A 46,367-nucleotide genomic window follows, 5' to 3' on the forward strand; every position below is an offset into this window, starting at 1 on the left:
AAATAAGCAAGAAAATAAGGCAAGATAAATTGGTGGCTATTATTCGCTTAAAGCAACAAAGCGATGTAGCCCCCTTAATTAATTGCTTAGTTAATGCAGGCATTAACGCACTAGAAATCACCTCAAATACACCAGGCTTTGAGCAAGAAATAACAAAAGCACGTGCTGCTTATAAAAATACCCTGATTGGCGCTGGCACAATAATTAACACCGCCCTTGCGCAACAAGCGATTGATGCTGGTGCGCAATTTTTAGTTACACCCAATACTAATCAAGCCGTTGTAGAGCTTGCCCACCGCCATGGTTTACCTGTGTTAATGGGGGCACTCACCCCTACCGATGTCGCCAATGCTATAGACTATGGCGCCGATATTATTAAGGTTTTTCCTGCAGGTAGTATGGGGGTTAATTACTTTAAAGCGCTAACGGGGCCTTTTTCTGATGTGCCATTAATGCCCGTAGGCGGCATTAACTTAGACAACCTAACAGATTGGTTTGAAGCGGGGGCAAGCGCAGTGGCAGTAAGTAGTGATTTTAGTAAGCCGATAAACAACAACCATCAATACGACACATTAAGCCAATTGGTGTGCAAATACATATCAGCGCTTGCTTAACAAACTAAATAATACTGGCTAAAAGTGAGCTTTTATTAAGGGTAATCCAGCTTTAATAACGCTCTTTTAAATACCTAATTTCTTTTTGATTTTAGTTTGCCACTCGAGTGCAAGTTCGGGTAATTCAAGTGCCGCTAATAATACGTTTTCATAATCTGGGTATTGTTTATCAAAGAACGCCTGAAACAACGTTTTAACCGAAATATTATGCGAAGCTTTATATTCAATAGTAACTGTATCACCCGTTTTAGCCACCCCCTGCTCAAGTACTCTAAAATAAACACCCGTGTGATAATACTGCGTAAACAGTTTTAGGCTTTGTTTATTATTAAGTGCAATAGCCAATTTAAAGCAAGGCACACGCGGCTGGCTTACCTCAAGCAGTGCAGTACCTACACGAATACGATCGCCTATATGAATGTTTTGCTCATCAAGATCTGAAATTGTAAAGTTTTCGCCAAAGGCACCGACTGCTAAATCATCATTTTTTAGGGTGCGTTTCCAGTAAGCATAATGATTATGTGAAAACGCATAAACCGCTTTATCCACCCCACCGTGATTAACTAAATCTGCTTGTTCATCACCTATTATATTTAGCTTTTCAATAACAACAGGCGCACTGGTTGGCGTTTTAAAAATACCGGTTTTAACTTCTTTGCCGTTATGAACAACCGTTTTTATTTTAGAGATATTGGTAGAGATTATCTGCATTTACTCAATTGCATCCTGTTCGATACTTTGCCATTTATCCAGTGCTTGTTTGTCGCTTTGTTTAAACTCAACCCAGTTTGATGAATCTTTAAAATGCTCTTTTTTCCAAAACGTAGCGTGGTTTTTTAAGTAATCCATAATAAATTGTGCGCCTTCAAACGCAGCTTGGCGGTGGCGGGAGGTTACGCCAACAAATACAATCTGCTCGCCAAGGGCTAAATAACCGACTCGATGAATAATGCTTATGCGGGCAAGTTGCCAGCGTGTTTGTGCTTGCTCGGCTATTGATTGCAGTAGTTGCTCAGTCATACCTGGGTAGTGCTCAAGCTCAAGGGCGATTACGTTATCGCCGCTGCTAAATTCTCGCACAAGCCCTGTAAACGTGACTACTGCACCATCGCTTTTGTTATTACTACAAAGTGCATTGTGTTGCTCACCGACTGAAAAATCGTGGGTTTGTACTTTAATGCTTATACTCATTAGCCACCTGTAACGGGTGGGAAAAAAGCAAGTTCATCCCCTGCTTTTACAAGCTCATCGCTTGATGACATAGTTTGATTGAGCGCACACAAAACATCACGCTCTTCAAGCCATGCCTGCCAATGCGGATTTTGCTCAACCAGCATATGTTTAAACGCTGCAACGCTAAGGGGGTGCGCTATCTCAACGGTTAGCTTATCGCACTTTAGGCGCTCTTTAAGTTGGCCAAAAAATAGTACATTTACCTGCCCTGCAGCTGCATCAGTATCATTGAAATTAGTCTCGCTGCCAGCCGCCATGCTTACCTCCTGCTTTTTGCGTGACACGCATACCGTGTATTTCCATAAGCGGATCGGCGGCTTTACACATATCAAATAGTGTAAGGGTCGCCACAGATACAGCGGTGAGCGCTTCCATTTCAACGCCCGTTTTGCCCGCCAATTTACAGTAGCTGGTGACTTTAATTTGGCTATTTGCTTCATCAAGCTCAAAATCAACAGCTACTTTACTCAGTGCAAGCGGATGACAAAGCGGAATTAAATCGGCGCACTTTTTAGCGCCCTGAATACCTGCAATACGGGCAACGCCTAGCACGTCACCTTTTTTATTTTGATTAAGCAGCACTTGCTCAAAAGCCTGTTTGCTCATTTTAATATAGGCCTCGGCAGATGCATCGCGCAGAGTCACCTCTTTTAGCGATACATCAACCATGTTTGCTTGGCCATTTTCGTCTACGTGGCTTAGCATATTATTGCTCTCGCGATTCGCATTTTTTACCAATTGTAATATGCGGGGCAAAGTTACATGGCTTGTGCATTGAGTCTAACTGATCTTTTATAATACCTGTCCAGGCTGTTTTACATGCGCCCGTAGAGCCTGGCATGCAAAATATAACGGTATTATTAGCAAGGCCTGCCAATGCACGCGATTGAATAGTTGAGTTACCAATTTCGCCGTAAGAAATATGTCTAAATAGCTCGCCAAATCCATCTACGCTTTTATCAAATAGCGGTGCAAATGCCTCGGGTGTTGAGTCGCGCTCGGTAAACCCCGTACCACCGGTGACTAAAATAGCGTGAATAGTGTCATCGGCAATCCACTGTGAGGCGACTGCACGCATTTGATAAACATCATCTTTAACGATGTCTTTATCCGCTAAGTGATGGCCTGCCTCAGTTAGCGCTTTAATTAAATAATGGCCTGACGTATCCGTAATTTCATCGCGTGTATCGCTTACTGTCATTACGGCAATGTTTAATGCGATTTGTGACTCAGTTGTGTGGCTCATAGGGTTCTTCTCAATAAATTAGGTTTGTGTTGGTCAAATTGCTCATTAACAGCTCTAAATTGCGCCGGTGTATTGGTATTAACAAGTGCGTGCGCTTTATTACATTTTAGCGTTTGTACACCAATACTACGGGTAAACTGTTTAATTGATTTATGACTATTTGTGCTTATGAGTAATTGTTTTAAATGACGTTTAACGCTTTGGGTGTTACGAATATACAGGGGTAACGGTTCATTTTCAAAGTGCCACGCATGTATTTGTGGCTGATTTGATTGAAAGTGGGAATTATCGCTGCCTGCAGATGCAATTTGCGATAATAACGTGCAAGTAAGCAATGGCATATCAACAGCGGTTACAAGTATATCTTGCTCTGTTGCCATTAAGGTTGAATAAATCCCCCCAAGCGGGCCAGAATCAGGGTAAATGTCGGGTATGTATTGCGCAGTAGCACTTTGTACATTACGACTTATAAGTACATTACTTGCTCCTACAGCTTTTAATAATTCACAGGCATTTTGCAGTAATGTTTTATTTTTTAAAATGAGATTGGCTTTATCGCTACCCATTCTTGATGATTGCCCACCCGCGAGTACAACCCCCGTAAATACTGCTTTATTGCTCATTTTAGCCGCCTAACATAGCTAAATGGGTTGTGGCGCCCGTTAAGCGCTTATCAAGCTCATGGCTAATGGTTTTGTTGCCCATTGCCGCTTGAATAGCGTTTACAGTGGCTGGCGTATCTTCAGCATTTAAATGCGGGCGTAAGTCTATACCTTGCTCGGCAAATAAGCATAAATGTAGTTTGCCTAATGACGATACTCTTAATCGGTTACAGCTTTTACAAAAATCTTTGCTGTAGGGCATAATTAAGCCAATGCGGCCCTCAAATTCAGGGTGACAAAACTCCTCTGCGGGGCCGTTTAATTTACCTCTCACTACCTGTAACCAACCTTGTGCTAAAAGCCGTGTTTTAACACTTTGCCCGCTTAAATGATTTTGTTCAAAAAAGGTGGCGCCATTGCCTGTTTCCATTAATTCGATAAAGCGTACCGTTACTTTTTTATGTTTCACCCAGTTTAAAAAATCCTTTAATTGGTTTTTATTAAACTGCTTAGCCAGCACGGCATTTATTTTTATATCTTTTATGCCCAGCTCAATTGCTCGGTCTATCCCTTTTAAAATCTGGGCTAATTTATCGTGCCCTGTAATTAATTTAAACATGCTCGGGTTTAAGCTATCAATACTAATATTAAGCGCATCTAGGCCAGCGCTGTAAAACTCATCAATTTTATTAAATAAATTAAAACCATTCGTTGTTATAGCTACTTTTTCTATACCTGGCGTGTGTTTACATTGCTTTATTATGTCGGTTACATCACTGCGTAAACACGGCTCGCCGCCTGTAATACGCACTTTTTTAGTGCCTAATTGCGCAAAGGCATTTACTAAGGTGTTTATTTCATTTTTATTTAAAAAGTTACGCGGAGTATCGCACTGATACCCGTTTGGTAAACAATAGGTGCAACTAAAGTTACACACATCGGTAATAGAGAGGCGCAAATAGTTAAACTGCCGACCAAATTGATCATTAAGCATATGCTTCCTTGGTGTTTATGTTATTTTTTCTAAATAGCACTTTAAATGACAACCGCAACATCAATACTGTTAGCGTTTTTTGTACCATGCTGCTTTATTAATTGGCTTAACTGCGTTTTACACGAGCCACAGTTTGTGCCGCATTTTAGTTTAGCCCCCAACTGTTCCACTGTATTTGTACCACTTTTAATGGCATTTATAATGGGCTGCTCACGTACTTTAAAGCAACTACATACTTGCGCGCCTTGGGTAAACTCTTCATCGGGGGTTGCATACAGCAATGACTGTAATTGGCTAAAGGTTATTAAAGGCTCTGCAAATAAATGATTTATCCACTCAAGCGATATGTCTTTTTGATCTGACGAAATAACCGCAACAAACACTAATTGCTCGTTTTGAATACATTGAACATGCATGGCTTTTGCCGTGCTCATCGCCGACCACTGCCCTTGTAACCCAGTTAATGTTTGGCAGTAATAAAGTAAGTCATTTTGTGCCTCATTAAGCGCTAACTGGTAATTAACACAATTGCTTGCGTTAACTTTAAGCCAAAAATCACTGTTTATTTTAAGCTCAGTTTTGCTAAAAAATTGCATGTACTGAGCAAACTGCGCTTTGACTAAATCAACGGCACCATGCTTACATTCAGCTTGGCCCGAAATCGGATCAACAACCGATTGATAAAGCCCACTTACCGTAGCGGATGAGGCAAATTGCTTGTTCCAGTGAATAGGCATAAAACACTCGCCTTTGCGCACGGCATCGGTCACTTTTGCATGCGCTGTAACCTGCCCCGTTTTAGCATTGGCGGTTATTAAATCGTTTGGTTTTATATTTAATCTGCTGGCATCAATGGGGTTTATTTCAATATACGGGCGTGTAATATGTGTTGAAAGCGCAGTACTTTTTCCGGTGCGGCTCATTGTATGCCACTGGTCGCGTATTCGCCCTGAGTTCATTACAAAAGGGTAATCACTTGATGTTTGCTGCACAGGAAGTTTAGGCGTTATAGGTATAAAGCGAGCTTTTTTATCTGCGGTGCTAAATTGTTTATTAGTAAAAACCCGCCCATTTTTATAAGGCTCATTTTTTAGTACCGGCCACATAACCGGTTTTAAATTATCGTATTGCTGCTGCGTAAGCCCTACTAGGCCTGATAAATTAAGCGCTCTGCTGCCGTTATTTTCAAAATTAGTTAACTGAGCCCATTCATCAAAAATGCCGCTTGGGTCTGTAAAGTCAAACCCTTCAAAACCCATTTTTTGAGCAACTGAGCATATTATTTGCCAGTCATTTTTAGCCCCCGAGAAAGGCTCAACTAACGGCCGCTGCCTTGATATTCTGCGCTCTGAGTTAGTTACTGTGCCGTTTTTTTCACCCCACCCGGTAGATGGAAACGCCACATTAGCAAATTTTAGGGTATCGCTTTTGGCAATACAGTCAGACACAACCACCAGCTCACATTGCTCAAGTGAATGTTGTATTTCTGCGTTATTAGGTAGGCTCACCATAGGGTTGGTGGCCATTACCCAAATCGCTTTTATTTTACCTTTGGCTATTTCATCAAACATATCAATCGCATTACAGCCTGCTTTTTTAGCTATTTTTGGTGAAAGCCAATAGCGCTGTACTAACTGTTGATGTTCTTCATTTTCTATATCTAAGTGCGCCGCTAATTGATTAGCCAAGCCACCGACTTCACGCCCCCCCATTGCATTAGGTTGCCCAGTTATTGAAAACGGACCACAGCCCGGTTTTAACAACTTACCTGACGCTAAGTGCGCATTTATAATGGCGTTACACTTATCAACCCCTGAGCTTGATTGGTTAATACCCATCGAATAAAAACTAATAGCAGCTGAACTTTTTGCAAATAAGGCGTAAAACTCTTTCACTTGCTGCGCGTCAATATCACAAAAGTCACTTACCTCATTAATACTCCACTTTTTCGCCTCTGCAAGCGCGGTTTCAAAGCCATTTGTATGCGCGTTAATAAACTGCGTATCTAAATAGTCATGTTCATTTAAATAATTAAGTAAGCCGTTATAAAGTGCTGCGTCGCTGCCTGGTTTTATATTTAAAAAAGTATCGGCAAGTTCGGCTGTATCGGTTTTTCGCGGGTCGATAACCACGACTTTCATGTTTGGATTAAGTTTTTTTGCGCGCTCCATACGCTGATAAAGCACCGGATGCGTCCACGCTGCATTAGAGCCAATTAAAATAAGTAGCTCAGTTTGTTCTAAATCTTCGTAGGTACATGGCACTACGTCCTCACCAAACGCACGTTTATAACCTGCAACCGCCGATGACATACACAGCCTTGAGTTTGTATCTATATTGCCTGAGCCTATGTAGCCTTTCATTAATTTATTGGCAACGTAGTAATCTTCGGTAAGTAACTGCCCCGATACATAAAACGCAACCGAATCTGGCCCGTGCTCTTTAATAATGGCGTTAAATCTATTAGCCACATATCTGGTTGCAGCATCCCAGCTGGCAGGCTCGTTATCAATAAGGGGCGATGTTAATCTGTTGTCTGTGCCGGTTGTATCTAACAAATGCGTGCCTTTAACACATAAGCGGCCATAATTAGCGGGGTGTTCGCGCGTCCCTTCAAGTTTTGTGGGGGTATTATTTAATAATGAAATATCAACCCCGCACCCTACACCGCAATAAGCGCAAGTAGTTTGTTTAAGCAAAGGCTTATTTGAACATGTGTTTAAAGTTTCCATACTGCTCTCTTATTATTCGCGTTAAGCGCTCTGTGATACAGGCTCATTTACTGGGTTTAACGTGGCTATTTTATTTTTAAGTGCACTGCTAATAACGCTTTGCACTAGTTTTTCGCAGCCTCCACACCCCGTACTTGCTTTAGTAGCGTGTTGCACTGCATTTAAGTCACTACAGCCTTGCATAACAGCTTGCTCAATGGTGTGTTTTGTCACCTTGTGGCACGCACAAATAATGGCATCACGTGGTAAATCATCAGCGCTTAGTTCACCCGCGTCACCTGCAAGCGGCATTATTAACGACTCTGCAGGCACACTAAGCTCTATATTATTTAAGTGGTACTGCAATAAATTATCGTACTCGCTGGTATCGCCAACCAGTACAGCACCTATAAGTTTGTTGCCTTGCTCATTAGTGACTATTTTTTTGTAAATACCGTTTGGCTGATCTTCAAAGTAATAGCTAATTGCGCCTTCAGTGCGTGCGTGGGCATCGCCGATTGAACCTACTTCAACACCCATTAATTTAAGCTTTGTGCTCATATCAGCGCCGCTAAATTCATCAACATCTATTGAACTCGAATGATTTAAAACATGCCCTGCGGCTACTTTTGCCATTGCGTAGCCTGGTGCAACAAGGCCAAAAATAAAGTTATTCCAAAGGGCGCATTCGCCTATCGCATATATGTTTTCATCACTCGTTTGGCAATGGTTGTTTATTACGATACCGCCGCGCTCACCTATTTCTAAATTAAACTCACGCGCTAAGTTATCGTATGGGCGAATACCAGCCGAAAATACAATCATGTCGGTTTCTAAAGTTTGACCACCCTTAAAGCACATTTTATAACGGCTGTTTTCACCCTCAATAATTTGCTCTGTCGCCACTGAGGTATGCACTGTAACGCCAAGGTCGGTAATTTTATTTTTTAGTAACCGCCCACCAGCACCATCTATTTGTACGCCCATAAGTTGGGGGGCAAACTCTATCACGTGAGTTTGCAAGCCAAGCTGCTTTAAGGCATTTGCGGCTTCTAGCCCTAATAAACCACCACCAATAACCACGCCCACTTTACTGGCATGTGCTGATTTTTTTATGGCGTGTAAATCGTTAATAGTTCTGTAAACAAGGCAATGCTCACGATCTTTACCTGGAATGGGTGGCACAAATGCATATGAGCCCGTAGCCAGTATTAACTTATCGTAAGCAAATGACTCACCTTTTGAGGTAGTCACTGTTTTTTCTTCGCGGTTTATATCAACCACTTTAGAGTGAGTATGAAAACTCACTTGCCAATCTTGATAGGTTTTATTTGAGGTAAGCGCTAAGTCGTCTTCGGTTTTACCTTTAAAAAACGACGAAAGCTGAACACGGTCATAAGCGAGACGGTCTTCACCGCTGAGCACTGTAATAGCAATATTTTTCCTGTCACCTTGTTGCGTTACTAGTTGCTGTACAAAATGATGCCCCACCATTCCGTTTCCTACGACGACTACACGCTGCTTGCTTGGCATTAAATTCACCTGTTTTGTTTAAAGTTCTCAATGCATACATTAGTACTTCAAACATATAATTTGTTATGTAGCTGTTATAGCAATATGCAAGCCAGATATATAATCAATATATTTCAGTAAGTTATCCAACTTGGTGCAGTAAAAAAGAAGTGAAAGCACCACAAGCTGGCGTTATTGCACCAACTTGTAACGCTTTAAATTACGAGGATTAAACTGTGCCTAAGCGTTTAAAATTTAGCGCTGACCCACCCCCATATTTTTTGAGTGTCAACTTTGCCTGCAGCGCTATCACCTGCTGAATAATCGGCATATTTAGCGCCAACAGCATAGGTTTTATTAATAGGCTTAACGTATTGCACGTTTAGCTCTGAGCCTAAATCATCAACCCCATTCGCATTATCGTTGGCATCATAGTTGTGATAAGCCACTAACCATTTACCGTCAAAGGCTTTACCATTTAAACTTACATAAATATCATCAAGTCCTTGTGCCGGGGTTGCTAAAAACGAATCAGCCCAACCATTAAATTTATGCATTGTGGCAAGCGGCGTAGCAAAACCATACTCACCATTATCAGAACCTAACGACTCAATACCGGCTTTTAATGTCACGTTTTTAATACCTAAACCGCCTAAATCAACGCCACCCTCAAGGGCATAGTAATCAGCACCAAAATCACTCATGCTCGTTGAAGCAGATTGCGTGGCGTACTCTGCCTTATAGTAAACCTTTGTGTCGCTGAGCGTTTTATTCCCAGTAAATGAAACACCATAAGTATCTAAGCTGTCGTCATCTACTGCGTCGTTACTTAATAAATAACCGTATAAAACCACTTTACCTACGCTTGTTTTAAAACGTGCATTAATAAGGTGATCGGATGCATCAATATCTTTGCTATCGGCAAAAATACGGTTGCGTTTACTTATATAACTATAATGGAGGTTAATATCATTAAATGTGTAATTGACTGTTGCTGCATCAAAGGTTTGTCTGTCTTGCCTAAAGCCAACGTGACCCACAAATCGTTGTCCATCAAGCGCTATTACTTGCCTTCCTACTTTAATAGATAACGCATCTTTAGCGTACTTAACAAAAGCTTGATCTACTTCTGTGGTTTCTGGGTCGGCTATTACTGAATAATCAGTATTTTTACCTAGTGTATTATTATAATCGTCCACACCTAACAGGCTTCGGCTGTCTTCAACTTCAATAAGAGCAGAAAAGCCGTTCACTTCATCTGTTTTATGCGTAAGGCGTGTGCGCAGCGTTAAGCTACTTGCATCTTTTAACGCGTTATCTTGCTCTGCGCTTTCAAAGCGCAGTCTAAAGTTAAGGTCGGTTTGTGCTGCATGACTTATTGAAGGCGCAGCAATGCACCCTATCATTAAAATAATAGGTAAGTTATTTTTATAATTTAACATGTTTATCTCTTAATTTTTAATTATGAGTACGCACAATAAAATGATAAATAAGCACAGCGAAATGCTCTTCCAAACTAATACTGGATCGCGTTTCATTATTGAAATTTTATTGGCTGAACTCTGTAAAAGTGGATTAGGTTTATTAATATCTGCTAAAAACTCAGAAAATGCGTGGTATCTGAGCTCTGGTTTTGGCGCCAATGCTTTCATTAAAGCCTGATCTAACCAAAACGGGATATCGGCTCTGTATTTACGAATACTTGTGTATTGCCAATGGCTGTAATCAATAGGGGTATGATTTATCGGCAATGTTTTATAGGGCAGCTTTGAACACAGTAGCTCATAAGCAATCACCCCAAGCGAAAACATATCGCTTTTAAAATCAGCATGCAGCGAAATAAGTGTCTCTGGTGCGGTGTAATCTACCGTCCCTTGTGGGCAATCATCAGCAATTTGCTTTACTGACTCATCCATTGCCGCAACACTTACCGTGCCGTAATCAATTAATGTTACCTTGCCGTGGGCGTCTATCATCACGTTATCGAGTTTTAAATCACGATGCACCATATCCAAACGCTGAAATGCTCTCAGTGCGTGCACTATTTGTTCAATAATACTGCGCACTTGGGTAATTTCAGGATGCGGTACATCATGCTTCCAATCACTCAGTGTTTGCCCGTCCATGTATTCGCAAATATGATATAAAAATCGGCTTTGCGATTGGGTATTTAAAACCTTCATAACGTTGGGATGGTTAATACGTTGCCCCACCCAGCCTTCTCTTATAAAGCCTTGAAGGTAGTGCACGTCGTCTTCAAAATTTACCGAAGGCGCTTTTAATACAACTGGCGGCGTATCGGGTGTTTGTTGCACTAAATAAATGTGCGAACGGCTACTGGCGTGTAATTCGCGGATAACAGTAAAGTCATCAATTTTTTGCCCAACCTTTAACGGTGGCGGAATTTTTCGCCTCGTTAAAGAGTGATATAACTCGTCTAAATTTTGTTTTGCAATACTATTTACTTTTACAAGCAAGCAGCTTACGTTGTCGTCACTGCCTCTTGCTATGGCAAGCTCTGTCACTGCTTTTGCTGCGTGCTCTAAATTAGTATGCTCATCAATTAGCTTTTGTATATCACTGTATGGCAACACGTCGTGTACACCATCGCAGGTAAGTATATAAATATCATCCGCTTTAAGTTCAACTTCGTATACATCAATTTCTTGATGAAGCTGCGCACCTAAAGCCCTCGTTAGGGTATCGTTTACTTTATGGTCGCGTGTTATTGCTTCCATATTTTTTTCACGTAAACGCGTAATTCGGGTATCACCTAAATGAAAAATATAACCCGTTGCCGATTTTAAAATAAGCGCTGTAAACGTGGTCATCCAATCAGCTTGGCGTTGGCCAACATGATTGTAGTTAACCGATTGCGAATACAGCCACTGATTTAAACTGGCCAACACCTTAGATACCGACTTTTTAATGGCCCAACTGGGTGGTGTATTTAAATACTCATTTATAAAATGCGTTACCGATAACTGTGACGCTTGTTTAGCATTTTTTGCTGATGAACACCCATCGGCCAAGCAGGCAATCACCCCTTTTGACTCTTTTTCCTGTGCTTGAGTATTAAGGGCTGCAAACGCATCTTGGTTTTCGGTTTTTATACCTTTACTGCTGTGCCCACCAAACTCAACGTTAAGTTCGTTGGTGAGTGCGCTGGCTTTTTGGGTTTCATCAAACATACTAAACGCTACCTTAAGTCACTGAAATAAGTTCAACGGTGCCATCTTCGTTAACTTCTGTGATATGACCGTCGGGTTCTTTCATGAAAAATAATGCAGCCAAACCTAACAATGCACTTGCTGCAATAATCATAAAGAAGGTCTGGTAGTCCACCAGCGATAACGCCGTTAAATACACAACCGCTCCCACGTTACCGTAAGCACCTGTCATACCTGCAATTTGCCCTGTTAAACGGCGTTTAATGAGTGGCACAGCAGCAAAAACAGCGCCTTCACCTGCTTGCACAAAGAACGAACACGCCATAGCCGCTGCTACCGCAAGCCAAAGTGGCCAGCTAGCATCAACTAAACCCATTACAAAGTAACCAACAGCTAAACCTGCGGTTAGTACAATTAGTGTTTTACGACGACCCATTCTATCTGAGATCCAACCACCACCAGGGCGAGAGGCTAAGTTCATAAATGCATAAGCAGATGCAAGTAAACCGGCGTACACCATATCAAGGCCAAACACTTCACTAAAAAATAATGGCAGCATAGATACAACAGCCAGCTCTGATCCAAAAGTAGTAAAATAAAGAATATTTAATACTGCCACTTGCTTAAATTCGTAACGGTGCGACTCTGGCACTGGTTGTTTAAAAATATGGCCGTTTATATCGTAGGTTTTATATACTTCGTATAAATAAAGCAGTACTAAAAAGGCATAGGTGCAAATTACAACGTTTTCAGACAGTAAACTGGCGCCCGCTGGCGAAAGTTTCCAAGTAAGTAACGCCAATGCGCCGTACATAGGCAGTTTCATAATAAGTAGTAATACAAAGTCACCTTTACTGGTTACCTCCATTGCCCCAACCTTTTTGGGCTTAAAGTACGTGCCACCTTTAGGTGTATCCGATACATTTAAGTACCAAATAACACCAAATATGACACTTAACACACCTGTTAAGCCAATCGCATAACGCCAGCCATCTTCGCCACCAAACATCAATGCTAATACTGGTAACAGCATTGCAGCTGCTGCAGAGCCAAAGTTACCCCAGCCACCATAAATGCCCTCTGCTGTGCCTAATTCGTTTGCTGGGAACCACTCGCTCACCATACGAATGCCCACAACAAAACCCGCACCAATAAAGCCAAGTGCAAAACGGGCAATAGCGGCTTGTTCAAACGTGGTCGCCATGGCAAACATAAAACACGGTATGCTACATAAAATAAGTAAAGCCGCATAAACAATACGCGGGCCAAATTTATCGGTTAGCATGCCAACCACCACACGTGCAGGAATGGTCAAAGCGACATTTAGAATTAGTAGCGTTTTAACCTGTGCCATGGATATTCCTAGCGAGCTCGCTATGGCACCTAATAATGGCGCATGGTTAAACCATACAAAAAAAGAGATAAAAAACACCATCCAGCTTAAATGTAGTATTTTCATTTTTCCGCTAAACGATATGAGATTAAACCCAGTACTCGGTTGCATGTTTTTTTCCTTGTAACGATTATTGTTTTACGCAGCGAATACAACTTTGGTAGTAAAAACACTGCGGCGATTGTTAAATTAACGTTAACCGCCTTCAGCAATTACTAAGCCAATAATTATTAGTTAGGCTTTTCATGCACTTATATTTTTTGGAAATGTTATTTTTTTTGCTTTGCACTATTAAAGCAGCCACTGTGAGCGTAAACAGTGCAAAGAAATTTTAAGCTTTACTTGCTCTAAGATTTAACTAATTGGTATTGTTTAAAAAAATTATGAGAAAAAATATAAATGCAAAAACCGCCTTTAACCTATCAGCAGCAATTACGCTATTCACGCCATATTATGCTTCCTCAGCTGGATATCGATGGGCAAGAAAAAATATGGCAAAGCCATGTGCTTATAGTTGGGCTAGGTGGACTAGGTTGCCCTGTTGCACAGTACTTAGCTGCCTCAGGAGTAGGAACATTAACGCTTGTCGATAACGATGTGGTTGATGCGACAAACTTGCAAAGGCAGGTGCTTTACAAACACACTGATATCGGCAGCTTAAAAACCCACAGTGCAAAAAAGCAATTAACTCATTTAAATAATGAAATAGAAATACACACGATTGATGAATTTTTAGATGAAAGCGCGCGCCTTGAGCACTTACTTAGCAAAGTGGATGTTGTTATTGATTGCTCTGATAACTTAGCAACGCGTAACTTACTCAATAGCACCTGCTATAACACCTGCACGCCTTTGGTTTCTGGCTCTGCTATTCGGTTTGAGGGGCAAGTTGCCTGCTTTACAATGGCGCCTAATAGCCATTGCTATGGGTGTGTGTCACAGCTCTTTGGCGAACAAACTCAAAGCTGCTCCGAGTCAGGCGTGCTCTCCCCTATTGTAGGACTTATAGGCAGTATTCAAGCGACTGAAGCCCTTAAAATTATTGCAGGACTTAACAGTAAACTCACTGAGCAACTATTACTAGTAGATGGTTTGAGTATGGAGTTTAACCGTTTTAACATTGTTAAAAATAAGCACTGCCCAGTTTGCAGTGCTTAATTTGATGCACTTAAACTGTATACCGACTAATAATGTGACGTTTCTAAATTATTTATTGTTAGGTAAACCTGCTCACCCAGTTGCACATTACTTTGTTGCCATTGCCTTTTAGATACCGCGCAATACAGCAACTGCGTATCTACATTAACAGTAAGTAGCCATTGCTCATCAAGCTGCTGGGTATTTTCAAGCATACCTATTAGCACGTTTGCACTGCACTGGTTAGACGGTTTTACTTTGCTGTAGGTTATTTGCCCGCTTTCTATAATTAACCTATGACTTTGTTTTACCAGCGAAGGCACTGCATATACATGTTGTAAGCTGTTACTAAGGGTTAGCTTACATAGCCCAAATGCATCATTAAATTCAGACTTACTAAAACTAAGTACACTCAGTGGTGTTTGGCTCTTATTTGTATAAATACTGTGCGCCACGTCTTGTGTAGCACCGCACTTAAGCACCTTACCTTTCGCCATATGTATTAATGTATCGCTACAATAAAGCAGCTCTTTTAAAGAGTGGCTAACAATAATAAATTTAATACCATGGGATTTATTAAGTTGTTGCACTCCCGCCAACATAGTAAAACGCGTTGACCAATCTAATGCACTAAATGGCTCATCAAGTAAAACAACAGATTGCCCACTTAGCAGTGTTCTGGCAAAAATTACACGCTGACGCTCACCGCCCGAAAGTCCCGCCACATCACGATTAAGTAATGGATTTAGTGCTAACAAATCAATTACCTGATCAGGCGTTAGGTTGTGACTTTTATTTTTACAATGCGTGTGAGTAAACAGTAAATTACCCATCACATTTAAATGTGGAAATAACGGGCACGACTGCAGCTGTAAAGTAAGTAGGCGTTTATCTGGCTTTAGATGGGTAATATTATGATTATTTATACACACCTTTTTCGCCGTAGTAAGCCCCGCTATCGCCTTTAATAAGCTCGACTTACCTGAGCCCGAAGGACCAAACACCCCTAAAATATCAAATTGGTTTATAGCTAAGTCAACATTGAGTTCAAAATCGTCCAAACGTTGATGGCATTGTATTTTAAGCACGATTAGCAGCTCCGTTTATCACGGTTTTATTAAATTTAAACAACAACACTAAACACGCAAACGCCATTGCGAGCAACACCAACGATAATTGATGCGCAGCCCCATAATTAAGCGACTCAACATGATCGTAAAGTGCAATAGACACCACTTGGGTTTCGCCTTGTATATTGCCACCAATCATTAATACTAAACCAAATTCTCCCAATGTATGGGCAAAGCCCAGCGCAAAGGCACTGCCTATACTTGGCTTTAATAGCGGTAACGTTAAATACATAAATCGTTTAAATGGGCTTATTCCTAAAGCAATAGCTGCTTGGTCATAGGTGGTATTTATTTGCTTAAAACCCGCTAGTAGCGGCTGCATCACAAACGGAAGTGAATAAAATAATGAGCCAATAACCACCCCTTGAAAACTAAATGCGAGCTGCGTACCAGTAAGCCAAAACCAAAACTGGCCAAATGCATGCGTAGGTGAAAACAGCACCAATAAATAAAAACCCATTAGCGTAGGCGGCAGTACCAAAGGCATGGCTATAAGTGCTTCTAAAATTGGTTTTAACTTACCTTTGTAACTGGCAAGTTGCCACGCAAGCGGAATACATATCACTAACAAGATAGCGGCTGTTATAAAGGCAAGTTTAATTGTAAGCCACAGCGCTGTTAAATCACTTGCTAGCATCACTGTCCTTTGCTTTGTAGCCAAGTGCTAATAATGTTTTTGCGGTTGCGGGGGCATTTAAAAAAGCCATAAACTTTTTAGCAACAGTTAAATGCTTTGACGCGCTAATAATAACGCCTTGCTGTGTTATTTCAGGGTAATTTTTAGTGTCGATAAGCGTGTAGTTTAAATATTTTTTATTTTTAGTTTTACCATAAGCCGACTTTAACGTAGATAACGCAACCAAACCTTTAGCGGCATTGCCTGTTTCAACAAATTGAAACGCATGAGTTATATTATTTGCATAGACAAACTCATAGGGGGTTTTTATAAACGCTTTTGCATAATGCATTGATGATTTCCCATAAGGCGAAAAACGTGGGTTCGCAATGGCTAATTTATTATTCATAACGCTGCTACTTGGTTGCCAAAGTGCTAATAAACCTATTGCATAGGTTGTTAAACTGTCTTTAATTGCAAAACCATCTTTTATAAGTGCTTGTGGACGCGACGCATCAGCAGATAAAAAAACATCGTACGGCGCTCCATGCATAATTTGCGAGTGTAATACACCGCTAGATGCTGCCGATATTTTAAAATTTATATCTTTAAGTGCAGGATCAGTAATCAGCTTTTGTAGCACTGGTTTAAAATTGCTCGCAACGGCTATATGCAGTGTTTCTTTTGCGCTAACGCAGTTGCTAAATAGCACGAACAGTAACAACAAATAACCGCACCATGTATTGTAAAGCTTTAACATTATAAGTATTGTTTTAAAAATCAGACACATTATAAAAAACAATATATATGAACGATGTATGCAATGCACCTGGTTTATTACCAGTAGATACCGCAATAAGTAATATGCTCAACGCCATTAACTTTAATAAAGCCGCAGAAACCATTTCTATAATGCACAGTGTGGGCCGTGTTCTAGCACGCGATATTAAATCTGATATAAATGTGCCTGGTCACGATAATTCGGCAATGGATGGCTATGCGCTTTGCCTAAGTGAAGACTTAACAACTTATCAGCAAGTAGGCAGTGTATTTGCTGGGCAAACCTTTGAGGGCACCTTAACCCCTGGGCAATGCGTGAGAATTATGACCGGTGCAGCCCTGCCCTCTGGCGCTAATGCGGTAGTGATGCAAGAAAACGCCACTGTAAATAACGACGAAATAACATTTACAGGCAAAATTGAACTCAATGCTAACGTACGTTTTGCAGGTGAAGACATTGCAAAAAATAGTGTTGTTTTTAAAGCTGGCAGAAAACTAAAAGCAGTCGATGTAGGCTTACTTGCCTCTATTGGCATTAGCCAAGTAAGCGTATATGAAACACTTAAAGTTGCGGTGTTTTCTACCGGAGATGAACTTATAGAGCCGGGCAATGCGCTTCCTGCTGGCGCTATTTATGAAAGTAATCGAGCTGTTATTTTAAGCGAGCTTAATGATAGCAATATAGAAGTTATTGATTTTGGCATTATCGCTGATGATAAAAGCCTGATTAAAAACACGTTTTTAAAAGCAAATGAGCAAGCTGATGCTGTAATAAGCTCTGGAGGCGTATCGGTTGGTGAAGCCGATTTTACCAAAGAAGTATTAAATGAGATTGGTGATATCCATTTTTGGAAAATTGCCATGAAACCGGGCAAACCTTTTGCTTTTGGTCAATTACCTAACAGCTACTTTTTTGGCTTACCAGGTAACCCAGTATCAGCGGCTGTAACGCTTGATCGACTTGTAAAACCCGCCCTTACAAAGCTTTCAGGAAATGAGCATACTGCTAAGTTACGTTTAAAAGCGACTACAACCACACTGATTAAAAAGCGCCCCGGCCGTACCGACTTTCAACGCGGTATTGCCAGTACCGACGAAAAAAATAACCTGTTGGTAACGCCTATAAATAAGCAAGGCTCAGGGGTACTCTCATCGCTTAGTCATGCAAATTGCCTTATTGTAGTGCCCGCAGAAAGTGGCAATATTGAAAAAAACGAAACCGTAGAAATAGAGCTATTATAAAAAAACCTTGTCCATAAAAAAGCCCAGCACATTTACTAAATTTGCTGGGCTTAAAATTGGGTTAAGTCGCGTTTAAAACAACGACTCAAAATCACCATTAGGAAATAACACCCCGGGGATACCACGTACTGCAGTTACATCCGCAATTTTTGTATCGCCTAAGTACAAGCCACCGCTGTAGTTACTGCCAGCTTGTTTTACGTCGAGCCAACGGCCGTTTTCACCTTTTGCAGTTAAACTAATATTGCTATTTACTTCTCTAATGCGTAAATCTAAGGCTTTTTGTTTTACGCTAATAAAGACATCGCTACTAGTAAGCTGCGATAAATCAATAACATCACCTACATACGCCAGGCTAAAATCACTCGCACCACCCAAGGGCAGCGACAACTCAAGGCCAAACATTAAATCGTCGTTTTCCTCACCACTAAGTGGTGAAGCCTCAAGCGCGGTAATATGAAAAGGTGTTGTTTGAATATCGCTTTGAAACTGCCCTTCAAAATCAAATGAAGAAAGAGAAGTAACTTCCTGTGCAAACGCAGATACAAAACGGTTTAAATCTAATGATATCTCACCTGTTAGCTCGCCAGACTGCTTAGCAATAACAACATCAGTGATAATATTAGCTATGCCTGTTTGCGCATCAGGTAATAACTCACTTTGCTCACTTACCCCATCAAATTCAATTAGTAATTCGCTCACATCAACATCTAAACGAGTATCGTCGTTGATAACAGAAGCACTCATGACCCCTTCGACTTTATCGCCCAGTACACCACTTATTCTAAAAGTAGGAATAGACATATCTATACTAACTGGTAAACCGTCGTAAGTACCCGTAATTAGCCATTCGTAAGGGGATGTAGAATAGCTAATATCAAGATCGCGTAACCTGTATTGTCCTTCGCTTGCAGAAACTTCCGCAAGGGGCGAATAATTTATGATCACTTCGTTAAGTACTTCAGCAAGCACAGTGATCGCTTTTTGAGTATCATCATCAAATGCACTTTCTAGTTGCGCAAGTTTAGCATCTACATCCTCTGCGTAGGTTGTGTCCTGTAAGCGAATAACACCCAGTGCGTCTCTTATATTTTCGAGTAATTCGCGCGACTCGAGTGCTTGCTCAGTTTCAACCTTTTGTTGCCAATTGGTGTAGCTAGTCACGCTCGCAATAGTTTGCTTGACCTGCCCTGCTACACTTTGAATTAAACCATTACCTAGCTCACTGTAAAGGTTATCTGCAATGTATTGATCAGCTAAATTACTGTAAGTTTGCCACGCACTGGTATCATCTTGCTCGGTAATAAAATCATCAAATGCAGTGGCTAAATCAAACCCTTCAACAGACACACCAGCTACAATAGCCCCATAAGTAAATGCATCAGCCACAATTTCTGCCTCTAGTGTATTACTTAGGCTGCTGTGTGTAAGCTGATAAAAAGGACTTGCCGATAAGCTTGCAAGGGTCGCGTCAACATTTGCATTCGTAATTGCGGTACTTAACGGCGAGAAAAATACTTCATTAACGCCCGGTGCAACATAAGCGCGAGCAGCATAGTTTAAATTAACGCCAGTTATCTCTTCAAAATCAATTAAACGGTTTTCATTTATATCGTTTACATCGCCGCGAAGCGTTCTGCCGCAACCTGTAAAGCGTGGGCATGGCAAGGCACTATCGTCAGGTATAAATTCAAATGTATAAAAATTAAGAGGCGATACGCTCACGCTCGCAGTATTTATGTTTTCAACTGCAACAGACTCTACTACATTGCCTTGGCCGTCTAATTGATTAAGCGTACCTTTAACTGATTGCCATTTAGGCACATAAAAATTTACGGTAGAGGTGGATGCTACGCTTATTTCAATCGCTTCGTCACTACTATCATTTGAAGAGCCACCACAGCCACTAAGTGCTAGAGCAACTGACAAAGGTAAAAGTTTTTTTAACATCTTCATTCCTTAAAACTTAATGTTCATGTACCAATTTACATTCGCATAATAAGCTTTATCTAAATCTAAGCTGTCGGTTTGTAAATTAAGACCAAAGTACTCGTTTTCAATACCAACTAAAAACGCTTCACTTTTTGTTTCATAGCCAGCTTGTACCTTCCAATGATCCCAAAAATGAATACGCCCTTTTAACTGACTAAAGGTATCTTTATCGTACTGTTTTACTGTAAAAGCAGTTGAGTAGCGGTTATTTATTCTGTAATCGGCAAAAGCCGTAATACGCATTTCCATATCAAGTGTATGTGACTGGGTGTTCCCAAAAGCTGAGGTTTGAAGAGATACAGTAGGTGTAGAGGTAACATTACCACTCTCATCTTCACTGAAAGGAATTTCGGTCGTTTGCCCTTTTACTGAGCCAGTATCATCAAAGTCAGTTTTATAAAGTAAATCTTTTACACTTAGGCCTACTTTTAAATCATCATTTATTTGCCAATCGGCAAAAATATCTAAACTATAACCTAGGCCTTCAGGGTTTTCAGAAGGGGTAAACTTTTTGAATAGAATATCTTTCGAAAAGTTATAATCAGCAGTAATACTGCCTTCAACTTCGTCACTAAACACTCGCCCATCTACAGAAGCATCTTGAAAATGTGTACTGGCAAAAACAGACACTTTTGGCGTAATAGTGAGCGCGTTTTTATCTAAAAATTTAAAATCGTATGAAACAAATACCCCATTAGAGGTCACTTGCTTTGCATTTAACTGATATGTGTAAAATCGTTCTTCAAAGGGTAAGTCGTTTTTTTCTAAATAAGTATAAAGTGCAGTGTCTGGGTCAAAATTAAGTACATAATCATAACGGCTCTGCAGGCCCACTTTAAAATTATTATAGCCCACACCAATTTCAAAAATATTATAAGTAAATGCACTATCGCCAGATTTAATAGGCTCGTCAAAGTCATCTACAAATGCCTGTACTGGCTGTGCCTCAGTGTAGATTTCGGCGTCAAAGTGAGTAAATATTTGAAATTGATTATTTGCAGAAGCTAGAGGTGAAAGTAGAGCAGTTGAAAATCCTAACAAGAGAATTTTTTTTTTCATAATTTAATCGCTTTCTATAAAAAAAGGGAAAAGCGCACCGCTTTTCCCTTTTATAGTTTAAGTATTAGTTAGATGAGTCAATTAAAGTCACATCTGTGTACTCAATTACTTCATCATCAATGTAAGTAATCGAAACACCGTTTGTTACTTTAGTTGCGGTACCAAAGGTCATCATCATGCCATCGTACATCGCTTTAACATCACCCATGTAACCAGCTGATTCGGTACCCGACATAGACAGCGTGTAACCCATTGCTGCGTCACCGTTAACTTTAATTTCAAGCATGGTCATATCTTCATCACCACTGCTATCCACTTCAGACATTACGCTAAAGTCTAAGTCACCAGACATACCCATAGCTTCTAACATTGCAGAATCAGTTTCATCCATGCCGCTTAAGTTTAGGTTACCCATAAAGCCTGAGTCACCGTCCATAATTTCAACACGGTTCCACGCTTGCGCCATAGTAAGCTCTGCGTCATCAACGGTATCTGCATTTACAGCACCGTCAAAAGTAAATACTAAACACGAATCAATTTGTGTTGAATCGGTAATAGTACCATCAGCAAATGCTTGACACTCTTCTAGTGCATCCGCGGCTACATCACCTGTAACAAGCTCAACAGTTGCATCGCTTTGTGTATTTAGCATGCCACCCCAAGCAACAACAAGTTGATCATCTTGGTACGCTGCCGAAGCAGTAATTTCGCTACCGGTCGCTGAGTTTGTAAGCATTAGCGTCAAGTTGTCTAGGCTGTAGTCGTATGCCCATTCAGGATGAGTTGTTGAAGTACCTTCGCCAGAGTTACCCATATCAGCAAGCTCTTCAAACACATCAAATAACACTTCAGCTGTGTCGTATAGAGCATCGCCACCCGTGCTAGTTAATACCGTCATTGTAGAAAGTGACATTGACGTTTCTTTAACTGATGCTGTCGCCACTGCAAGGTCTGCTTCTGCTTGTAAGCTAAGCGCTGTTACGAGTTGCTCGTTTGCAAGTTCAGCCTGAGTTTGTGCAGCTTCGGCCATCATTTCTGCGCTTTCAACTAAATCAGCGGCTTCAGCCATATCAGCTTCAGTTACTGCTACAGCTTCATATTCAGTTGCAGCTTCTAAGGCTTGTTCAATCGCAAGCTCAAGCGCATCGACAGCAGCAGAAAAATCAGAAGCAGCAGTTACCGCAGCATCAACTAAAGCAACCGTTGCTTGTGCATCGTCACCCGAGTCAACAGCAGCTTGTGCAGCAGCAAGCGCACTTGTTGATGCAGCTTCTGCAGTATTAGCAGCTGTTTTCTTTTCACCTGCAACATCGGCAGTGTTCATAGCAACTTCTTTAGCAGCGGCTACTTCAATCTCGTACTCAGTGATAGCGTCTTGTGCATCAGTTACTAATTGCGCAATTGCTGCATCGTAATCGCTCAGGTTTTCTACCTCTACTAAGGCTGCGTCTTGTAAATCAGTTGCAGTATCAAGTACACCTTGATAGTCAGAGCTTTGCTCTACAAGTAAAGAAGCTGTGCTAACATAGCCCTGTGATTTAACATATAAAATATCAGCCATATTTGATAAGTCAGCAGCTTGTGCTTCGTTTTCAAGCGCTGCAACAGCAGCAACAAATTCAATTGCAGAGTCTGCATCGGTAATTGCATCACCACCTAATGCTTGAACATCAGCAAGCATTTCTTCAGCAGCATCTACCGATGCTTGAAGTTCTGTAAGCTCAGTAGAAGATGCATCAAGTTGAGCATTTAGAGCAACTGCTAAATCAGCATAAAAGTCATCGCCCGCTACACACTCATCGCCTGTACAACCAAGTTCTTCTAACACTGTTTGAACAGCCGTTGCAATTTCAGCCAGCTCTGCATCACTTGCAGCGCCGTTTTTAACTGCATTGTCTTTTGCTTCTTTAGCTTTAGTAGCAATGCCTGCTGAGTTTTCAGCAAATGCAGCTATCTCTGCCGCCGAAGGTGCTGGGACTTTAGCCGCATAAGCCGCTTCAAGGGCTGTTTTAATTGCTGCTTCATCACCTGTTGCAATTGCTACAAACACACTCGCCGTACTAGAAACAGCTGTTTGTAAAGTTGCTGCAACGTCGGTTGTGCTTAAAGTACCTGCTTTAATACCCTCTTTAATGCTAGTCATTACTTCGCTAATTGAAGATAAGCCTTGAATAGACGACGACAGCTGAGCAATTGCTAATACACCTTGTGAAAGTGCTTCTTCACCGTCTACATCACTTAAATCAACAGCGCCGCCGTTAGATACATCACCTAACAGTGCAGATAATAATACTGCTGCATCAGGACCCATTACCTGAATAACCGTATTTAAGCTTGTTGATGCAATTGCACCTGCGTCAACGTCAGCTTCAGCTTCAAGTAGTGCTTGAGCAACCAACGTAGTTAAAAAGGTTACATTGGCTTTAAACGAACGAGCAACATTTGCATCGCCTGCTGCACCACTTGTATCAGACGAATCAGCGTCCGCTGCAGCAATATATTTAACAACCGAAAGCTCTAGATCAGCTTTATACCATTCACCAAATTCAATGTTAGTGTCGCCATCGTTTACATCGTCTGCTTCTGGCGCTTCATCGTAAGTTCCACAGCCAACATATGCATCACAACGTAAATAACTATCGTCACCCTCTTCAGCAGTTGCAACTGTAATATACACAGGGCCTGTAAAGTCATCTTCAAGGTAAATGCTGTAACTACCATTATCGCCAGTTACTAGCGCATCGGGGTTGCCCGCTATTTTGCTTGCTTCTACTGCTGCATCAGCCGCATCTTGAGACGTTGCTTCGCCGGTAAATGTTTCAGCCTCTGCTGAAGCCTCTAATCTAAATGCAACCGGAACACTTTGACCTGTTTCGTCAAGTGTCATTACGCTAACAACGGCACCTTTCATTGCACCTTTAACAGCTTTACCTGTTATTTCTACGTTAAATTGAGCGTCATCAGATGATGTAACCGATTCAACTGGAGGAACATAAGTGTTTCTGTCGTTGTCTGAACCACAACCCGCCAAACCTAGTGTAAGTGCAACAGATGCTGCAATCGGGGTAATTTTAGTCATACGCTGTGCCATTTATTTCTCCTTGATAGCCTGCAATGAGTATCAGAAAATTATTTTATTAAATATACGTGCGAAAGTTTACAAAACAACATAAACAGACACACAATAACAACCTTTGTTACTTATAAATTAAAGTAACATTAAGTAACGAGTTTTTGCTACATTTTTATACGTTTTGAGTACAAGTTTTTATCTAATTTTAAACGACGCTTCTTCATAGGCTTTACTATATTTTCAATAACATATGTTAAAACCATTAAGAAGCATCGCTCTGGCGTACCATATATCCACAATATTAAGTGAATATTACATTTAATTTAGTTTGTTAATAATATTCTTCAAGTAATTGCGACAGATACGCTAAAAAAAACGCCCGCCAAAGCTAATATAATGAAAAAGGATGGGGTTAGGTGGTGTTTTGAAATGAAATATATAAACAGGATGTTTATTTAGCTTTATATTAAAACTAAACGCTAAAAAGTCATTAACGCGCAGTATGCACCGTTAATGACTCAATAAAAACGTTGAAAGTACTATTGAGGTGCTCTCACTACGCCCTCCATCAGCACGCGCGCACTGCGGCTCATGCTCGCTTTTGTTACTTGCCAATCGCCGTCTATCTGTTGAGCTTCGGCTCCTACTTTTAATGTACCAGAGGGGTGTCCAAAATTAATTTCGTTCAATGAGCCGCCACCTGCGGCCACATTAACAAGTGTACCTTCAATAGCAGCGGCAGCGCCAATAGCCACTGCAGCTGTGCCCATCATAGCGTGATGCAGCTTGCCCATAGACATAGCACGTACTAATAAATCAATTGTTTTAGCTTCAATAAATTTACCACTGGACGCGTTATAGTCTAATGGCGCTGCCACAAAAGCGACTTTAGGTGTATGCTGGCGTGTTTGTGCTTCGCTAATATTGCTGATCAGGCCCATTTTTACCGCACCATGGGCACGTATTGTTTCAAGCTTTTTAAGTGCGTCGATATCATTATTTATGTCATCTTGCAGCTCAGTGCCGCTGTAGCCAATATCGCTTGCGTTAATAAACACAGTAGGAATACCCGCGTTGATCATCGTGGCTTTTAAGGTACCAATTCTTGGTACTTCTAAGTCATCCACTACATTACCTGTAGGGAATAACGCCCCTTCACCGTCGGCAGGGTTTAAAAACTCAAGCTTTACCTCGGCAGCGGCGAAGGTTACGCCATCAAGTTCAAAATCCCCTGTTTCTTGCACTTCGCCATTAGTAATAGGTACGTGAACCAGAATGCTTTTTTTAATATTAGCTTGCCACACTCTCACCACGGCTACACCGTTATCGGGTACTCTGCTTTTATCAACTAGGCCATTCGTTATTGCAAACGCACCCACTGCGCTGGTTAAATTACCACAATTACCACTCCAATCTATAAAGGCTTTATCAATGGCCACTTGGCCAAATAAATAATCCACATCGTGATCGGTTTGCTCGCTTTTACTTAAAATAACCGTTTTACTGGTACTTGATGTAGCACCACCCATACCATCAGTTTGTTTGCCATATGGGTCGGGACTACCAATTATGCGCAACAATAAATTGTCGCGTGCCTCACCTGCCACTTGGGCAGGTTTGGGTAGGTCGGTTAATTTAAAAAATACACCTTTACTCGTGCCGCCGCGCATATAAGTTGCCGGTACTTTTATTTGTGGTTTAAACATAATGCACACTCCTTATGCTGATTGGGTTGCTTCTAAAAAGTCTTGTGCAAAACGCTGTAATACACCACCAGCAGCATAAATAGAAAGCTCTTCTTGGGTATCCAATCTACATTTCATAGGTACCGTTAGTACCTCACCATTTTTACGCGTAATCACCAAATCAATGGTAGCGCCAGGTGTAGGTTCGCCTTTTACATCAAAGCTTTCGCTGCCATCAATGTTAAGCGTTTTGCGGGTAGTGCCGGGTTTAAATTCAAGCGGCAATACACCCATACCTATTAAGTTTGTGCGGTGAATACGCTCAAAGCCCTCTGCGGCTATCACTTCAACGCCTGCAAGCCTTACCCCTTTTGCAGCCCAGTCGCGAGACGAGCCTTGTCCGTAATCTGCGCCCGCTACAATTATAAGCGGCTGCTTACGTTGCATGTAAGTTTCGATTGCTTCCCACATACGGGTATGAGTACCTTGAGGCTCTATACGTGCGTATGAACCTTGTTTAACCTCGCCGTTTTCATCACGTACCATTTCGTTAAGTAATTTAGGGTTAGCAAACGTGGCACGCTGTGCTGTTAAATGATCGCCTCGGTGCGTTGCGTACGAGTTAAAATCCTCTTCAGGGACGTTCATTTTAGCTAAGTATTCACCCGCCGCACTGCTTGCCATTATGGCGTTTGAAGGCGATAAATGATCCGTTGTAATGTTATCGCCAAGTACAGCAAGGGCGCGCATGCCCGTCATAGTGCGCTCACCGGCAAGGGCACCTTCCCAATATGGCGGGCGGCGAATATACGTACTTTGCTCGCGCCAGTTATAAAGGGGATCGTTCTCTTCACCGTAATCTACGGTTAAATCAAACATAGGTTCGTACACTTTTTTAAATTGCTCTGGCTTAACGCTTTGTTTTATTACCTCGTCTATTTCTTCATCGCTTGGCCATAAATCTTTAAGGGTTATTTCGTTGCCGTTTTGATCTTGCCCTAAACTATCTTTTTCAATATCAAAACGAATAGTACCGGCAATAGCGTAAGCCACCACTAATGGCGGTGAGGCTAAAAACGCTTGCTTAGCATACGGATGTATACGCCCGTCAAAGTTACGATTGCCCGAAAGTACCGCTGTTGCATATAAATCGCGATCAATTACTTCTTGTTGAATTACAGGGTCAAGTGCGCCGCTCATACCGTTACAGGTAGTACAAGCAAAGCCCACAATACCAAAGCCGAGCTTTTCAAGTTCAGGGAGTAAATTTGCCTCTTCTAGGTATGATTGCACCGCTTTAGAACCTGGCGCTAATGACGTTTTAACCCAGGGTTTACGCATTAACCCTTTGGCATTTGCATTACGTGCAAGTAAGCCTGCAGCAATTACATTGCGCGGGTTACTGGTGTTAGTACAACTTGTAATAGCCGCGATAATACATGCGCCATCAGGCATTAAGCCTTCCTCGTTTTCAACCGTGCCAGATATACCTTCTTTGGCTAAATCGCTAGTAGATACTCGGCGGTGTGGGTTTGAAGGCCCAGCAATGTTGCGCCCTACACTTGATAAATCAAATTTAAGCACGCGCTCATATTTAGCTGTTTTTAAGCTCTCGCTCCAAAGACCAGCTGTTTTAGCGTAGTTTTCTACCAGCGCTATTTGCTCTTCATCTCGCCCTGTTAAACGTAAATAGTCTATTGTTTTATCGTCTATGTAAAACATGGCCGCAGTGGCGCCAAATTCTGGCGTCATGTTTGAAATAGTTGCTCTGTCGCCTAGGGTTAGTGCATCTGCACCTTCGCCGTAAAACTCTAAATAGGTCGATACCACGCGCTGCTCGCGTAAAAACTCGGTAATAGCCAATACTATATCTGTAGCAGTAATACCAGGTTGGCGAGTGCCTGTTAGCTCAACACCAACAATGTCAGGCAAGCGCATGTAAGAGGCGCGGCCAAGCATAACGCTTTCGGCTTCAAGCCCGCCTACACCTACAGCAATCACGCCAAGAGCATCAACATGCGGGGTGTGACTGTCGGTACCCACTAAGGTATCAGGAAATGCAATGCCATCGCGGTTTTGAATAACCGGCGACATTTTTTCAAGGTTAATTTGATGCATAATGCCGTTACCAGGCGGAATAACATCAATATTTTTAAAAGCGGTTTTAGTCCAGTTTATAAAATGAAAACGGTCATCGTTACGGCGATCTTCTATGGCACGGTTTTTTTCAAATGCGTCTGGGTCAAAACCTGCGTGCTCCACCGCTAAAGAATGGTCAACAATAAGCTGTGTAGGTACCACCGGATTCACTTTTGCCGGATCCCCACCTTTTGCAGCAATGGCGTCGCGCAGGCCTGCTAAATCAACCAAGGCGGTTTGGCCTAAAATATCGTGGCACACCACGCGCGCCGGATACCACGGAAAGTCTAAATCTTGTTTACGCTCAATAAGCTGAGTAAGCGCATCGGTTAGCATATCAGGCTCACAGCGGCGCACTAGGTTTTCGGCTAGTACGCGTGAGGTGTAAGGCAAAGTGGCATATGCACCTGGCTTAATTGCATCTACCGCAGCTTGAGTATCGTAGTAATCCACATTTGAGCCGGGTAAGGGTTTTCGGTATTGGGTGTTATTAATTATGGTCATAATACAGGTTCGCTAATAAGTGACGGGAAATAAAAGGCAAAAGGTGAGCGTATTGCTCACCTTACATACTGACTAATCAGCCTCTTGATTCAATTGGCGTGTAACTGCGTGCCTCTGGCCCTGTGTAATCTGCACTTGGGCGAATAATACGGTTATTAGCGCGCTGCTCTTTAACATGTGCCGTCCAGCCTGTAACACGGCTCATCACAAATATTGGCGTAAATAACTTAGTGGGAATACCCATAAAGTGATACGCCGATGCATGGAAAAAATCAGCATTACAAAACAGTTTTTTCTCGCGCCACATAACCTCTTCACACCTAACCGACACAGGGTAAAGCACGTCATCGCCCACCTCTTTAGCTAGTTTTTCAGAGAACTTTTTAATAATAACGTTACGGGGGTCAGACTCGCGGTAAATAGCGTGGCCAAAGCCCATAATTTTATCTTTACGCTCTAGCATACCCATAATTTCTTGCTCGGCATGATCAGCACTTGTAAAACCTTGAATCATATCCATAGCTGCTTCGTTTGCACCACCATGCAGTGGCCCGCGCAGTGTGCCTATTGCACCGGTTACACAAGAATGAATATCAGACAAAGTAGATGCACATACGCGCCCCGTAAACGTAGAGGCGTTAAACTCATGCTCTGCGTATAAAATTAGCGACACATTCATTACTTGTGCAAACAACTCACTCGGTGCTTTGTCGTGCAATAAAGTTAAAAAGTGCGCGCCTACTGAGTCGTCATCGGTTTGTGTATCAATGCGTACACCATCGTGAGTAAAGCGGTACCAATAACAAATAATACTAGGGAATACTGCAACCATACGGTCAATCGCATCGTTTGCTTGGCTAAAATCAAGTTCCATTTCTAGGTTACCCAGCATTGAGCAACCGGTACGCATAACATCCATTGGGTGCGCGTCTTTAGGAATATTTTCAAGCACGGTTTTTAGTGCATCTGGCAGGCCACGTAGGCTTTTTAATTTTGCTTTATAATCAGCTAGTTCATTGGCTGTAGGTAGCTCGCCGCGCGAAAGTAAAAACGACACCTCTTCAAACTGCGCTTTTTCGGCAAGTTCACTAATATCGTAACCACAATACGTTAAACCCGAGCCTGATTGCCCTACTGTACATAATGCTGTTTGCCCTGCTACTTGGCCGCGTAAGCCTGCACCGCCTAATGCTTTATCTACCATGATCTTCTCCTATCTTAAATTTGTGTGTGATTTTAATAATTATTATTTGTCAGATTTTGATGAAAAAAGGTTATCAAGTGTGTTTTCGTATGTGTGGTAATCTAAAAATTCGTAAAGCTCTGCGCGTGTTTGCATGTTTTCAATTTGGCTTTGCTGCGAACCTTCATTTAAAATGGCAGAGTACACATTAAGCGCGGCTTTGTTCATGGCTCTAAACGCACTAAGTGGGTAAAGCACCATTTCAACACCTACCTCACTTAACTGCTCTTTGGTGTAAATAGGCGTTTGGCCAAACTCAGTAATGTTAGCCAAAATAGGCACGTTTAACGCTTCCGAAAACGCTTGGTAATCGGCAAGGTCGTGCACGGCTTCAGCAAAAATTGCGTCTGCGCCCGCTTCTACACAGGCAGCGGCACGGTCAATTGCGGCATTTAAGCCTTCTTTTTGAAATGCATCGGTGCGAGCCATAATGTAAAAATCGCTATCGGTTTTAGCATCAACGGCAGCTTTAATGCGGTCAACCATTTCACCTTGGCTTACAATTTCTTTATTAGGGCGGTGTCCACAACGCTTTTGCGCTACTTGGTCTTCAATATGAAAACCCGCCGCACCGGCTTTAGTCATTTCTTTAACGGTACGCGCAATATTAAACGCGCCGCCCCAACCGGTATCGGCATCAACAAGTAGTGGTAAATCGCTGGCACCGGTTATACGGCGAATATCTTCAAGTACGTTATCAAGGCTGGTCATGCCTAAATCGGGCATACCGTAAGAGGCATTTGCCACACCGGCACCTGAGAGGTAAATAGCTTGGTGACCCATTTTTTCAGCCATCATCGCTGTGTAAGCATTAATAGTACCTACAACTTGTAATGGGCGATTATTAGCAATAGCCTGTTTAAATTTTAATCCTGCTGACATTACTTTCTCCTGACTTTGAACGGTTGCTACATGGAGTAACTTAGTGTTTTAATTTTAAATTGTGACTGTTTTTTAGTTTTTAGCTGTTAGCTGTTAGCTTTTAACCTTTAACCTTTAACCTTTAACCTTTAGCTTTTATAAAGTTTTTGTTTATGACAAATACCAATCTGTATGTGTATGAGGTCTATTTAACGCTAAGAAAATCGTTCTGTAACTAGGCAATAATTTTTATGTTTAGTGGTTCTAAATAAAAAATTCTTAACGACGTTATAGAGCGATTTAATCAGTTAAATTGTTCGAATACTCATATTGATTGGTATACATCAAATTTGGTTTGAATATTAGCTTGCGATGCACTTATGTGTCGTTTCATCAGCATTTCAGCAAGTTCACCATCGTGGTTTTCTATTGCGTTTATAATGGCTAAATGCTCGTCAAACGCTTTAGATACACGCGGCCCCACCATACCCATTTGCACACGGTACATACGTATTAACTGGTAAAGTCCATTACACAACAAATGGATAAGGTGCGCGTTTTTACTACCTTTAATAATACGATAATGAAAGTCTAAATCGCCCGCTTCTTGATAGTACGACTCGCCCTCTTTAACGCGTTGAGTTTGCAAATGTTGATTAAGTAATTGCTTTAATCCTTTAACCTCATCGGGTTCCATATTGTCGGCAGCAAGCCTACATGCTAAACCTTCAAGAGAACTGCGTACTTGATAAACCTCAATTAAACGCTCTGCAGTGAGTGCCACTACACGGCAGCCCACGTTTGCTTTACGCTCTACTAAGTAACAGCTTTCTAAGCGATTAAGCGCTTCTCTAAGCGTGGCGCGGCTTACACCGTAACGCTTAGCAAGTTCTGGCTCTGAAATTTTGCTACCTTGCTCTATGCTGCCCTCTACTATTTCACGGCGCATATCTACAAACACTTGATCAGAAGCTGTAGTAATTGGTGTATCGATTAAAAAAGGTTGCGTCATGGCTTTATAAATAAATTGTCGACAATTAATGAACTAACTATGTGCTTAATAAAAAAACATGTCAACCCCAAACAAGTTGAAAATGAGTAAAAAACACACTTATTGTCGACACTGTTAATCTAAAGCCGTATAAAACTGCTTTAAAATTAAACTAAAAACACAATATGTCGACATGCTGGCAAATTATAAAACCGCTATTTAACGCTGAAAAAACACTTTAAAAGTGCTAATATCACGCTTTATTTTTTAATGTACGAGCCACTGCGTGAACGCCAACACTTATATTCCTGAGCACTTTATTGACGACGTAAAAACCTATTTACCTGCTCACCTCAATTTAGACGACTTTATAAACGCGTGTCGTCGCCCGCTCAGAAAGTCTATTCGTGTAAATACATTAAAAATTTCGATTGAAGAATTTTTAAAGCGCGCAGAACAAAAAAACTGGCAAGTTACCCCTATACCTTGGTGTAGCGAGGGTTTTTGGCTAGAGCGCCCAAGCGATGAAGAGCAAAATTTAGCACTGGGCAATACCGACCTACACCTAAGCGGTGCCATGTACGTGCAAGAGGCAAGCTCAATGCTACCGCCTATGGCACTTAAGAAAAGTATTGAAAACGCAGACGAAAATAATAACTATGTGCTAGATATGGCATCAGCCCCAGGCTCTAAAACCTCACAACTTGCCGCACTCATGAATAACCAAGGCATACTGGTTGCCAACGAGCTTTCGTCGTCTCGCTTAAAAGTACTGAGCGCAACGCTTAAACGTATGGGTGTAGGTAACTGTGCGCTTTCGCATTTTGATGGTGTTATATTTGGTAACTACATGTTTGAATGCTTTGATAGCATTTTGCTCGACGCGCCTTGCTCAGGCGAAGGAACAGTACGAAAAGACGCCGACGCACTTAAAAATTGGTCAATAGAATCAAATATTGAGATTGCTCAAGTACAAAAAGACTTAATTAAAAGCGCCTTTTACGCATTAAAACCAGGTGGTACGCTGGTGTATTCAACCTGTACGCTCACCCCGCTCGAAAACCAACAAGTATGTGATTATTTACTCAGTGAATTTGGCGACTACATTGAGCCGCAGTCGCTAAGTGATTTATTTGAAGGGGCAGAAAAAGCCACCACCGCCGAGGGCTACTTACATGTGTGGCCACAAACGTACGACAGTGAAGGCTTTTTTATTGCTAAATTTAAAAAACGAGCAAGCTGTAATAACCCAGCCCAAACAGTTAAAAAAGGTGCGTTTCCGTTTAACGAGTTTGATAAAAAGCAAACCACGTTATTTATGAGCCAGCTTAAAAAGCAGTTTGGTTTAAAAGCGCTGCCAGGTAAATTAATGCAACGCGATAAAGAGCTGTGGTTATTTCCTGATGGGTTTGAAGCCGTGCAAAGTAAAATTAAATACGCACGTTTAGGTATTCAGTTAGGTATTATTCACAAAAACGGTGTAAGGCTTACTCACGAATTTGCAACCGTGTTTGGCAGTGAATGCAAAAGCAATACCTATGCTTTAACAAACGAGCAAGCAAACGACTACTTTAATGGTAAAGATGTGCGCCTAGAAGACGTTACGAAAGCCACCGGCGAAGTAATATTAACTTTGTGTGGCTGCCCTATTGGGCTGGGTAAATGGCAAAAAAATAAGATCAAAAACTCTTTGCCACGCGATCTTGTGCAAAATACGCAGTTAATAAGCTGGGTATAAAACAAGCAATACATTAGTTAACCTGTGCACAACCCCATTAAGCCTTTGTTATTATTTTAGGTTAATAAACAAACAAAACTTAGAGTTTTACAGGTTAGTTAACTACACTAGAAGGTACTTTCTTCTTCTCCCTAAGAATTTCGAAAGTGTATTTAGTTAGCGCAAGGCTCAACTAAGAGCCATTTATAGCCCAGAGCTATTTACAATGGCTCTGGGCGTTTTCATACAACTAAGTTAAGTGATTTTTAAATAGGCTGCACATATTCTTTTGCGCTTTTAACATAAGTAAACTATGCGCCCACAAGTAAATACCAAATCTTGCCCTGTAGACGCGCAGCTTGCTGGCGTTTAAAAGCAACGCTTTATACATACCTATAAATAAATCGCCAGCAAGCAAGGCCTACAGTAAAATTATTCACAAAGAGGTTTAGACACGCTGCGCTATAGAGAAGTAAGCAACAAAGTAAAAGTATCCAGTGGTCATGCCTTCTCATTTACTCCTCTTTTGCTTCTCTTTGTGCACATGATCTTTTAAAAAGAAGTTACGCTTTTAACGTGAGCAAGCTCAACGTTTACAAGTAAATATCAAACCTTACACTGTAGACGCGCAGCTTGCTGGCGTTTAAAAGCAACGCTTTTACTTACCTATAAATAAAGCACCAGCAAGCAAGGATCACAGTAAAACTATTCACAAAGAGGTTTAAAGACGCTGCGCTATAGAGAAGTAAGCAACAGAGTAAAAGTATCCAGTGGTTATGTCATCTCATTTACTCCTCTTTTGCTTCTCTTTGTGCACATGATCTTTTAAAAAGAAGCTATGCTTTTAACGTGAAAAACGCACCGTTTACAAGTAAATACCAAACCTTGCCCTGTAGACGCACAGCTTGCTTGCGTTTAAAAGCAACGCTTTTACATATTTATAAATAAAGCACCAGCAAGCAAGGCGCCTACAGTAAAATTATTCACAAAGAGATTTAGACACGCTGCGCTATAGAGAAGTAAGCAACAAAGTAAAAGTATCCAGTGGTTATGCCTTCTCATTTACTCCTCTTTTGTTACGCTTTTAACGTGAAAAACGCACCGTTTACAAGTAAATACCAAACCTTGCCCTGTAGACTCGCAGCTTGCTGGCGTTTAAAAGCAACGCTTTTACATACCTATAAATAAAGCGCCAGCAAGCAAGGCCCACAGTAAAATTATTCACAAAGAGGTTTAGACACGCTGCGCTATAGAGAAGTGAGCAACAAAGTAAAAGTATCCAGTGGTCACGTCTTCTCATTTACTCCTCTTTTGCTTCTCTTTGTGCACATGATCTTTTAAAAAGAAGCTACGCTTTTAACGCGAAAAAATTCAACGTTTACAATTACATACAAAACCTTACCCTGTAGACGCGCAGCTTGCTGGCGTTTAAAAGCAACGCTTTTTACATATCTATAAATAAATCGCCAGCAAGCAAGGCCCACAGTAAAATTATTCACAAAGAGGTTTAGAGACGCTGCGCTATAGAGAAGTAAGCAACAAAGTAAAAGTATCCAGTGGTTATGTCATCTCATTTACTCCTCTTTTGCTTCTCTTTGTGCACATGATCTTTTAATAAGAAGCTGCGCTTCTAACGTGAGCAAGCTCAACGTCTACATAATCGGCTTAAATATATAACCCGTAGGCGTGAAGCTTGCTCACGCAGGTTATTAAAAATTAATTAAATATTCACAAAGAGGTTAAGAGGCGCTTCGCTTTAGAGAAGTAATCTAGTGGCTAAGTTAATAAACCATAATAGGTGTCTTAATGTGTGCTCATTTACTTCTCTTTGTGCACATAATCTTTTAAAAAGAAGCTATGCTTTTAACGTGAGAAGCAACGCCCTAAAGTAAATACACGCAATTTCACTTTACTCTCGGTGGTGAGGTTAAATAACTAATAGCTGAAATCGTTTCCTAAGGAAGGAACCTATTTACAGTGTTTTTTAAACATCCAGCTATTTCTGGCAGATTCAAATTGTGCACCAAACTGAAGAGACAAACATAAAGTAGGGAGTGTATTTGTTTGCTTAGCTATCTCAAACGCACGTGAAAATTTATAGCCATGCTTGGCTGCAAGGCTAAGCTCGCTAACATACAAAGCTTTATATTTTGGAGGGAGTTGCGGCCAGTTAACAAGCGCTATTTCAATAATACCTAAGTGAACACCTATTTTATAAGGGCCTGCTTTTTTAGCCTGCTGAATATAACCAAACACACGATCACTTGCCCCCTCTTGATAACTTGTTACTTTAGCTAAGTCTATCCATGTTTCGGCCCACGACGTTCTGTGCTTTAACGAATTTAAAAGAGAAAGCTCAACTTGCTTATATACTTTAGGAGCGCTTTCAACGCTTACATTATTTTTAGTTAGGCTAAGCATTTTTATATACGCACTTAGCTGCCAATAATGCGCTTGGAGAGGCTCAAGTTGTGTGGCGAGTGTTATTGCCTCGTTTGCCAGGCTAAGCTCTTGAGGTGTTAGTAAATCACTAGGCTGTTTTAGCGTATTTAATGCATTAAAATACCACGCATTAGCGCGCATACTTTGTATGCTTTCAAAGCTAATAAACAAAGTAATAATTGCAAACAATGTAATTTGAGTTAGCTTTTTTAAATTACTCATCAAACAAAGACTCTGTTAAACGCTGTGGATTGTTAACAAACAAGTGTTGTGCTTCTAACTCACCTATTAAATCGGTAACGAGCCTTTTTGCATTACTTAATAATGGAGGCCTTCGTTTGACTGAGTGGGCATCGCTTGCAACATAACTAACCAAGCCTTTTTGTAGCATATCAATACTAATTGCTTTAGCAGTATCGCCCCACGCCCCTTCTATGCTTGAGGCAGTTAACTGAAAATCACAACCTAACTGCTTTAAACGCTCAATATAAAATGGGTTTGCTTGAATATCTCTGTTGCGTTCGGGGTGAGGAATTATCGCTTTTATATTTTGTTTAGATAGCCAATTTATAAACTTATCGTAACCTTGCGGTACGTGGGAATGCGGTAACTCTAACAACAAATAATTAACCGAATCTAACGCACCAATAAAAGGTAACTGCCCCGCCATAACCATCGCCATTAATTCAATGTCGAGCCTAACCTCTGCAGCTACCGCAAGCTTTAAATCAATACCTGCATTTAAAGCCTCTCGCTTTAAAACATCAATGTCATTATTAAGTGCTTTCGCTGAGTTATTAAATCGGCCTATATGAATATGTGGCGTTGCTACCATGTGTGTTATTCCATCATTTTGCGCCATTTTTAATAGCGCTAAAGATTCGTTTAAATCTTTAGCGCCATCGTCAATGCCTGGCAAAATATGCGAATGAATATCAAACATAAATTTTTAGCAATTAAGAGGTAGGTTGCTCAGGCTTTTGTGAGTAATCGTAATAATCGTAATAACCATGGCTATGCTCATCTTTATTTTTACTCATATCAACTTTATTAAGCACAATTCCCGCAACATGCGCTTTAGACTCAAATAAACGCTCTATACCTGCTTTTATTGGTTTAATACGTGTAACGTCCGATTTAACAACATAAATTACCGAGTCAGCACTTTGCGAAATCACAAGTGCATCACTCACTGCTTGAGTAGGCGGTGTATCAATAATAATATGATCGTACTTAGTTTTAAGCACATCGAGCACTTCGTTAAAGCGCGAGCTTGATAGTAGTTCCAACGGATTACCAGGGATTTGCCCACTAGGCATAATAGCCACACCCGATTGCCCATCAACATGCACACATTCACTAAACTGCTCGGTGCCTATAATTAAATTACTCAGCCCAGGGTGAAATACCGGTATATCAAAGCGCTTTGCTATACTTGGTTTACGCAAATCTGCATCAATAAGTAATACTTTACCCATTTGCGCAAGCGACATTGCTAAATTAGCTGAGGTAGTTGTTTTACCCTCACCCGGCGAGCTCGATGTAACAGCAATAACCTTATGGTCGCGCTCTAACTGAGTTAACAATAAACTAGTACGAAATGTACGCACAGACTCTGCAAAACGCCTGTAGTTATCATCAAGGTAAGCATGTATGGGGAATACGCTCTTTTTAGGCATAGGTACATTAGGTAATAAACCTAACATACGCTGAGCGAGTTTACTCTCAACATCGTTTTTAGTTTTAACGGTATCGTTTAAGGCATCAAATACAAAGCTCATTACAACAGCAAAACCAAAACTTGCAACAAATGCCAAAATAACAATAAGTTTTTTATTTGGTTTAGCAGGGTCTTTTGGTGCATAGGCACGGTCGGTAAATCGTGCAGCAGCTGAGCTAAAGTCACTTGTTACCTCGGTTTCTTTAGAGCGAGATAAAAACGTATTAAATATATTACGGTTAGTTTCAACTTCACGTTTTAGTTGGTTATATTTGGTTTCTTTGCGAGTAATGTCTTGGTATTCAGCGCGTATTTTAACTAAGTCGCGTTCAAGCGCACTAACAGTTCGCGTTACTCGGTTTAGCTCTTTTTCAATGCCGGTAATAAGGCCTTTAATTTGTTTATTTAAGTTACTTTTTACAGTGGCAAGTTCAGCCTTAGCAGAAATTATTTTAGGGTGTTTAGGGCCATATACTTCGCTTAAGTCACTTAGCTTACGTTCGACTAATATAACCTCTCGCTTTACATCTTGTATTACTCTATGAGAAGTGATTTCAGGCATGCTGCCTAACAATTCTAAGTTATTGTTGCCATATTCACTAATTACACGGTTAATGCTTTCTAGGTTGTTTTTTTCGTTTCGCGCTTTTACTAATTGTTCCGATATCTGCTCAAGCTCTTGCGTTGCAAGGCCCGCTATCCCTTCAATATCAACTAGTTTTTGCTGCTCTCGGTAAGCCTGCAAACGTACCTCAGAGTCATCTAACTGAACACGAAGTTGAGACAAACGCGTGTTTAGCCAGCTAGATGCTTGTTGCGTAATGCCCATTTTTGCACGCATTTGGCTTTCTATATAGACTTCACCCACTGTATTTGCAACAAGTGCCGCTAACTTCGGGTCGCTCGACTCAAAACTTACACGTACTAATTGAGTTTTGCGGATAGGCGAAACAGAAAGGCGAGACTTAAACGCAGCTAGTAAACCTAACATTTCACGCTCAGCTTCTTCTTCCGCAGAATACACAGTGGCTTCTTTTTTGTTTAAAAAAGGCAAGTAAGATTTTATAGCCTCTTTAACTTCACTAATAGCCGAGGGTTTAGCAGTAAAATCTTTATGGTTTTTTAAATCAAGTTTTGTAATCACTTCGCGAGCAATACTGTCAGACTTAATAACCTCAAACTGAGTTAGGTAATATTCTTTTTTAGTAGAATCTAACCCGTATATTTCTTCAAAGCTAACTGCTTTGGTTTGTTCTGCCTCAATAAGTAATGTAGCCGTTGCAACATACTTAGGCACTAAGGTAAGGGCCACCATAATAGTTAATAATGTAACTACAGTCGCAAAACCTAAAATTCGCCACTTGGCGCGCTTAATAACATTAATATATGCACTTAAATCAATAATTTCTTCATTACTGTTTAAGTTTTCGGATGTTTGGTTCATTAATTACTGCCTTGTAAACTGCTTAAAACAAGCGTTGTTCAATTTTTATAGTATCGCCCGCTGCAATTTGGCTATTTAAACTACCTTTTTGTTGCTGCTGTTTAGTTTGTTCTTTAAAAATATAAATTTTATCGGTAGATGCACGCTCGGTTAACCCGCCCGCAAGAGCTATTGCTTGGTTAACGGTCATTGCGGGCTGATAAGGATAAGCACCAGGATCTTTTACTTCACCGTGGATATAAAAAGGCCGATATTCTATAACTTGCACATAAACATTAGGGTTTACTAAATAGTCTGGTTTTAAACCTTGTGTTATTACCTGCTCAACCTCTGAGGTATTTAAACCTGCAAGTTTAACTTTTCCTAAAAATGGGTAGTTAACCTCACCACTGTTACCTAATAGTGCAGTAACCTCTAAATCTGGTTGACCAAATACTTTAATTTCAACCTTATCACCCGCACCTAACACATAATTTTGCGCAGATTGAGCAAAACAAATGCTGCTAAATACAAGCAGCATTAAACTAAAACAATACTTCATTAATTAGCCTTTAACGCAAAAGTAAAGTTAACACCTACAATTACACGGTCAAACTCAATAGCATTTACTGTAGAATTTTTATCCATAAAATCTACATAGGTAGAAACCATGCCAAAATTGCTCGCTACATAATTTAAACCTAAACGGAGGTTTTTAGTTTTATCTTTACGGCCAACGTCGCCAGTATACTGCTCGTCAATATAATTAACGCTTGCAAGTGAGCTTAAGTAATCGCTCCAACTATGGGTCCAATTAACACCATAAACGCTCTCTTTAATGTAATCGCCTTGTACTAGTGGGTCTTTTGCAGCGCGACTAGTCATAAACCGTACAGTAGAGTATGTAAGTGGTTGCCAGTTAATGGCCGCCTCCCAACTTAAACCACTAAAGTTTTCACGCTCACTCGAGTCAAAGTCTTTATTCTGATAACCCACTTTAAACGAGCCAGAAGTAACCGCTGTAGCCTCCCACTCCATACCTGCAAGTACTTTTATATCGTCGCTGTCACGCGATATACCACTACTGGCTAACACATCGTATCGGTAGTTTTCTTGTTTAATTTCTAAAAAGGTGCGTGTTGCGGCTTGGGTATTATAATAACCGGTAACGCCTAATAACGATTTATCGTAGTCACGGTACTGCGATACTTCTCTAAAATTTTGGTATTTTTTACTAAAAAAACCAGCACTTAACGCCACTTGCGCTTTTGAGCTTTGCGCACCGTACTCATAACGTGCTAACACATTGTGTTGTTGGTACTTTACAAGCTCGTTAACTGCATCGCCTAAGCCTTCGGTTAAACCACTGCCACGAGGTTCATATAACCAATCGGCATCGCCGTTAATATCTAACCTATGCTGGCTAGTAAATTCTTTATGTACACCTGCACCTATATTTACTTGGGTAAAGTTGTCGGCAGTATCTTTATTATGTAACGAGCTGCTAGTGCCTAAGTCTAGGCTATAGCTATCTGGGCCATCTTCAATAACCGCTTTAACATTCGGGGTTATGGTCCAAATTAAGCGCGACTCTTCATCGTTCGGGGTGCTAAAAAAGTTACTGTTACTACTAATACCAGTTTGTAACGTAGGGGTAATTTCGGCCCCATCTTTAGTCATAACGCTACCCGGTTGCAAATTAGCAGCAGCAGGTGCAGCTATCATAGCGCTCAATAAAGCGCTAAGTGGTACAAGTTTTTTAGTATGCATTTGCATTTTTAAATCCCTTAAAAATTGTCATAAAAATAATTTTTATATCAAACCACAGCGACCAGTGCTTAATATAATGTAAGTCAAATTCAACACGTTTTTCCATTTTGTCTAAGGTGTCGGTTTCGCCGCGCCAGCCATTAATTTGCGCCCAACCAGTAATACCGGGTTTAGCTTTGTGGCGTAGCATATAAAATTCTACCTTTTTACGGTATTCCTCGTTATGGGCAACAGCGTGCGGCCTTGGCCCAACAATCGACATATCGCCTTTTAACACATTTATAAATTGCGGTAATTCATCAAGGCTAGTGCGGCGTAAAAAGCCACCAAGCGGAGTAATACGCGCATCATTCTTTTTAGCTTGTGTTACTACATTACTATTTTCAGTAACCGTCATTGATCTAAACTTCCATACCTTAATTTTACGCCCATCAAGGCCGTACCTATCTTGTTTAAAAATAACAGGCCCTTTAGATGTAAATTTAACAGCAAATGCAATGGCAATTAAAATAGGCGAGATCAACAGTAAAATGATACTAGCAACAATTATGTCCTCAGTTCGCTTTATAAACTCACGCGCGCCTATAAATGGCGATTCAAACACGCTTAATGTATCAAGCTCGCCAACATGCTCTATTCGCGCATGTATTAAATTAGATACTAAAAAGTCAGGAATAATATGTACATCAACAGTGGTGTCACCTAACTGCAGTAGTATATCTGCTATGCGTTTATCTGCTTTCATAGGTAGGGCAATGTATAAAACACTTATTTGGCCATTGCGTGCAGCATCAACTGCATCTTGAATTTTACCTGCTACATCATGCTTTGTAGCATTTTCAAACAAGCGTTCTGGTTGTCGGTCGTCATAAAAGCCTAAAAACTTAAAGCCTAGTTCATCATTTTTAGTAATTTCGTTATACAAATGTACGGCCGACTCGGTTGCACCTACAATGGCAACATTACGTAAGTTCATACCAAGCTTGCGCTTATTACGCTTAAACATATGCGCGCCTAATCGCCAGCCATACATAAATGCAAAACTCAATAAAAACCATAACCCCAAACCAATGCGCGAGAGCTCTTCTGTAAACTTAAATACAAACGACACACAAAATAAAACTGCAAAGGCTACAAACAAAGAGCCCCAAGCACATAAAACCATGGTTCTAAATTTACCAGCTCGCCAAGAACGATAAGCCGAAAATATTTCAGCGCAATACAAAAAGCTTAACGCAACGGTTAATGCAGCAACCATGTAAGTAGGTGAGAGTTCAAAGCTATAAAAAACAGCAGAACATTGAAAGGCCAAAAACAATGCAAAAATATCGAACAAACGATAAAAATTTGCATCAGACGAACCATTAGGCTTAAACGTCCTTGAAGATGTCATACTATGTATCCCTATAGATATCTTAATAAGTGAACTAAGCTCCACAAAACTGTGCGGCAAATGTTACAGCATCATACTTACGTATTCAATATTAAGGGTGTTTTAATGTATAACAATATTATGCAAAATATTTTTAAGTAGCGAGGATGTTACATAAAACAAAACAAATATAAACTTATAAATACTTGGGTAAACATTTATAAACAACATTGTAACCTAGTTTTTATTTAAACAGTTCCTTAAACCACGACCACACGCCAAATGAGTAGCCGCTAAATATATCAATCCCTAAAGCCGATTTAACTAAATAAACCACCAATAGTAATATGCTAATAACAATAAAACTAAATAGTGATACAGTTATTGCATGAGATACAGCAGCTATCTTTTTTTCTTTCTCGCTCAGCTCTCGCCTGTTTCGCCCCGCTAGTACAACAAAGTAATACCTATATTTAAAAAATTTAATTACGCCACGGCAATCAACTGTATGCTTACCCCATTGTCTTGCACCTATCGCCACTTTTAAATGGGCCAGTTGCTCTTCGGTAAAACTATCCTGCACATCGTGTGGCATTCGGTTAAGTAGACTGCGCACAGCTGGATCTGATTTTAATTTAGACAAAAGTTAACCTTATTTATTCGAAGAATGTAAGAACTCTTAGATTATTTTCGCAACAAAAAAAGCCAATTAAAAACTTAATTGGCTTTATAAATAAAAAATAAATAATTATTTAATTGTACTTGAGCGATAAGTATTATTGTTTAACCAACTAGGTTTTTCTACCTCAGGTACTTTACCATCTTGAGAAATATTTGTTTGATGGTAAGAGTGCTGGTTCCAAATACGTGTTGCATTTTTCCAAGGTTTGCTTTCATCAGCAGCACCATATACGGTCACCCCATTGTTAATTGACCAGCGAGAATCATAGTTGTTAGAAACAACAACAAGCTCTGCGTTATCATCGCCTTCTAGGTCAACCACAATTGGGTATTCCCAAAGCGATGCAGTCGAATTGTCAACAGAAGATAAAACCTCACCATTTACACCATTTAGTACTCTAACAGTAAGGTGTTCTTGAACTATAACTTCATCAATACCATCGGCATTAAAGTCATAAGCACTTACGCCTATTTTACCGCTCCACTCATCATCATTAGGTATAGACCAAACTAGTTCACCATTGTTATTGTACATAGTAACATCATTGTAACCAGCACTTACAATACCCAATTTAGTTGAGCCCAAAAAGTTTGATATGGCATGTGCTCCTCCGCCAGGGTTGGCTTGTGTATTAACTTCCCACTTTACGTTACCGTTAGCTTCAAGTGCTACAATACGGCTTTTATCTTGCGAAGTAACCCCTGAAGGAATTGATAGAATAACTTCTGGTTTTTCATCATTATCAATATCAGCAATAGATGAGAACCATATGTCGTTTTCACCGCTATAGGACCAAAGTTCTGCACCATTTTCATCTAACAATTTACCTGAGGTGAAAATCTCTTGGGCCCCATCGCCATTTGAATCAAAAATAGTAGAGGTAGGTGCCCTATTAAAGTTAAATAATGAGCCAATATCATAATTATAAAGAGCATCACCAAGAATAAACTCTAAAGAACCGTCATTATTAATGTCTGCTATGGTAATGTCACTTGTGGTTCTCCAACCAGAATTGACTTTAGCTATTTGCTTTTTTGTTACTCCATTGTTATCAACCACAGATATAAAACTATCAAATCGATTTGTCGCTACAATTTCAACATCACCATCGTTATCAAAATCAGCAGCACCCACGGAGAATGCTGCATCTGCTATAATGGCTCCTTGGGCGTAGTCCCAAAGTTCAGAACCATCTATACCACTCAGAGCTCTAACAACCCCCTTCGAATAATCGCTTCCTTTAAAAGTAACTACTACTACATCTGCTACATCACTATTATTAATAATACCATCGTTATTGTCATCACTAAGCTGGGCAACTACTGGCGTACTCATTACTTGATTGTACTCCGGCATAAAGTCACTCGAATTCCAACTCCATCTTTGCGTAATTTCAAACGGTGCTATAGGTTCAACGATTGATGGAAGGTTACCCTTAAATTCACCACCTAATAATGCCATCGAACCTTTAAAGCTTTGACCAATTACAGGCATTTTTGCAATACCAAACAGTCCTTTAATATCAGCATAAGGGGCTAAAATCACTCCCTCCCATCGGCTTCCTTCAATATTTAGGTTGTGTGCATCTACAAAATTAAAAACCGTTTGAGAAGCATGCTTTCTTAACCTGGCAAAGTTTTTACTTCTTACATTAACTTTTTGATCGCCAGAAATATTAAAAATGACAGTTGCGCCTTTAGGAATACCTTTAACTTTAAAGGTATGGGCAGCAGCAAAGTGCGCAGCATCTATATTAAATACTTGTGTTTCAGAGGTTTTGTCACCTTTTAGGTAAAGCCCGCCCCACTTCCACTTTACAGCGCCTGTTTCGTTTAAGTTATTTAACTCAGCGCTTAAATGTTTGTAATGTTCTTCTTGTTCATCAAAGTTAAACGGAAAGGCCGATTCGTCTTGATGACTACTAATGGTAGCGCCCCGCTCCATGCCCCAACGAACACTCCAATGTGCATCTATTCCACCGCCAGCTAACATACTGCCTACAAATTGGCGGCCACGCTTAAATTCAATACCGGTTTCACTAATTAAGTAATACTCATGAGGGTTTGACGGGCGATTATAGCCAACACTGTAAACGCCTTTTAAATTAATTTCTCCAGCAGCAATTGCACCATCTGCACGGCCAACATGCGATTTAAACTCGTCAAAAACAAAAGCAGAAAAACTATTAGCAACACCTAAATCTGTCGCATTAGCAACAGAACTTGTTAAAGTAAGTGCAATTACTCCACTTAATTTTTTTAAATTAATTATTTTTTTCATTTAATCCCTCTAAAGTAAAAATTCCATCCTGGATGGACATATAAACTATTTAATTAACAAAATTTATTACACAACAAAGTTGAAAGTTCATTATATATACAAAAACAAAAATTAAAACAAAAAAATACAACTAAAGGATTAAAAGCCACTCACCTGGCTCTAGCAAGCCCATTAAATCAATATGTTACACTTTAATTAAGTACATAAAACAAAACAGATCCAAAAAAAACAGCAACAATGGGTGGGTAAATGTTAATTACTTGTATTTTTAATATTTGCGTAATCAGTGGTGGTTAATTTTATTATAGAATTGAGTTATTACTTTGAATAAGTCTTTATATTATTAGGGCACTATAATTAAAAAGGCGATTTTTAGGAGATAAAAACCACCATTCATAACTAAGATTACAAAAGAGTCTTTGTAAATACACTTATGGTTAATGTATTAAAAAAATAACGGGTCGAAGCTATTCATCACAAATCTGAAATGAAAAGTAACGGCATATCTCTTTATATTTTTCGATGATATAGCTTCGCAGCGTGAGAATAAGTTACATTAAATGTAACACTGTTAAACTTTGTACTAGTTTCAGCTTTTCAGCATTTTAACTACTCTAGTTCACAAAATGTTTAATGTATTTTGTATCGTTTGCATACTTAATTAACTCTTTGTAAAACTCTTTATTTTCTCCAAAGGCCTGTGTACAAGTCTGCTGTGCCAGAACATCGTAATCGCCATTAACTTCTAATATTAAAGGGCCATTTTCGGTTATAACAATATCCCAGCCTAACGACCTTACATTTGGAAACTGCAAAGCTGCGTCTTGTACTATGTTGATAATTTCGTCCCAGTAAGGAACTACAAGGCCAGAAAAAGACACATGGGTATCTGGGTGTTCAGTGTATAAATTTTTAGAATAGTCGATACCTTGTGAACTTAATGCACCATTTTTAATATTAACGTTAACCCCTATTCCGCCTTGTTTACCAGACCAATTATCAACCTTGCGGCCATTTCTTCCAATTCGCAAATA

Annotated in this window: 36 protein-coding genes (1 of these 36 cut by a window edge); 4 read left to right on the plus strand and 32 right to left on the minus strand. The window is 40.4% G+C overall.

Annotated elements, in window-relative coordinates:
* Positions 1 to 614 carry the 3' portion of a bifunctional 4-hydroxy-2-oxoglutarate aldolase/2-dehydro-3-deoxy-phosphogluconate aldolase gene (locus AN389_RS05095; protein WP_055017828.1) on the plus strand. It extends 31 nt beyond the left edge of the window, so the window shows 614 of its 645 coding nt (coding positions 32–645); the start codon falls outside the window, past its left edge; the stop codon is at positions 612 to 614.
* 66 nt (positions 615 to 680) lie between these two features.
* Here AN389_RS05095 and AN389_RS05100 read toward each other — a convergent pair whose 3' ends face one another.
* From AN389_RS05100 to AN389_RS05155, 12 genes are all read right to left on the minus strand, one after another.
* Positions 681 to 1,325, minus strand: a complete 645-nt coding sequence (locus AN389_RS05100; protein WP_055017829.1) for an MOSC domain-containing protein — start codon at positions 1,323 to 1,325, stop codon at positions 681 to 683.
* A complete protein-coding gene (gene moaE / locus AN389_RS05105) occupies positions 1,326 to 1,805 on the minus strand; it encodes a molybdopterin synthase catalytic subunit MoaE (RefSeq protein ID WP_055015032.1) in 480 nt (159 codons plus the stop codon).
* The gene (locus tag AN389_RS05110) at positions 1,805 to 2,104 is read right to left on the minus strand and encodes a MoaD/ThiS family protein (RefSeq protein WP_055017830.1); all 300 of its coding nucleotides are present in this window, start codon (positions 2,102 to 2,104) and stop codon (positions 1,805 to 1,807) included. Before AN389_RS05110 ends, moaE begins: the two co-directional genes overlap by 1 nt.
* Positions 2,082 to 2,552 carry a cyclic pyranopterin monophosphate synthase MoaC gene (moaC, locus tag AN389_RS05115; RefSeq protein ID WP_055019383.1) on the minus strand — a complete coding sequence of 157 codons (471 nt, stop codon included), beginning with the start codon at positions 2,550 to 2,552 and terminating at the stop codon, positions 2,082 to 2,084. The genes AN389_RS05110 and moaC overlap by 23 nt, the downstream gene beginning before the upstream one ends.
* Before the next feature lies 1 nt (position 2,553).
* Complete coding sequence (gene moaB / locus AN389_RS05120) at positions 2,554 to 3,093, minus strand: molybdenum cofactor biosynthesis protein B (RefSeq protein WP_004587753.1); 540 nt, start codon at positions 3,091 to 3,093, stop codon at positions 2,554 to 2,556.
* The gene (locus AN389_RS05125; protein WP_055019384.1) at positions 3,090 to 3,716 is read right to left on the minus strand and encodes a molybdenum cofactor guanylyltransferase; all 627 of its coding nucleotides are present in this window, start codon (positions 3,714 to 3,716) and stop codon (positions 3,090 to 3,092) included. The genes moaB and AN389_RS05125 overlap by 4 nt, the downstream gene beginning before the upstream one ends.
* Before the next feature lies 1 nt (position 3,717).
* On the minus strand, positions 3,718 to 4,689 hold the full coding sequence (gene moaA / locus AN389_RS05130; RefSeq protein ID WP_055019385.1) for a GTP 3',8-cyclase MoaA: 972 nt from the start codon (positions 4,687 to 4,689) through the stop codon (positions 3,718 to 3,720).
* A gap of 41 nt (positions 4,690 to 4,730) precedes the next feature.
* A complete protein-coding gene (locus tag AN389_RS05135; RefSeq protein ID WP_055019386.1) occupies positions 4,731 to 7,421 on the minus strand; it encodes a nitrate reductase in 2,691 nt (896 codons plus the stop codon).
* A gap of 21 nt (positions 7,422 to 7,442) precedes the next feature.
* Complete coding sequence (locus AN389_RS05140; RefSeq protein WP_082430534.1) at positions 7,443 to 8,933, minus strand: FAD-dependent oxidoreductase; 1,491 nt, start codon at positions 8,931 to 8,933, stop codon at positions 7,443 to 7,445.
* A 227-nt stretch (positions 8,934 to 9,160) separates the two neighbouring features.
* Complete coding sequence (locus AN389_RS05145) at positions 9,161 to 10,354, minus strand: alginate export family protein (protein ID WP_055019388.1); 1,194 nt, start codon at positions 10,352 to 10,354, stop codon at positions 9,161 to 9,163.
* A 9-nt stretch (positions 10,355 to 10,363) separates the two neighbouring features.
* A complete protein-coding gene (locus AN389_RS05150) occupies positions 10,364 to 12,103 on the minus strand; it encodes a bifunctional protein-serine/threonine kinase/phosphatase (RefSeq protein WP_055019389.1) in 1,740 nt (579 codons plus the stop codon).
* A 13-nt stretch (positions 12,104 to 12,116) separates the two neighbouring features.
* Positions 12,117 to 13,586 carry a NarK family nitrate/nitrite MFS transporter gene (locus AN389_RS05155; RefSeq protein ID WP_055015041.1) on the minus strand — a complete coding sequence of 490 codons (1,470 nt, stop codon included), beginning with the start codon at positions 13,584 to 13,586 and terminating at the stop codon, positions 12,117 to 12,119.
* A 288-nt stretch (positions 13,587 to 13,874) separates the two neighbouring features.
* Between AN389_RS05155 and moeB the strand changes: the two genes are divergently transcribed.
* The gene (moeB, locus tag AN389_RS05160; RefSeq protein WP_055015042.1) at positions 13,875 to 14,633 is read left to right on the plus strand and encodes a molybdopterin-synthase adenylyltransferase MoeB; all 759 of its coding nucleotides are present in this window, start codon (positions 13,875 to 13,877) and stop codon (positions 14,631 to 14,633) included.
* Positions 14,634 to 14,659: 26 nt separating this feature from the next.
* On the opposite strand, the gene AN389_RS05165 is transcribed toward moeB, so the two are convergent.
* From AN389_RS05165 to modA, 3 genes are read right to left on the minus strand one after another with little or no spacing between them, the layout of a single operon-like run.
* Positions 14,660 to 15,700, minus strand: a complete 1,041-nt coding sequence (locus AN389_RS05165; protein ID WP_055019390.1) for an ATP-binding cassette domain-containing protein — start codon at positions 15,698 to 15,700, stop codon at positions 14,660 to 14,662.
* Positions 15,693 to 16,379, minus strand: coding sequence for a molybdate ABC transporter permease subunit (gene modB, locus AN389_RS05170; protein ID WP_055015044.1), 687 nt, complete (start codon positions 16,377 to 16,379; stop codon positions 15,693 to 15,695). Before modB ends, AN389_RS05165 begins: the two co-directional genes overlap by 8 nt.
* Positions 16,366 to 17,085, minus strand: a complete 720-nt coding sequence (gene modA, locus AN389_RS05175; protein WP_235575951.1) for a molybdate ABC transporter substrate-binding protein — start codon at positions 17,083 to 17,085, stop codon at positions 16,366 to 16,368. The genes modB and modA overlap by 14 nt, the downstream gene beginning before the upstream one ends.
* An 80-nt stretch (positions 17,086 to 17,165) precedes the next feature.
* Here modA and glp point away from each other — a divergent pair, with 80 nt between their 5' ends.
* Positions 17,166 to 18,380, plus strand: a complete 1,215-nt coding sequence (gene glp / locus AN389_RS05180) for a gephyrin-like molybdotransferase Glp (RefSeq protein ID WP_055017842.1) — start codon at positions 17,166 to 17,168, stop codon at positions 18,378 to 18,380.
* A gap of 72 nt (positions 18,381 to 18,452) precedes the next feature.
* On the opposite strand, the gene AN389_RS05185 is transcribed toward glp, so the two are convergent.
* From AN389_RS05185 to AN389_RS05220, 8 genes are all read right to left on the minus strand, one after another.
* On the minus strand, positions 18,453 to 20,330 hold the full coding sequence (locus tag AN389_RS05185) for a hypothetical protein (protein ID WP_055017843.1): 1,878 nt from the start codon (positions 20,328 to 20,330) through the stop codon (positions 18,453 to 18,455).
* A gap of 9 nt (positions 20,331 to 20,339) precedes the next feature.
* Positions 20,340 to 21,431: a hypothetical protein gene (locus AN389_RS05190; RefSeq protein ID WP_055019391.1), complete on the minus strand. Its 1,092-nt coding sequence runs from the start codon at positions 21,429 to 21,431 to the stop codon at positions 20,340 to 20,342.
* Between the two features lie 64 nt (positions 21,432 to 21,495).
* Positions 21,496 to 24,522 carry a hypothetical protein gene (locus AN389_RS05195; RefSeq protein WP_055019392.1) on the minus strand — a complete coding sequence of 1,009 codons (3,027 nt, stop codon included), beginning with the start codon at positions 24,520 to 24,522 and terminating at the stop codon, positions 21,496 to 21,498.
* Positions 24,523 to 25,043: 521 nt separating this feature from the next.
* Positions 25,044 to 26,210, minus strand: a complete 1,167-nt coding sequence (gene prpF / locus AN389_RS05200; protein WP_055019393.1) for a 2-methylaconitate cis-trans isomerase PrpF — start codon at positions 26,208 to 26,210, stop codon at positions 25,044 to 25,046.
* A gap of 12 nt (positions 26,211 to 26,222) precedes the next feature.
* Entirely contained in the window at positions 26,223 to 28,832 is a 2,610-nt protein-coding gene (gene acnD, locus AN389_RS05205) for a Fe/S-dependent 2-methylisocitrate dehydratase AcnD (RefSeq protein ID WP_055019394.1), read from the minus strand.
* A 76-nt stretch (positions 28,833 to 28,908) separates the two neighbouring features.
* Positions 28,909 to 30,036 carry a 2-methylcitrate synthase gene (gene prpC / locus AN389_RS05210; RefSeq protein WP_055015050.1) on the minus strand — a complete coding sequence of 376 codons (1,128 nt, stop codon included), beginning with the start codon at positions 30,034 to 30,036 and terminating at the stop codon, positions 28,909 to 28,911.
* A 42-nt stretch (positions 30,037 to 30,078) separates the two neighbouring features.
* Positions 30,079 to 30,957, minus strand: a complete 879-nt coding sequence (gene prpB, locus AN389_RS05215; protein ID WP_055019395.1) for a methylisocitrate lyase — start codon at positions 30,955 to 30,957, stop codon at positions 30,079 to 30,081.
* A 304-nt stretch (positions 30,958 to 31,261) separates the two neighbouring features.
* Positions 31,262 to 31,948, minus strand: a complete 687-nt coding sequence (locus AN389_RS05220; RefSeq protein WP_055015052.1) for a GntR family transcriptional regulator — start codon at positions 31,946 to 31,948, stop codon at positions 31,262 to 31,264.
* A gap of 265 nt (positions 31,949 to 32,213) precedes the next feature.
* On the opposite strand from AN389_RS05220, the gene rsmF reads away from it, so the two are divergent.
* On the plus strand, positions 32,214 to 33,665 hold the full coding sequence (rsmF, locus tag AN389_RS05225; protein WP_055019396.1) for a 16S rRNA (cytosine(1407)-C(5))-methyltransferase RsmF: 1,452 nt from the start codon (positions 32,214 to 32,216) through the stop codon (positions 33,663 to 33,665).
* A 1,947-nt stretch (positions 33,666 to 35,612) separates the two neighbouring features.
* Here rsmF and AN389_RS05230 read toward each other — a convergent pair.
* The 9 genes from AN389_RS05230 to AN389_RS05270 all read right to left on the minus strand — a co-directional run.
* On the minus strand, positions 35,613 to 36,308 hold the full coding sequence (locus AN389_RS05230; protein WP_055019397.1) for a VpsP family polysaccharide biosynthesis protein: 696 nt from the start codon (positions 36,306 to 36,308) through the stop codon (positions 35,613 to 35,615).
* Positions 36,301 to 37,029 (minus strand): tyrosine-protein phosphatase, encoded by a 729-nt coding sequence (locus tag AN389_RS05235; protein ID WP_055019398.1) that lies wholly within the window; start codon positions 37,027 to 37,029, stop codon positions 36,301 to 36,303. The genes AN389_RS05230 and AN389_RS05235 overlap by 8 nt, the downstream gene beginning before the upstream one ends.
* Before the next feature lie 13 nt (positions 37,030 to 37,042).
* The gene (locus AN389_RS05240) at positions 37,043 to 39,250 is read right to left on the minus strand and encodes a polysaccharide biosynthesis tyrosine autokinase (protein WP_055019399.1); all 2,208 of its coding nucleotides are present in this window, start codon (positions 39,248 to 39,250) and stop codon (positions 37,043 to 37,045) included.
* Positions 39,251 to 39,272: 22 nt separating this feature from the next.
* Positions 39,273 to 39,791 (minus strand): polysaccharide biosynthesis/export family protein, encoded by a 519-nt coding sequence (locus AN389_RS05245; RefSeq protein WP_055019400.1) that lies wholly within the window; start codon positions 39,789 to 39,791, stop codon positions 39,273 to 39,275.
* The gene (locus tag AN389_RS05250) at positions 39,791 to 41,005 is read right to left on the minus strand and encodes an outer membrane beta-barrel protein (RefSeq protein WP_055019401.1); all 1,215 of its coding nucleotides are present in this window, start codon (positions 41,003 to 41,005) and stop codon (positions 39,791 to 39,793) included. Before AN389_RS05250 ends, AN389_RS05245 begins: the two co-directional genes overlap by 1 nt.
* Complete coding sequence (locus tag AN389_RS05255; protein WP_055019402.1) at positions 40,989 to 42,392, minus strand: undecaprenyl-phosphate glucose phosphotransferase; 1,404 nt, start codon at positions 42,390 to 42,392, stop codon at positions 40,989 to 40,991. The genes AN389_RS05250 and AN389_RS05255 overlap by 17 nt, the downstream gene beginning before the upstream one ends.
* 223 nt (positions 42,393 to 42,615) lie before the next feature.
* The gene (locus AN389_RS05260; protein ID WP_055019403.1) at positions 42,616 to 43,014 is read right to left on the minus strand and encodes a hypothetical protein; all 399 of its coding nucleotides are present in this window, start codon (positions 43,012 to 43,014) and stop codon (positions 42,616 to 42,618) included.
* Positions 43,015 to 43,119: 105 nt separating this feature from the next.
* Complete coding sequence (locus tag AN389_RS05265) at positions 43,120 to 45,333, minus strand: choice-of-anchor A family protein (RefSeq protein ID WP_055019404.1); 2,214 nt, start codon at positions 45,331 to 45,333, stop codon at positions 43,120 to 43,122.
* A 614-nt stretch (positions 45,334 to 45,947) separates the two neighbouring features.
* The coding region (locus tag AN389_RS05270) for a sugar-transfer associated ATP-grasp domain-containing protein (RefSeq protein WP_327077928.1) at positions 45,948 to 46,367 on the minus strand (420 nt) is incomplete at its 5' end.

The organism is Pseudoalteromonas sp. P1-7a (assembly GCF_001401855.1).
Taxonomy (GTDB): domain Bacteria; phylum Pseudomonadota; class Gammaproteobacteria; order Enterobacterales; family Alteromonadaceae; genus Pseudoalteromonas.

Coding starts and splice junctions, on each gene's coding strand:
- AN389_RS05150 (WP_055019389.1), bottom strand. CDS start 12,103: ATGTTTGATGAAACCCAAAAAGCCAGCGCACTCACCAACGAACTTAAC.
- moaE (WP_055015032.1), bottom strand. CDS start 1,805: ATGAGTATAAGCATTAAAGTACAAACCCACGATTTTTCAGTCGGTGAG.
- glp (WP_055017842.1), top strand. CDS start 17,166: ATGAACGATGTATGCAATGCACCTGGTTTATTACCAGTAGATACCGCA.
- moaB (WP_004587753.1), bottom strand. CDS start 3,093: ATGAGCCACACAACTGAGTCACAAATCGCATTAAACATTGCCGTAATG.
- AN389_RS05255 (WP_055019402.1), bottom strand. CDS start 42,392: ATGACATCTTCAAGGACGTTTAAGCCTAATGGTTCGTCTGATGCAAAT.
- AN389_RS05245 (WP_055019400.1), bottom strand. CDS start 39,791: ATGAAGTATTGTTTTAGTTTAATGCTGCTTGTATTTAGCAGCATTTGT.
- modB (WP_055015044.1), bottom strand. CDS start 16,379: ATGCTAGCAAGTGATTTAACAGCGCTGTGGCTTACAATTAAACTTGCC.
- AN389_RS05195 (WP_055019392.1), bottom strand. CDS start 24,522: ATGGCACAGCGTATGACTAAAATTACCCCGATTGCAGCATCTGTTGCA.
- AN389_RS05250 (WP_055019401.1), bottom strand. CDS start 41,005: ATGCAAATGCATACTAAAAAACTTGTACCACTTAGCGCTTTATTGAGC.
- AN389_RS05125 (WP_055019384.1), bottom strand. CDS start 3,716: ATGAGCAATAAAGCAGTATTTACGGGGGTTGTACTCGCGGGTGGGCAA.
- AN389_RS05235 (WP_055019398.1), bottom strand. CDS start 37,029: ATGTTTGATATTCATTCGCATATTTTGCCAGGCATTGACGATGGCGCT.
- AN389_RS05265 (WP_055019404.1), bottom strand. CDS start 45,333: ATGAAAAAAATAATTAATTTAAAAAAATTAAGTGGAGTAATTGCACTT.
- AN389_RS05140 (WP_082430534.1), bottom strand. CDS start 8,933: ATGCCAAGCAAGCAGCGTGTAGTCGTCGTAGGAAACGGAATGGTGGGG.
- AN389_RS05155 (WP_055015041.1), bottom strand. CDS start 13,586: ATGCAACCGAGTACTGGGTTTAATCTCATATCGTTTAGCGGAAAAATG.
- prpF (WP_055019393.1), bottom strand. CDS start 26,210: ATGTTTAAACCACAAATAAAAGTACCGGCAACTTATATGCGCGGCGGC.
- AN389_RS05135 (WP_055019386.1), bottom strand. CDS start 7,421: ATGGAAACTTTAAACACATGTTCAAATAAGCCTTTGCTTAAACAAACT.
- AN389_RS05185 (WP_055017843.1), bottom strand. CDS start 20,330: ATGTTAAAAAAACTTTTACCTTTGTCAGTTGCTCTAGCACTTAGTGGC.
- AN389_RS05145 (WP_055019388.1), bottom strand. CDS start 10,354: ATGTTAAATTATAAAAATAACTTACCTATTATTTTAATGATAGGGTGC.
- AN389_RS05190 (WP_055019391.1), bottom strand. CDS start 21,431: ATGAAAAAAAAAATTCTCTTGTTAGGATTTTCAACTGCTCTACTTTCA.
- acnD (WP_055019394.1), bottom strand. CDS start 28,832: ATGACCATAATTAATAACACCCAATACCGAAAACCCTTACCCGGCTCA.
- moeB (WP_055015042.1), top strand. CDS start 13,875: ATGCAAAAACCGCCTTTAACCTATCAGCAGCAATTACGCTATTCACGC.
- AN389_RS05230 (WP_055019397.1), bottom strand. CDS start 36,308: ATGAGTAATTTAAAAAAGCTAACTCAAATTACATTGTTTGCAATTATT.
- AN389_RS05220 (WP_055015052.1), bottom strand. CDS start 31,948: ATGACGCAACCTTTTTTAATCGATACACCAATTACTACAGCTTCTGAT.
- moaC (WP_055019383.1), bottom strand. CDS start 2,552: ATGCTAAGCCACGTAGACGAAAATGGCCAAGCAAACATGGTTGATGTA.
- prpC (WP_055015050.1), bottom strand. CDS start 30,036: ATGGTAGATAAAGCATTAGGCGGTGCAGGCTTACGCGGCCAAGTAGCA.
- prpB (WP_055019395.1), bottom strand. CDS start 30,957: ATGTCAGCAGGATTAAAATTTAAACAGGCTATTGCTAATAATCGCCCA.
- AN389_RS05100 (WP_055017829.1), bottom strand. CDS start 1,325: ATGCAGATAATCTCTACCAATATCTCTAAAATAAAAACGGTTGTTCAT.
- AN389_RS05240 (WP_055019399.1), bottom strand. CDS start 39,250: ATGAACCAAACATCCGAAAACTTAAACAGTAATGAAGAAATTATTGAT.
- moaA (WP_055019385.1), bottom strand. CDS start 4,689: ATGCTTAATGATCAATTTGGTCGGCAGTTTAACTATTTGCGCCTCTCT.
- AN389_RS05110 (WP_055017830.1), bottom strand. CDS start 2,104: ATGGCGGCTGGCAGCGAGACTAATTTCAATGATACTGATGCAGCTGCA.